We start from the raw sequence: 43,534 nt of genomic DNA, 5'->3' as shown, positions 1-43,534 counted from the left end.
CCTAAAAAGATTTAAATTTGACAAAAAATATTCCTTGTAAATATTACAATTACAAGGTCATAGTGTTTTCTGTTTAATTATTTGCTGTAAAACTGGGGTGGATATTTTAGTAGTAATAGTTCTAAAACAATTCTTGACTTATATTAATCATATTGATAATATGGAAGTGTAATAAATAAAATGAATATTAAGCTCATATAATTCTCATAATATGGTTGAGAAGTTTCTACGAAATGACCGTAAATCATTTGGCTATGAGCGAAAGTGTACCTAGGGTTCCGAGGGGAATACCTTGTCTGGACCGAGCGGTACAGATATTGTCATGGACAATGTTACACCGAAGGGATAAAAGCCCAGTCGGGTAGGTTTCGCTTAACCTACCTGACTGGGCTTTATATATTTCAAGGAGGTTTGAATGTGAATATTAATAGAATATTTATTGAAAAAAAAGAAGAATTCAATACTGAAGCAGGTAATTTGTATAGAGATTTTAGAGATTATTTAGGAGTGAAATCTCTAAAGAGGATAAGGGTTATTAATATTTACGATATTTTCAATGCAAATGATGGAGAATATGACCAAATAGTTAAAAATGTACTTTGGGAAAAAAATCTAGATTACTTATATGAAGCAACTCTTCCATTGAATCAGGATGAAAAATTCTTTAGAGTTGAATTCGTTCCAGGTCAATACAATCAAAGGGAAGATTCAGCTAACCAATCTATTTATATATTATTGGGGAATAAAGATATTAAGGTTAAACATTCAAAGATAATTGTAATAGAAGGTATAGGTGATGAAGAATTAAATTTAATTAAGGATTACTATATAAATCCTGTAGAGATGAGAGAAATAGATATGGATTTCATCCATTACGAAAAATATGAAGAAGCTGAAGATGAAATAGAAATAATAGAAAATTTTATCAGGATGACAGATAAAGAAATTGCCTTGATGAAAGAAAAATATGGATTGGGTTTAGACATGGAAGATTTATTATTCACTCAAAAGTATTTTAGAGATGAGGAAAAGAGAAACCCAACTATTACTGAGTTAAAGGTAATAGATACCTATTGGTCTGATCACTGTAGACATACAACCTTTATGACAAAAATAGAAGAGATAAAATTTGAAGAGAGTAAATACAAACCTCTAATAGAGGAAGCCTTCAAAGAATATTTAGATTCTAGAGAATATGTTTATGAAGATAGAGAGAAAGCAATATCTTTAATGGATTTAGCAACTATAAATATGAAGGAGATAAAGAAAAAAGGATTATTAGATGATTTAGAAGAATCAGAAGAAGTGAATGCAGCCAGTATAGAAATAGATGTAGATGTAGATGGAAAGATAGAAAAATGGCTTTTAATGTTTAAAAATGAAACCCATAACCACCCAACAGAGATAGAACCTTTTGGTGGAGCTTCTACATGTTTAGGAGGATGTATAAGAGATCCTCTTTCTGGTAGAGCTTATGTATATCAAGCTATGAGGATTACAGGAGCAAGCGATCCAAGACAAAGTTTCGAAAACACATTAGCTGGTAAGCTACCACAAAGAAAGATTACCCAATCTGCCATGGAAGGTTATAGTTCCTATGGGAATCAGATAGGTGTTCCTGGTGGATATGTAAGGGAAATATATCATGAGGGATATGTAGCCAAGAGAATGGAAGTTGGAGCTTTAGTAGCAGCTGCACCTAGAGAAAATGTAATAAGAAAATCTTCTGAACCTGGGGATATAGTTTTGTTAGTAGGAGGTAGGACAGGAAAAGATGGGCTAGGCGGTGCAGTAGGTTCTTCAAGAAAACATACAGAAGAATCTTTAGAAACTGGTGGAGCAGAAGTTCAAAAAGGAAATCCTCCACTTGAAAGAAAAATACTTAGACTATTTAGAAACGAAAATTTAAGTAAAATGATCATGAAATGTAACGATTTTGGTGCTGGTGGTGTTTCGGTAGCCATAGGAGAATTAGCACCTGGGTTGAATATAGACTTAGACAAAGTTCCACTTAAATATCCAGGACTAGATGGAACAGAAATTGCTCTTTCTGAATCACAAGAAAGGATGGCAGTAGTAATCCATAAAGAAAATCTAGAATCTTTTATTAAATATGCAGAAGAAGAGGATTTGGAGACTACAGTAGTTGCTACAGTCACCGCTGATAATAGGTTATTTATGAATTGGAGAGGGAATCCTATAGTTAATATATCTAGAGAATTTTTAGATACCAATGGAATAAGGAAAAAGATAAAAGTATCTGTGGAAAACCCTAGTGAAACAGCTTATTTACACCATAAACCATCCTATTTAGATGGAAAAGATATTAAAGAAAACTGGATAAAAAATCTAACTTACCTAAACCACGCCAATCAAAAAGGTCTTATAGAAAAATTCGACCATAGTGTAGGTAGTGGGACAGTTCTAATGCCTTTAGGTGGTAAATATAGATTGACTACTACAGAGGGAATGGTTGCTAAGATTCCAGTTTTAGAGGGAGAAACCAATACTTGTTCATTAATGAGTTATGGATTTGATCCAAATCTTTCAAAATGGAGTCCTTTCCATGGAGGTATTTTTGCGGTTGTTGAATCTTTGGCAAAGATTACAGCTATGGGAGGAGATTTTAGGAAAGTAAGATTAACTTTCCAAGAATATTTTGCAAGATTAGATAAAGATCATAAAAAATGGGGTAAACCCTTTGCTGCTTTGCTGGGAGCTTTTCTAGCGGAGAAAAAGCTGGATATTCCAAGTATTGGTGGTAAGGATAGTATGTCAGGTACTTTTGAAGATATTGATGTACCTCCAACAATAATCAGTTTTGCAGTTACTTCAGATAAGGTCCAAAACATTATTTCTCCAGAATTTAAAGAAGCCAGAAATAATGTAGTATTAATCCCATTATATATAGATGAACATGGGATGGTAGATTTTGAACAGTTGAAAAATAACTATATAAGGATAAAGGAATTAATAGATGATGGAAAGATAATATCTGCCTCTACAGTGAAATCTGGAGGTATAGCAAGAAGTATATCAGAAATGACTTTTGGAAATAAAATAGGATTTAAATTCCTTGATGATTATAGGGAAGAAGATTTATTCTTACCTTTATATGGCTCTATTATAGTAGAAATGAAAGATAAACCAGAAGAGCTATTGAGAGGCTTAGATTATAGATTATTAGGAAATACCCTAGAGGAAGAATATATAGAAATATCTAATGAAAAATTGGATTTAAATCTATTAATAGAAGAATGGAATAAACCATTGATGGATGTATTCCCTGCAAAGGATAATCATATATATGAACCTAAAGAAATCTTATATTCTGATGGTAAAATCAAAAAAGCAAGTGTAAAAATAGCAAAGCCAAAGGTGTTTATTCCTATATTTACTGGCACCTATGGAGAATATGATATGACAAAATCCTTTGAAAATGCAGGAGCTGAAGTTGAAACCTTTGTATTTAGAACTTTTGATAAAAATACAATAGAGGATTCTTTAAAAGAGATGGCAAGAAGGATAAAAGAAGCTCAAATACTTGGTTTACCTGATGGAGCAATATTAGGGGATGAACCTGATGGTGGAGGAAAATTATTAGCCAATATATTGAAAAATTCCTATATGAAAGAGGCTTTAATGGAACTGTTAAACTATAGAGATGGTTTAATATTAGGAATAGGCAATGGGTTCCAAGGCTTAATTAAATCTGGTCTCATACCTTATGGTGAGATTAAGGATTTAGATAAAAATTCCATCAATATAACTTACAATAATTTAGGCTACCATATATCCACTATGGCAAAGGTGAAAATTGTATCTAACTTATCACCTTGGTTTAATAATACAACGGTAGGAGATGTTCAAATATTACCCCTATCCACTAAGGAAGGAAGGATAGTTGGAAATAAGGAGATAATAGAAAGCCTAATAGAAAAGGGACAAATAGCAACCCAGTACCTAGATGAAAATCTAACAGGCTCCATTTATAATATAGAAAGTATAACAAGCCCAGATGGAAGAATATTAGGTAGAGTTGCTAATTCAGATAGATTAGGTGAAGGATTATATAAGAATGTGGAAAGAAGTAAAGAAGACGGATTATTTAAAGCAGGAGTAGATTATTTTAGTTAAATTGTAAGACATAAGACAGGGGGACGGTTCTCTTGTCTTGAATGAAAAAGAAAGGATGTATAAAATGAAGGTTGCTATTATAATGGGAAGTATCTCTGATAAAGAAATTGTGGAAAAATCTATTAATATCTTAGAAAAATTTGGTGTGGAAATGGAAACAAGGGTCATTTCTGCCCATAGAACCCCTTTTGAAGCAGCAGAATATGCAAGAACAGCTGAAGAAAGAGGGATAGAAGTAATAATTGCTGCTGCAGGTAAGGCAGCTCATTTAGCTGGCGTTATAGCTGGTATAACTCCCCTTCCAGTTATTGGGCTGCCTATAAAATCATCTACCATGGATGGATTGGACTCCTTATTATCCATAGTTCAAATGCCTAAAGGTGTTCCAGTAGCTACTGTAGCCATTAATGGTGGAGAAAATGCAGGGCTCTTAGCAGTTCAAATTCTATCAGTAAAATATCCAGAGTTAAGGGAAAAATTCAAAGAATATAAATTGGAAATGGCAGAAGAAGTTAAAGAAATGGATAAGAAAATAAGGAATATTTAATGAAGCCGAAAGGGTGAAAAATTTGTGTGGAGTTTTTGGAATATACAGTAAGGATAAAAGAGATATATCTAAGATAATCTATTATGGATTATATGCTCTTCAGCATAGAGGTCAAGTTAGTGCTGGAGTGGCAATAAATAACAATGGATATATAGATTATTATAAGGATTTAGGATTGGCCCATGAGGTATTAAATAAAGATGTATTGAACAGGCTAAGAGGCAATATAGGCATAGGACATGTTAGGTCTGGAAGCCCAATAGTGACTACTACAGCAAATGCAGAGCCTTTAGTTGTAGGATATAAAAAAGGAGCATTGGCTCTAGCTTATGATGGAAGTCTTGTGAATTTTATAGAATTGAGAGAAAAAATGGAGGATGATGGAGTAATATTTCAGTCTTCCATCGATACTGAAGTAATTGCCAATTTAATAGCTAGATACCATATGGAGGATATAGAGCAAGCCATAATAAAAGCTGTTAAGGATATTAAGGGCTCCTATGCATTGGTTACCATGACTAATGATAGGCTAATTGGTGTTAGAGACCCTTATGGATTAAAACCCTTATGTATAGGAAAGTTGGGAAATGATTATATACTATCTTCTGAAACTTGTGCCCTTGACACCATAGGAGCAGAATTTATCAGAGATGTAGAACCAGGGGAAATGGTAGTAATAATCGATGGAGACATAAAATCCGTTAGAACAAAAGAAGCTAAAGAAAAAAATATTTGTCTTTTTGAAATAATATATTTGGCTAGACCAGATAGTAAATTAGATGGGAAGAGCATATATCTTTTGAGACGGAAAGCAGGACGTAACCTAGCTGAGGAATGTCCAGCAAAAGGTGATATAGTAATCTCTGCCCCTGACTCTGGAACGGTAGCAGCCATTGGATATGCAGAAGAATCTAAAATTCCTTATGATGAAGGTTTAATAAAAAATAGATATGTAGGAAGAACCTTTATACAACCTACTCAGGAATTAAGGGAACAGGGAGTTAGAATCAAATTAAATGTATTGAAGGAAAATGTAGAAGGAAAGCGAGTAATACTGGTAGATGATTCTATAGTAAGAGGTACTACTATGAGGAGAATAGTGGGAATGCTAAAAAAAGCAGGGGCTAAAGAAGTTCATGTAAGGGTAGCAGCGCCACCTGTAAAATATCCTTGTAATCTAGGAATGCATACCCCAAAAAGGGAAAATCTAATAGCAGGTGAAAAAACCATTGATGAAATAAAGGATATCATAGGGGCTGATTCCCTATGTTTTCTATCCTTAGAAGGCCTAATGGAGGCAGTAGAAGGAGAAAACGGCTATTGTACTGGATGTTTTAGTGGTGAGTATCCAGTAAGTAAAGATTTATTATAGAGAGGAGAAATGCTATGAAACTTACCTATAAGGAGGCAGGCGTAGATAAAGAAGCAGGTTACAAAGAAGTCCAATTGATAAAGGATATGTTAAAGAAGACTTACAAAGAAGGTGTGTTATCAGATATTGGTGGTTTTTCAGGTCTATTTCAGTTAGATGCTAAATCCTATAAGGAACCAGTTTTGGTTTCCGGTACCGATGGAGTGGGAACTAAGTTGAAAATAGCCTTTATGATGGATAAACACAATACCATTGGAGAAGACTGTGTAGCCATGTGCGTTAACGATATACTCTGCCAAGGAGCAAAGCCTTTATTCTTTTTAGACTATATTGCTACAGGAAAGCTAATTCCTGAAAAGATGGCAGCAATTGTAGAGGGTATAGCCAATGGTTGTATAAAGGGAGAAGCAGCTTTAATCGGTGGTGAAACAGCTGAAATGCCAGGTTTTTATAAAGAAGATGAATACGATTTAGCAGGTTTTTGTGTAGGAGTAGTGGAGAGGGAAAAGATTATTGATGGTTCAAAGGTAGAAGAAGGAGATGTTATTATAGGTCTACCATCTAGTGGTGTCCATAGCAATGGTTATTCCCTTGTTCGAAAGATAGTATTTGATAAGATGAAATTTGAAGTAGATGAATTCATTCCTGAACTAGATAATACCATAGGAGAAGAATTATTGAAGCCTACTAGAATATATACAAAGGCAGCACTACCTTTAATAGAGAAATTCAATATTAAAGGAATAGTCCATATAACTGGCGGTGGATTTTATGAAAATATACCTAGAATTGTTCCTGATAAGTTAACAGCTAATATTGATATTTCTAAAATAAACACTCCAGAAATATTCCATCTACTAGCAAAATGGGGAAATATAAGTGAAAAAGAGATGTATTCTACCTTTAATATGGGAATAGGAATGGTGTTAATAGTTGATAAAGATGAAGCAGAGGAAATAATTGATCAATTAAAAGAAAAAAATGAAGAATTTACCCTATTAGGAAGAATTGAAAAGGGAGAGGAGAAGGTTTCGATATGGTAAATATAGGGGTATTAATATCTGGAAGTGGAACCAATCTTCAAGCAATTATAGATAATATTAAAAATGGGAAAATAGATGGTAAACTCCAGATAGTAATATCCAATAGAAAAGACGCCTATGGTCTTATCAGGGCAAAAAAGGCAGGAATTGAAACTATATATATAAATAGAAAAGAATTCAATTCAAGAGAAGAATATAATAAAAAGATAATAGAAGAATTATCTAAAAGAAAGGTAGAATTAGTGGTCCTTGCAGGTTATTTGAATATTTTATCTGAGGAATTTATCTATAGATATAGAGGACGAATAATAAATATTCATCCATCTTTAATACCTAGCTTTTGTGGGAAAGGCTGTTATGGAGAAAGAGTACATGAAATGGCTCTAGAAAGAGGAGTAAAACTTACTGGAGTTACAGTCCATTTTGTTGATGAAGGAACGGATACAGGACCTATTATCCTTCAAAAGGCAGTGGAGATAAAGGATAATGATACTGTAGAAAGTTTGAAGGAAAGAGTGTTAAAAGTTGAACATGAGCTACTACCTGAGGCTATAAGACTTTTCTGTGAAGGCAGACTAGCTATTGAAGGGAAAAAGGTAAGAATTATATAGGAGTGATTAGATGAAAAGAGCATTAATAAGCGTTTATGATAAAAAAGGAATTATTGATTTTGCAAAAGAATTAGTTGGTTTAGGTTGGGAAATAATCTCCACAGGTGGAACAAGCAAAATATTAAAGGAAGCAGGTATTGACATTATTGATATAGAGGATGTTACACATTTTCCTGAAATATTAGATGGAAGAGTAAAAACCCTTCATCCCAATATCCATGGAGGTTTATTGTATAAAAGGGATAGTGAGGAACATAAAAAAACCTTAGAGGATTTAAATATTAAATCTGTAGACATGGTAATCAACAATTTATATCCTTTTGAAGAAACAGTAAAAAAAGAAGGGGTAAGCCATGAAGAAATTATAGAAAATATAGATATTGGCGGTCCTTCTATGATTAGAGCTGCAGCTAAAAATTATAAATACGTTACTGTGGTTATAGACCCTTCCGATTATGAAAAGGTCATAGAAGAATTAAAATCAAAAGGTGAAACCTCTATTGATTTGAGAAGAGCATTGGCAAGGAAGGTATATCAATATACTGCATACTATGATTCATTGATTGGAAACTATTTTAATAGTCTAGAATCAGTAGATTTTCCAGAGATTATTTCACTATCTTTTAAGGAAAAACAAGAATTAAGATATGGAGAGAATCCACATCAAAAGGCAGCCTTTTATAAAGAAGCAGGTAATTTAGAGGGTACTATTGCAGGAGCTATTAAGCTTCATGGAAAGGAATTATCCTTTAATAATATCAACGATGGAAATGGTGCTTTAGAGATATTAAAGGAATTCGACGAACCTACAGTAGTAGCAGTAAAACATGCGAATCCTTGTGGTATAGGCAGTGGAAAGGATTTATTGGAAGCTTATAATAAAGCCTATGAATCGGATAAAATCTCTATTTTTGGAGGCATAATAAGTGCAAATAGAGAAATCGATGAAGACGTGGCCAAAAGAATTAATGACATATTCGTTGAAATAGTAATGGCACCAGCCTTTACTAAGAAAGCCTTAGAAATTCTAACTTCTAAAAAGAATATAAGGGTACTTAGAATACCTAATATAATGAAAAAAGATTATCCTTCCCTAGATGTAAAAAAAGTTCTTGGAGGAATACTAATTCAAGAAAGGGATACAGTATTGTTAGGAGAAGAGTTGAAAGTAGTCACCAAAAGAAAACCTACAGACGAGGAAATGGAAGATTTACTCTTTAGTTGGAAGGCAGTAAAAAATGTTAAATCCAATAGTGTATTATTAGCAAAGAATAAAGGAACTATTGGAATTGGTATGGGAGAGGTAAATAGGGTATGGGCAGTGAAAGCTGCCATTGAAAGAGCAGGAGAAAAGGTAAAGGGTTCTGTACTGGCTTCAGATGGATTTTTCCCATTTAAGGATTCCGTAGAAGCTTTGGCAAAAGCAGGGGTAACTGCTATAATTCAGCCTGGTGGGTCTTTGAGAGATGAAGAATCTATAGTTGAAGCAGATAAAAATGGAATAGCTATGATGTTTACAGGAATGAGACATTTCAAACATTAAGGAGTGATACTATGAAGGTTTTAGTCATAGGTAGTGGTGGAAGAGAACATGCTCTATGCTGGAAAATTGCTGAAAGTAAAAAAGTCTCTAAGGTATACTGTGCTCCAGGTAATGGAGGTACAAAGGAGATAGCTGAGAATATTGATATTCAGCCAGAGGAGATTGATAAATTATTGGATTTTGCAATAAAAGAAAATATTGATTTAACAGTAGTAGGTCCAGAGGGGCCTTTAGTAATGGGAATAGTGGATAGATTTAATGAAAAGGGATTAAAGATCTTTGGAGTTAATAAAAAAGGTGCTCAACTGGAAGGGTCCAAGGCCTATGCTAAAGGCTTTATGGAAAAATATAATATACCTACTGGAAAGTATGAAAGATATACGGATTTGGAAGAGGCCATCCATGGATTGGATAAATTTAATTACCCATTAGTAATAAAAGCAGATGGATTATGTCTAGGTAAAGGTGTAATAATTTGTAATACTAGAGAAGAAGGTATAGACAGCTTAAATTACATAATGAAGGACAAAGCCTTTGGTTCTGCAGGAGAGACTGTTATAATTGAAGAGTTTTTAGAAGGGATAGAAGCTTCTTTACTATGTTTTGTTTCAGATGGGAAAATAGTTCCTATGGAAAGCGCAAAAGATTATAAACAGATATTTGAAAATGATGAAGGGCCAAATACTGGAGGAGTAGGTTGTTATTCTCCTAATATATTATTTAATAAAGATTTAGAAACAACCATTGAAAAAGAAATTTTGACTCAAATCCAATTGGGTTTAAAAGAAGAAAAAATAGACTATTATGGCATAATATTTATAGGTTTAATGATAACTAAGGACATGCCAAAGGTATTAGAGTTTAACGTTAGATTTGGTGACCCAGAAACTGAGGTTTTAATTCCAAGGCTTAAATCCGATATAATAGATATTTTTGAAAAAACATTAAAAGGCAACTTAATTAAAGAGGATTTAATTTGGAACGATAAAAGATGTGTAACGGTAGTAGCTACATCAAAGGGCTACCCTGGGAAATATGAAAAAGGGAAGGAGATAACAAGCCTTAAAGATGTAGATGAAGATATAATAATATTCCATAATGGAACCATAGAAAAGGAGGGAAGATTATATACTAATGGTGGCAGAGTAATATCAATAACCGCCTTAGGGGATTCTTTAGAAGAAGCCAGAGAAAAAATATATAAAAACATTTCTAAATTAGATTTTGATGGAATTTATTTTAGAAAGGATATAGCAAAAATTGACTAAATTCAAGGAGGACTTATAGATGGAAAATTATTTTAAATTAAAAGAACATCATACTGATTCAAGAACTGAAATACTTGCAGGAATCACTACTTTCATGACTATGGCATATATTTTAATTGTAAATCCAGATATTTTATCAAAAACAGGTATGGATGTTGGTGGTGTATTTACAGCAACAGCTTTATCAGCTTTTATTGCTACCATAATAATGGCTTTATATGCTAAATATCCCTTTGCCCTAGCACCAGGCATGGGACTTAATGCTTTTTTTGCTTTTACTGTAGTATTAGGGCCTATGGGGAAATCATGGCAATTTGCTCTAACAGCAGTATTGATTGAAGGTATTATTTTTATACTGTTGTCTTTTATAAAAGCTAGGGAAGCAATATTCGATGCAATTCCTATGAATTTGAAGAATGCAGTATCTGTTGGTATAGGACTTTTTATAGCTTTTATCGGTCTTTCTGGAGCAGAAATAATAGTGGCAGGAGATGGAGTTTTAATTGGTTTAGGTAACCTTAAAGCCTCAGCCCCTATTCTTGCATTAATAGGATTAATCATTACTGGAATATTATTGGCAAAGAACGTTAGAGGTGCATTATTAATAGGTATTATTCTAACTACTATAATAGGCATACCTTTGGGAGTGACTGTATTACCAGAAGGATTTGGTTTAAAAAGTATTATTAGTTTACCTCCATCCTTAAAATCTGTGGCCTTCCAATTTGTTGGATTTGAAGAGATATTTTCTCTAGATATGCTGGTAGTAGTGTTTACATTTTTATTCGTGGATATATTTGATACTGTAGGTACTTTAGTAGGTGTTGCTTCAAAGGCTGAAATGTTAGATGAAGAAGGAAAACTACCAAGGGTTAGTAATGCACTGATGGCAGATGCTATCGGTACAGTAGTAGGAGCTTGTTTAGGAACTAGTACAGTAACTACTTATGTAGAATCTGCTTCAGGAGTAGCAGAAGGGGGAAGGACTGGTCTTACTTCATTAACTACGGCTATTATGTTTGCACTGGCTTTATTCTTTGCTCCTATATTTACCATGGTACCATCAGCAGCCACTGCACCTGTATTGGTTATTGTAGGTTTATTTATGATGAGCCCAATAAAGAAAATAAATTTAGATGATTTTACTGAAGCAATTCCTGCTTTTTTAACTATTATAATGATGCCTTTGGCATACAGCATAGCAGAAGGTATTGTATTTGGTATGGTATCCTATGTAATATTAAAGCTTCTTACTGGAAGAGGAAAAGAAGTATCCCCAGTTATGTACTTTTTGGCATTATTATTTATTTTAAGAATCGTTATATCTTAGGTTTTTTGAGTAGCATATTTTATATGCTACCTTTATTGTATCAACAAAATATTCAACAAATAGAAAAGCATTTCAAAAAGTCCCAAAAATTTGATATAATACTATATAGTTGTATAAAATAATACTAAAATTTGACAAATACTTTATTATACAACAACCCAAGCATAAGATTATATCTATCTTTGAATACAATAGAAGCAAGGTACATACTATTATATTTGGGGAAGTTAATTTATATTTATTGATATTTGGTCAAGGATTAAATAATAAAATATGAGGAGGTATATACGTGAAAACGGATGTTCAAATTGCTCAAGAAGCAAAAATGCTCCCAATTACAGAGGTGGCAGAACAATTAGGATTAAAAGAGGATGACCTAGTGCATTATGGTAAATATAAAGCAAAAGTCAACTTAGATGTACTAGAAAGATTAAAAGATAAAGAGGATGGGAAACTAATACTTGTAACTGCCATTACACCAACTCCAGCAGGGGAAGGAAAAACTACAGTAAATATTGGTCTAAGCATGGCATTAAATAAAATTGGTAAAAAAGCCGTCACTGCATTAAGAGAACCTTCCCTAGGGCCAAGTTTTGGTATCAAAGGGGGAGCAGCTGGTGGTGGATATTCTCAGGTACTACCTATGGAAGATATTAACTTACATTTCACCGGAGATTTCCACGCAATAACTACAGCACATAATCTAATAGCAGCCCTATTAGATAATCATATTCATCAGGGCAATGAATTAAACATCGACCCAAGGAGAGTTCTTTGGAAAAGAGTTCTAGATATGAATGACAGAGCATTAAGAAATATAGTTGTTGGCCTTGGAGGAAGACCTAATGGTGTACCTAGAGAAGATGGATTTGATATTACAGTAGCTTCTGAGATTATGGCAATTTTCTGTTTGTCAGATGATTTAGAGGATTTTAAAACTAGAATTGGAAAAATATTAGTAGCTTATAAATATGATGGAAGCCCCGTATTTGCTAAGGATTTAAAGGCTCAAGGATCAGTAGCTTTACTTATGAAGGATGCTATTAATCCTAATCTAGTTCAAACATTGGAAAATACTCCAGCCCTTATCCATGGAGGACCTTTTGCAAATATAGCCCACGGATGTAATTCTATGTTGGCCACTAGACTTGGACTAAAACTAGCTGACTATACTGTAACTGAGGCAGGCTTTGGTGCAGATTTAGGCGCAGAGAAATTCTTTAATATAAAAGCAAGATTTGGCGATTTAAAACCAAATGCAGCAGTAATTGTTGCTACAGTAAGAGCGTTGAAACATCATGGCGGAGTTAAAAAAGACCAACTAGGGGATGAAAACTTAGAGGCTTTAGCAAAAGGGTATGAAAACCTAGAGAAACATATTGAAAATGTTAACAAATTTGGAGTACCTGCTGTTGTTGCTATAAATAGATTCCCAACAGATACAGAGGCTGAATTAGACTATATTATTAAAAGAACAGAAGAATTAGGCGCTGTAGCAGTACTTACTGAAGTATGGGGGAAAGGTGGAGAAGGTGGGATAGAATTAGCTAAGAAAGTGGTAGAAGTAGTAGAAACTAAACCTTCAAGCTTTAAACCTCTGTACGATTCCAATGACTCCATAAAGGATAAAATTCACAAGATAGCCACTGAAGTCTATGGAGCAGATGGAGTGGAATATACAAAATCATGTGAAAAGAGAATAAAACAAATAGAAGAAATTGGTTTAGATAATATGCCAATTTGTATGGCAAAAACTCAATATTCATTATCCGACGATCCAACACTATTAGCAAGACCAAAAGGATTTAAAATAACTGTAAGAGATATAAGGATATCCGCTGGTGCAGGATTCTTAGTTGCATTAACTGGTGAAATTATGACTATGCCAGGATTGCCAAGAGTTCCAGCTGCCAATAATATAGATATATTAGAAAGCGGAGAAATAGTAGGACTGTTCTAGTTTAAAAGTCTGGAGAATGATTTCTCCAGACTTTTTTGGGCTGAGTGGAAAAAATTGATATATGGGGGTGAAGTAGTGGTTGGGTATAATTCCAAAATAAGAAGTGAACAGGTGGATAATTTATTCCAAGCTGTATTGAAACTGGAAACCATTGAAGAATGTTATCGATTTTTTGAAGATATTTGCACAATAAAAGAAATCCAATCTATTGCTCAAAGACTAGAGGTAGCAAAACTATTGACCCTGAACAATACCTACAATGAAATTGAACAAAAAACTGGAGCTAGCACTGCTACCATCAGTAGGATTAACAGGTCATTAAATTATGGGGTAGACGGATACAAAATTGTTTTTAAAAAATTAGGCTATTTAAAAGACGAATAAACTAAATATAAAAATCCAGCACTAATATTTGAATATTGGTGCTGGGATTATTATATTTAATGCTATTAGTAATGTTAAGGGGGTAGCATTATTAAAAAACTGTTGATAGTTAGTGAAGGTAGGAATACTGGTCTTAAAATAACAAACCAATTAAATGATTTATTTGGGAATCATTTAATTATTAAATCTATGCTTATTTCAGAAATAAGGTCTAATCCTGTGGATGTTGATTTGATTCTATTTACGAGTGCATACCTGCAAAGAAGAGCTATTAAATATATTGATGCTAATATTCCTAATATGATTGCAAAAAGATTAATTGACCATAAGAATATAGCAGAATTAATCAGTATTGAAGAAGGAAAAGATGTGCTGTTTATTAATGATAGTTATGAATCTACTCAAGAGGCTATTGAACAACTTATTGAATTAGGGCTTGATCATATAAGGTATCACCAATATTATCCAGGTTGTAATTCATATCCAAAATTAGAGATAGCAATTACTCCTGGAGAAAGTCAGTTGTTACCGTATAAGCCTAATAAACTAATCGACATAGGTACTAGAATTCTTGATATTCAATCTATACATGATTTAGCATCAAATTTAGGTTTAGATAAATATTTAAAAAATAGTTTAGTTACTGATTATATAAGGGATATTATAGAAATTTCCAAATCTATAGAAGAAAGCAGGAGGGCTAGCTATGAATCTCAGAAAATATTACAAACGATAGTAAATAACTTAGAATATGGGGTAGCTTTTGTAAATCTTGAAGGTAAGATAATGAATATTAATTCAAAGTTTGAATATATCCTTGGACTTAAAAAAAAGGATTTACTTGGAAAGAAATTAAATGATTTAATATTTGATAATACGATAGAATTAAAAGACAATAACGTTATTACTATTCAAATTGAAAATAAAGAATTGTTAGTTCAAGTTAGACAAGTTAATTTTTCAAGAAAAATTGGATACATTATTTTAGTGACATACAATAACTATAGCTCCAAAACAGACTTAAAATCTGACAAAGCTCCGGCTAGATACAATAAAAAGAAATTATTAAACTTTGATGACTACCTTACTATTAATAAAAATGTAGTAAAAATGTTAAAGAGGGCTAAGAAGTTTGCAAAAAGTGATGGGGCTATTATTATTTCTGGAGAAAGTGGCACAGGAAAAGAAATATTGGCTCAAGCAATACATATGAACTCTTTTAGAAATAAAAATGCCTTTGTTCCAATAAACATTGCTACACTTCCTAAAAATTTAGTAGAATCAGAACTTTTTGGTTATGAAGAAGGAACATTTACAGGTGCAATTAAAGGTGGAAAGTTGGGAATATTTGAAATTGCTAATGGGGGAACGATTTTCATTGATGAGATTGGGGATGTTCCCTTAAATGTTCAAGCAAAATTGTTGAGAGTTCTTGAAGAAAAAAAGATTAGGAAAGTAGGAAGTGCTGATGAATTTCCAATAGATGTTAGAATAATTGCAGCAACTAACAAAAATTTATTAAATTTAATTGAAGAAAATAGATTTAGACTTGATTTATTTTTTAGATTAAACATACTACCATTGGAAACAATACCTTTGCGAGAAAGAATAGAGGATATAGTGTATATGTTAAAACATTTTATTAATGTTAATTTATCTGATTTATCCAATGAACCAATAAAGTCGTTAGATGAATTTTTCGAGGAAGAAACGATTGCCTTTCTCAAAAATTACAAATGGCCAGGAAATGTAAGAGAGTTAATTAATTTAACTGAATATCTTTCATTAATTTACGAAGGTAAGAAAATTGCAATATGGTCATTACATAGTTATATGTATGATAGAATGAAGTATAACGAGGTTATTTTAGATGCTAATGAGTTATGGGTTTTATCACAGTTTGAAAAATATAAGAATATTCCATTAGGAAGAACAAAACTTACAGATTTTGCTAAAATAGAAGGAAAAGAAATAGGAGAGGGCAAAATTAGAAGAATAATAAGTAATTTAATCAATATGGAACTAATAGAATCTTATGGCAATTTGGGTTCAAGTATTACTGATTTAGGTATAAAAACTTTAAGAAAATATAATTAAATGCCAACACCTGGTTAAATTTAACCAGGTGTTGGCATTTAATATCCATGTCTCTTATAGATATTTCATAATATTATGATAATTGAAATGTAATAAAGCCCATAATTCATATAATTTCGTTTCTATTGTCTTAAATCCATTATATAGTAATTGCAGTAAAGTTGAGTGATCAAGACAAAGGTTAATATATAGGCATAAAAAACTACTTTACATCCTAAAAATTTTTAGGCATTGGCATATGTATTGCATTTAACAATATAGTAAATAGTCAATTTGTTGTTTTATTCACTTTGTTTTGAGCCTAAAATATAATTAGATCATTTTCAATATTGTTAAAGGTGCAATAAATTCCAGATGCATTCTGAAATTTTTATACAGTTACATTAATTCTAAATTAATTGGTCTCAGGGGGTGTTTGCTTTCTGACAAAAACATTGTACCACAGAGGATTGAAGTCCTCAATTTTCATTTAAGTTTACAGAGCGTTTTCTAGGGAAAGGAGGGAGATTATGAAAGCCAATATGGGCGATTGGGTAGAAATAGAAAATATTTTGTTAGAACCTGGTTCTAGGGCACCTCAGGTTCCATCAGATACCCAGAAAGTTCCCCTAGTTGAACGGAGAAAGGGGTACTTACTAAATGATAGTGCAGAACTAGGCAATGAAGTTGAAATTAAAACAATAATTGGCAGAAAAGTAAAAGGAAAGTTATCAGATATTAATCCAAGGCATAAATATGATTACGGTAATCCTATTAAAGAGTTGATTGATGTAGGCATTGAATTAAGAAATGAAATTGAATTATTAGAAAGAAGGTGAAAGAGATGAAAGGTTTGTCATATGAAGAGCTAATGGCTAGAAAAAATCAGATAGTAAAGGAAGCTGTAGGTATTGATTATGACGATTTTGAATATGGTAAAATTGCATTTGATTATAATAGGATGATGTCTGAATCAACATATTCGTTAGAGGAAATGATAAAAATACAAAAAGAGACAAAGGTTGGGAATACACCTTTGTTAGAACTCAAAAATATTAATAAGCTAATAAAAAAATATGCAGAAGCTGGAAAGGGTGCAAGAATATTTGTAAAAGATGAAGCAGCTAATCCTTCAGGTTCTTTTAAAGATAGGCGAGCTTCAATATCTGTATATCATGCGAAGAAATTAGGATATGAAGGTGTTGTATCTGCTACAAGTGGCAATTTTGGTGCTGCAGTTGCATCTCAAGCTGCCCAGAGAGGGCTGAAGTGCATAATTATACAGGAAGTTTATGATTCTAAAAAGGTTGGTCAGCCTGAGATATTAGAAAAAACTAGAAAGTGCGAAGCATATGGAGCAGAGGTAATACAGTTAACGGTAGGTCCTGAATTGTTTTATACGTTTTTGAAAACATTGGAAGAGACAGGATACTTTGACGCTTCTTTAAATGTTCCATTTGGTGTAGCTGGAGTTGAAACCCTTGGCTATGAAATAGCAAATCAAATGATGGAACTAGAAGGTAAATATCCAGATATTGTAGTTGCTACTACTGCAGGAGGAGGAAATCTCACAGGTACTGCTAGAGGTCTTATTAAGGCAGGAGCTATTAATACTGAAATAGTTGCAGCTTCAGTAAATTTATATGGTTTAAGTATGGCTTCAGATAATGATTTTAATAAAAAATCATTTACTACAGGACATACTGGTTTCGGAATACCTAGAGCAATTAACCCTGATGGTACTGATGTACCAAGAAATGTCTCAAGGATATTTAGATATATGGACAGATTTGTTACTATAACTCAGGGAGAGGTTTTTTATGCTACAGAAGCTTTGAGTCAACTAGAAGGGTTAGAAAGAGGACCAGCAGGAAATACATCACTTGCAGCTGCAATTGGAATAGCTATGAAAACAGATAAAGATAAGATAATTGTAGTTCAAGAAACAGAATATACAGGTGCTGGTAAACACCCAATGTCACAACTTACATTTGCCAAAAGAAATGGAATAGAAGTAAGACGAGGAAATCCGAAAGAAGATAAACCAGGGGTAAATATAATCATCCCAGAAAAGTTTTATCAAATAAATGAGCAAAATATTGACATAGAAGATTTAAAAATAAGATATATTAAAAATCTTGTCAATAAGTATGATATAAAAACTATTGAAAAAGAAGATTTTGAATTTATAATCGAAGATACTAATAGCGATGCAAATTTTGTTAGAGCATCACTTGAAAATTTGGGGGTTAAAGTATTGGTATGAAAAAACATTGGCCAACCTGGACAGAAATTCATTTATCTAATATTAAACATAATGTTAAAGAAATAAAAAAACGCATTGGTGATGATATATGTTTAATGGCAGTTGTTAAGGCAGATGCATATGGTCATGGTGGATATGAAACGTCTATAGCTGCTTTACAAGGCGGAGCTGAAAAACTAGGCGTTGCATCGGTAGATGAAGGTATTTACCTCAGAAAAAAAGGAATAACAGCACCTATACTAATACTAGGTTTATCCTTTGAAGATGTCATCGAAGATATTGTTAAATATAATCTTATGCAGACCGTATGTAGTGAAGATTTTGTTAGTAAGTTGTCAAAGGAAGCAGTAAAAAGAGATAAAACCGTAAAAATTAATATAAAGGTAAATACTGGCATGAATAGAATAGGAGTTGAACCTCAAAACACTCTTGAGCTGGTAAGAAAGATACAAAAATACCAAAATATTTTTATAGAGGGTATATACACACACTTGGCAACATCATATGCTGAGAGCGAATATACAAATTTTCAATTTAATAAGTTCAAGGATGTTCTAAATGAATTAAATAATAACAATATAGATATACCATATAAACATTGCTGCAATTCAGGGGGAGTACTTAATTTTCCCCATATGTATTTAAATCAAGTTAGGGTAGGGACATTGATTACAACTCCATTTCCAGCATTGAAAAGAGAAATGAATTTGGATTTAAAGGAGTCTTTTGAATTTAAGTCTAAGATAATTTTTATAAGAAAACTAGCTAAAGGACAGAGTGTGGGTTATAACAGAATGTATTATACAGATAAAAACACAAAAATAGCAATAGTATCGGCAGGATGGGGGGATGGTATTCCTAGAGAACTTTCAAACAAAGGTTTTGTACTGGTACATGGCATTAAATGTCCTATACGAGGAAGGGTATGTTGTGATCAAATAATTGTTGATGTTACTGAAGTAAATGATGTAAAGGTGGGTGATGAGGTAGTAATTATAGGAAATCAGAATGGTGCACAAATTTCAGCATGGGAATGGGGGGAAATACTAGGTGGAGTATCAAGTCCCATAACACTAAGAAATTTTGTAACTGATAGGGTAACTAGAAAATATATAGAATAATTTTTTTAAAAATAAATAATTAATTTAAAGGAGTGAATAATATGTCAAAAAAGGAAAGAGTAAAACAGAAACCAACCTTAAAGCAAGCAATGACACCTATAGTTTTTATGATGGTTGCTTTGGTAGTTGGAGTAGGAGTTTTGAAGCTTAGGGCGGAACCTATTTTAATTTTAGTGGCTTTCCTAGCTGGATTTATAGCTTGGAGGCTAGGTTATAATTGGGATGAGATGCAGAAAGGGATAGTAGAAAAAATTTCAATGGCAATGCCAGCAATATTAATTTTATGGACTGTTGGCATACTTATTGGATCATGGATGTTTTCAGGCACAATTCCTATGTTCATCTATTATGGGGTGCAAATAATCAATCCAAAATTTTTACTTGCTACAGCATTTATCATTACAGTTATTTTTTCAACTATAACAGGCACATCCTGGGGTTCTGCTGGCACTATTGGTGTAGCGATTATGGGCATAGCTCAAGGGCTGGGTGTGTCACTTCCAGCGACTGCGGGAGCAGTAGTAGCCGGTTCATATTTTGGTGATAAATTATCACCTCTTTCTGACACAACAATCTTGGCACCAATTGCTGCTGGTTCGGAACTATATGAACATATTAAACATATGCTTTATACCACAATACCAGCAACAATAGTATCGTTAATTGTATATATAGTGGCGGGAATGGGTGCAGCCGGATCTGCAAGTACTCCTGAATCAGTTACAGTGTTACAAGCTCAACTTAGCAATATGTTTAATTGGAATATATTATTATTAATACCTGTTATAATCGTTATTGCAGGATCTCTATTAAAGCTTCCTACTATGCCAACTATGCTGGGAAGCTCGTTAATATCAACATTTATGGGCATAGTTATACAGGGTTTTACATTGAAGAATGGATTTATATCTCTAATTAAAGGTTTTAATGTAAGTATGACAGGGTATGAAGGAGAGGTAGCATCGGATATATTAACATTAGTAAATAGAGGTGGAGCCGAGGCTATGGCTGGCACAACCATATTAGTTTTCTGTGCAATGGGATTTGCTGGAATTATGAGCACCTCAGGAATGTTAGACACAGTACTTGAGGCAATATTGAAGAGAGTTAAATCTACCGCTGGAATGGTGCTATCCACAATAGCTTCCTGCTTTACTGTTGCATTTGTAACGGGTAACTCTTATTTATCCATTTTACTTCCAGGACAATTATTTAAGGATGCCTATGTAATGCGGAATTTACATCCTAAAAACTTATCAAGAACTTTAGAAGATTCTGGTACAGTATTAGTACCTCTTATCCCATGGTCTGCTGCAGGGGCCTACATGACAGCAACCTTAGGAGTGCCCACAATCGAATACTTACCATGGGCTGTATTTAACTATACAGGAATAGTATTTGCAATAATACTTGCATTTACTGGATTTGGTATAGAATATACTGACGCATCTAAAAATAAAAAGAATAATAAGGAAACTTCACAATAGGGAGTGACATTATGATATTAATTAAGAATATAGAGGTATATTCTCCCAAATTGATAGGAATAAAGGATGTATTAATTACGAGTGGAAATATATCTCTAATTGAAGATAATATTTTACAATTTAATAAAAAGATTAAGATAATCGATGGAACTGGGAAAATGCTTATACCTGGTTTAATTGATAATCATGTTCACATAACTGGAGGTGGGGGAGAAGGTAGCTTTAATACTCGTGTTCCGGAAATAACTTTATCTAAACTTATAGAAGGTGGGATTACTACTGTAGTAGGGCTTTTAGGTACAGATTCAACAACTAGAAGTATTGAAAACTTAGTAGCTAAAGCAAAAGCCTTAAAGGAAGAGGGGCTATCAGTATATGTTCATACTGGCTCCTATGGTTATCCATCTATTACTTTAACAGACTCTGTAAAAAAGGATATAGTATTTATTACAGAAATAGTTGGAGTAAAAATCGCACTATCAGATCATAGATCTCCAAGTTTATCTTTCGATGAATTATCTAGACTAGCTTCAGATGCACGAGTAGCTGGAATGCTATCAGGAAAAGCAGGAATTGTAGTAGCTCATATGGGAGATGGAAACGAAGGACTTGGTTTAATAAATAGGGTATTACAAAAAACGGACATACCAATTAAAACTATTAGGCCCACCCACGTTAATAGAAAGGAAGAGCTATTAGCACAAGCCTATGACTATGCAAAAAGAGGTGGAATAATAGACTTAACATGTGGGATTTCTAAGAATATGTCACCAGCAGAAGTGGTTATTAGAGCAGAAAAAGAAGGAGTACCTTTAGAAAATATAACTATTAGCTCAGATGGATATGGAAGTTGGTCTAATTATGATGAATATGGAAATATGATAGAAATAGGAGTTTCATCTGTTAGTAGTTTATACAATGAATTTAAATACATGGTAATGGAATTAAATTTTGATATTGATAAAGCTATACAATTTTATTCAACCAATGTAGCTAAAGCTCTTAGGTTATATCCTAAAAAAGGAATTATTCAAGAAAATTCTGATGCAGATTTAATAATAATAGATAAAGACATGACAATTAATACAGTTATATCAAATGGAAAGATCATGTTAGATAATGGCGAAATGATTGTAAAAGGAACTTACGAATAACTAATAATTCACCTTCTTAAGAAGGTGAATTATTAGTTATATTAAAAAATATATATGTTTAATGATAAAAGTTTATTTAAATTTTTACTAAAAGGAGAGTGGATTTATATGCTTAAAGTTATAAGACAAGGAGAAGTTTATTCTCCAAATTATATAGGGAAAACAGATATTTTGATTTGTGGTGAAAAGATATTGTTAGTTGATAAGCATATAAACTTAAATGGGTTTAGCAATTATTTAGATATGGAAGAAATTGATGCGAATAACAAAATAGTTGTACCAGGATTTATTGATCAACATGTCCATATAATTGGTGGAGGTGGCGAAGCTGGGTTTTATAGTAGAACGCCAGAAGTATTACTTTCTAGTATAGTGAAGAGTGGAATAACTACAGTTTTAGGTGTGTTAGGTACTGATGCAACAACAAGACATCTTGAATCACTTTATGCTAAGGCAAAAGGCCTTGAAACAGAGGGAATAACTGCATATATTTTAACAGGTTCTTATGAAGTTCCTATAGTTACTATTACAGGAGATGTCAAGAGAGATGTTATTCTAATTGACAAAATAATGGGTGTAGGAGAAATAGCCATATCTGATCATCGATCTTCTGAACCTACTAAAAATGAATTAAAGAAAATAGCAACTAAAGTAAGGCAAGGTGGATTGATAAGTGGGAAAAAAAGCATAGTTCAATTTCATTTAGGAGATGGAGAAGAAGGTTTGAAAATGATTTTTGAACTGGTAGAAGAAACAGAAATACCAATTAGACATTTTGTTCCAACACATGTTAATAGAAATAGAAAATTATTAGAAGAAGCAAAGCAATATGGTGAAATAGGAGGTTATATAGATATTACATCTGGGATAACACCAGAGTTAGGATTTGATGATGCAATTAAACCTAGCAAAGCTATTAAAGAATGTCTAGAATTTGGAGTACCATTGACTAATCTCACTATGAGTTCTGATGGTAATGGAAGTATGGCTGTATATAGTAATACTGGGAAACTTAAAGGGCTATTAGTAACTACCTTAGATTCTATACATAAAGAATTTAAGGATTTAATTCAACAAGAAAAACTTCCTATATCAGAAGCTGCACAAATAGTAAGTTCCAATGTAGCAAAGATATTGGGGATTTATCCAAATAAAGGATGTATTAATACAAATTGTGATGCTGATATTGTTGTATTAGATAATGAATTAAATATTGATATTGTATTTGCTAAGGGCCAGAAGATGGTTGAGAATGGAGAAGTTTTAGTAAAAGGTACATTTGAAGATAAGGAGTTATAAAATACTATATGGCAATTCCGAAAGAGTTATCCATTGAAGAGCAATTAAATACTGTTGCAAATAAATTATCCCAATATTGTTTTAATGGATTATCAATAGAAGTATTAGAAATAAAGAAGATTGAAGGTAAGGAAATAGCGATAATTAACTTAAAGGAATTGCCAATTAATCAAAAAATAGATGATTATACAAAATTCATAGGGAATACTTGGAAGACCTATTATTTCCAAGGGACAACTGGCGGAACTATTACAAGCAAACAGTTAATTGATACTATTCTACAAAAGGATTATCAGGGGGAATGGATAGAGGGAGTCCAATTACAAGTTCGTGCCAGGTTCCTATATTTTGCTGTGCAGGTTTCTATATTTAATTAAATAAAGGAGTGAAGTGATTTGTTCAAAAAAACTTTATCAACAATAGGAATTACACTTATAGCTTTATTAGTGGTATTTAATGCTGTATATGCAGATGGGTATTCAGACATTAAAGGTCATTGGGCTAAAGACTATATTAATCAGCTTTCAGAAAAGGGTATTGTAAGTGGTTATTCAGATGGAACTTTTAGACCAGATGACAATATTACAGTTGCTGAATTCACTAAATTAATACTTACATCTTCAGGTACTAAATATAAGCAATCGAAAGTATGGTATGATGCAATTATTGATGAGGCAAAAAGGACTCACATAATACAAGATGGAGAGTTCGACAATTATGGCAAAAGGCTAATCACTCGTGGAGAAATGGCAAGAATGATAGCAAGACAAATCGGAGAAGCTTCACCTAAAGCCGAAAAAACTTCTTTTAAAGATGATAATCAAATACCTGATAGTCTAAAGAGATTTATTAAAGTAGTTTCAGATAAACAAATAGTAACAGGCTTACCAAATGGAAATTTTGATGCTAAAGGGAATGCAACGAGGGCAGAAGCAGCTACTATGATTTATAGAATGATAAATATTTCTACAAATGAAAATGCACGAAAAGAAGATATACAAGAATCCTTAGATATAGATAGTTATTCAAATCAAATAGATGTAGGTACTGTTCATACGGTGATATTAAAGAAGGACGGAACAGTTTGGAGCTGCGGATGGAATATCTTTGGAACACTAGGAAATGGGACGAATGAAGATGCACATACTCCTGTTCAAGCAAAGGGATTAAATAATGTTGATACTATATCAGCAGGTTTTTTTCATACAGTAGCCTTAAAGACAGATGGAACGGTTTGGGCTTGGGGATTAAACGATTATGGACAATTAGGAGATGAAACAGTAGAAGATAGAAATATTCCTGTGCAGGTTAAAGGATTAAATAATGTAATGGCTGTAGCTGGAGGTTGGAGGCATACAGCTGCTTTAAAATCAGACGGAACAGTTTGGGTATGGGGAGAGAATCAACATGGTGAATTGGGAGATGGTACAAATGTTATTAGTTCGAATACCCCTGTTCAAGTGAAGGGTTTAAATAATGTGGTAAGTATATCAGCAGGGGATTCCTATACATTAGCCTTAAAAAGCGATGGGACAGTATGGGCTTGGGGATGGAATGGTGGGGGACAATTAGGAGATGGAACATTAGAAGATAGAAATGTTCCTATACAAGTTAAAAACCTAAACAATGTGGTAAAATTGTCAGCTGGTTTATGTCACTCATTAGCCATAAAGAAAGATGGATCAATTTGGGCTTGGGGAGTAAATAGTCAAGGACAATTAGGAGATGGAACACTAGAGAAAAGAAACATTCCCATTGAAGTTAAAAATCTAAATAATGTAGTAAATATGTCAGCAGGGCATATTCACTCATTAGCCCTAAAAGAAGATGGAACAGTTTGGGCTTGGGGGAATAATGAAGAGGGGAAATTGGGAACCGAGAGTAATGGGTCTAGTAGCGTTCCTATTAAGGCAGAGAACCTAACTAACGTAGTAGCCATAGCAACAGGTGAGCATTATACAGTAGTTCTTAAAGATGATGGTTCAATTTGGTCTTGGGGTGGCAATTGGTATGGACAATTGGGTGATGGTACCGATAAGGATAGTAATGTACCAGTTAGGGTTTTAATAGAATAGACAGGGAGCCAAGAAAATATCTTAACCCTGCACTAACTTACTAACTTTCGTTAATTCTAAGAACAACCAAAATATTTTGGTTGTTCTTTTCATTGGAAAAAACCCACTATTATTATATAATAAAAAGGAAACTAATGTTTAACTAGGATGGTGACAAGATGGATTTTATAGAAGGATTAAACGAAAGACAAAAAGAAGCCGTTCTTCATACAGAAGGGCCTTTACTTATTTTAGCAGGGGCAGGTTCAGGTAAAACAAAAGTGTTAACCCATAGGATAGCCTATTTAATCGAAGAAAAAGGGATTTTCCCAGGAAATATTTTGGCAATAACCTTTACTAATAAAGCTGCCAATGAAATGAAGGAAAGGGTAGATTATTTATTGGATGGAAATATGGATGATATATGGATGGGTACCTTTCACTCTGTATGTGTTAGGATGCTTAGATGGAATATAGATAAAATTGGATATGACAGAAGTTTTTCCATCTATGACAGAGACGATCAAATTACTGTTATGAAAGAATGTATTAAAGAATTGGATTTAAGCAAGGATATGTATAAGGAAAGGTCAATAATAAACGTTATTAGTTCATTGAAGGATAAGATGATAAAGCCAGATACTTACATTAATCAAAACTACAATGACTATTATTGTAGAAATGTAGGGGAGTTATATGCGCTCTATGAGAAAAAGCTTAAAAGTAACAATGCCTTAGATTTTGATGATTTAATAATAAAGACTGTAGAATTACTAAAATCCAATCCAGATGTACTAGATTATTATCAGAGGAAATTTAAATATATATTTGTGGACGAGTTTCAGGATACAAACAAGATACAATATGAATTGGTGAGACTATTATCTCAACGTTATAAGAATTTATGTGTGGTAGGGGATGACGATCAGTGTGTAATTGAAGGTTCAAAAATTACCACACCAAATGGGTTAATAGCAATAGAGGAATTAAGAGAAAAAGATAAAGTTTATTCTGCATCTGGTAAAGGCGAAATTTTAGAAGGTGCTATTAGCAAAATAATTAAGAAAGAATATGAAGGACTAATAGTAAAAATAAAGACTAAATCAGGAAAGATAGTTAAAGCAACGCCAAATCATATTATGTTTGGTAAACTTAATTCAGAACCAGGAGTTTTATATGTATATTTGATGTATAGGAAGGATAAAGGTTACAGAATAGGTATAACTCAAGGTGTAAGATCAAGAGAGGGGCAGATAGTAAACGGTCTTATGGTTAGATTAAATCAAGAACATGGGGATAAGATATGGATTTTAAGAACATGTGAAAGCAAAGAAGAAGCAATATTCTATGAACAATTGTTTTCTGTAAAATACCAAATACCAACTGTTTGTTTCCATGTAATGGGTAGAAATATAAGTTTGGGGCAGGAATATATTGATAGACTATTTGACGAAATAGATACTGAAAACAATGTTGTGAAACTAATGGAGGATTTGTTATTATTTGAGGAATATCCTCATCATAGACCAAATGGTGTTATTAGCGGACAGACTATAAGACGAATTGGAAATTTGAATTTCTTTAGCGGGAGGAAATCTGGTTTAGAGTTAGGTTGGTATAGCCATAGAATCAGTTTTAACACAAGTGGTGATGAATTAAAAAAGAATGTTATAACTTCCAATTTTCCAGTAAGAAATGGGAAAAGAAGTACTTGGAGGATTGAAACGGAAAGGGTGGATTATGATGAAGCTTTTCAATATGGTAAAGATCTTCAAGCATTAGATGAAGAGATAGAAATAGTTGAAAGAGCAAGATTAACTGAGGATACTTATTTTAATTTTATGCCTGCTGCCCATATAAGACCAAGTATGAGTATTCCGGTATATGAAGATGGAAAAATAATAGAAGACTTAGTAGATGAAACTACTGTAGAAGAATATAAAGGGTTTGTATATGATATTTCAGTTCCTAATTTTAGGCAATATATTTGTGAAGGTATAGTGGTTCATAATTCCATATACGGCTGGAGAGGAGCAGATATAACCAATATCTTAGATTTCGAAAAAGATTTTCCAAATACTAAAATCATTAAATTAGAACAAAACTATCGTTCAACTCAAAATATACTTAACGTAGCCAACCATGTGATAAAGAACAATTTGGAAAGAAAAGATAAAAAATTATGGACAGATAATGAAGAAGGGAATCAGGTTGTGGTGGAAAGCCTTCTAGATTCGGATGAAGAAGCCTATTTTGTTGCTAATAAAATAGAAGAGCTTATAGATGAAGGATACAAGCCTTCAGATTTTGCCATTCTCTATAGGACTAATGCTCAATCAAGAACCTTTGAGGAAATCTTCATGAGAAAAAACATACCCTATAAGATTGTTGGAGGATTAAGGTTCTATGATAGAAAAGAGATTAAAGATATAATAGCTTATTTAAAGTTAATCCAAAACCCAGTAGATAATGTATCCTTAAAACGAATAATAAATGTTCCTAAAAGAGGAATTGGGAATGCTACTTTAGAGAAAATAGAGGAATATGCTAATGGGACTGGGGAGAGTATATATAGTGCATTGTTAAATGTGGAAGAGATACCAAATCTATCAACAAGGGCTAAAAACAGTCTAAAATCCTTTATAGATATGATAAATAAACTTATGGCCATGAAGGAAGTAATGGGTCTAAAAGAATTCTTGGAAGAAGTAATCTATGGGGTAGGATATATTAAGGAATTGGAAGAGGAAGCTAGCATAGAATCCCAAACTAGATTGGACAATATAAGAGAATTTATATCTGTGGCCATAGACTTTGAAATAACAAATCCAGAAGGTACTTTAGAGGATTTTTTAGCAGGGGTTTCCCTTCTTTCTGATGTGGATAAAACAGAAGATATAAAGAATTCCGTTACTTTACTTACAGTGCATTCAGCTAAAGGGCTGGAATTTCCAGTAGTGTTTATGGTAGGTATGGAAGAAGGACTTTTTCCCATATCTAGGGCTTTGGATAGTGAATCAGAATTAGAAGAGGAAAGAAGGCTTTGCTATGTAGCCATAACAAGAGCTGAAAAACTATTATTTATTACCCAAGTAAAACTTAGAACCATTTATGGAAATACTAATTATTCTTTGCCTTCTAGATTTATAGATGAAATACCAGAAGGTTATACTATATCATCAACAGACAGGATTAGAAGAAGGATATCCAATAATAAAAAAGGACTTGTAACAGTACATGATTATACTAAAGGAAATAGAAAACCAATAGCAAAACCATCTATAGATAATACAGATGTTGATTTAGGTGCTAAGGTTAAGCATAATAAATGGGGTGTAGGTACCATAGTTCAAATAAAGGAAAGGGATAATGATAAAGAGATAGTAATCGCCTTTGATAAAGTAGGTCTTAAAAGATTATTGCTTTCCATTGCTCCGATAGAAATATTGAAAGGAGAATAGTATATGGATAGGATTAAGAAGATGAAAGAGCTTATTGAGGAAATCAACGACTTAAATTACTATTATTATACATTAGACCAACCAAAAGTAAGTGATAAAGAGTACGATCTTCTCTACGATGAATTGGTAAAATTAGAGAAGGAAACGGGAACTATTTTTCCCTATTCACCAACCCAAAGAGTTGGTGGGGAGATATTGGATAAGTTTGAAAAACATTTCCATTTGGAGAGGCTCTGGAGTCTAGATAAAAGTCAAAATTATGGAGAATTAATAAATTGGGATAATAGAATTAGAAGATTAATAGAGGAGTATAATAATAACCATGAAGATAAACTGCCTTCTCCTACCTATGTGGTGGAATATAAATTCGATGGATTGACAATAAATTTAACCTATAGGGATGGAGAATTAGTCCAAGGAGCTACTAGGGGAAATGGTACAGTAGGAGAAGCCATTTTACCTCAATTAAAGACTATCAGGACTATTCCCTTAAGGATTGACTTTAAGGGGACTATGGAAGTACAAGGTGAAGGATTAATGCCTTTATCTACTCTTCATAAATACAATGAAACAGCTGTGGAGCCATTAAAGAATGCAAGAAATGCAGCTGCTGGAGCTTTAAGAAATCTTGACCCAAAGGTGACAGGAGAAAGAAATTTAACAGCCTACTTTTATAATATAGGTTATATTGAGGAAGAAAAATTCAACAGTCATTTGGAGATGCTTGAATTTATTAGGAATAATAGATTACCAGTATATGATTATGCTAAGGAGTGTAGTTCTATAGAAGAAGTTATTGAAGAAATAGAAAAAATAGAGGAAGAAAGACATAATATTGATATATTAACAGATGGGGCAGTAATAAAGATAAATGATATGAGGACTAGGGAAGTACTAGGCTATACCATGAGATTCCCACGATGGGCAATAGCATACAAATTTGAAGCAGAGGAGACTACTACTAAACTATTATCCGTCCAGTGGAATGTAGGAAGGACTGGGAAAGTAACTCCTACTGCTCTATTAGATCCAGTTGAAATTGCAGGAGCTACTGTAAGACGAGCTACTTTGAACAATTATGATGATATACTTAGAAAAAAAGTAGCCATTGGTTCTAGAGTATTAATCAGAAGGTCTAATGAGGTAATTCCAGAAATAATGGGAGTAGTAGATTCGGATGAGGAGACTATAGAAATAGAAAAGCCTACCCATTGTCCTGCTTGCCATAGTGAGCTAATTCAGGATGGGGTTCATATATTCTGTCCCAATTCATTAAATTGTAAACCTCAATTAGTATCTAGAATAGTACATTTTGCCAGTAGGGATGCCATGAATATAGAAGGGCTTAGTGAAAAAACTGCAGAGAAACTATTTGAAGAATTAGACCTAATGGATATAGGAGATATATATGAGATAAAATATGAGGATTTAGTGGAGCTTGAAGGATTTAAGGATAAAAGAGCAAAGAATCTACTTGAAGCCATTGAAAGGAGTAAAAACACAACTTTAGATGCTTTTATCTATGCACTAGGGATTCCAAATGTAGGTTTAAAAACAGCTCAGGATTTAGCAGAACATTATAAATCTTTAGAAGCCATTAAAAATTCCAGCTATGAAGAATTGATTATTATTCCCGATATAGGACCTAAGATTGCAGATAGCATAATTGAATTTTTCCATGATAATAGAATACTAGCAGGAATAGATAAACTACTGTGGGAAGGAGTTAACCCCCATTATGAAGAGATAAAAGTGGAAGAATCCATATTTACAAATAAAACAATAGTAATTACTGGAACCATAGAAGCCTATACTAGGAAGGAAATTAAGACTAAAATAGAAGAAATGGGAGGAAAGGTAGCAGGTTCTGTTAGCAAGAATACGGATTATGTAATTGTTGGTGAAAACCCAGGTTCTAAATATGACAGAGCTGTAGAGTTAGGAATTGAAATAGTTGATGAAAGAAGGCTATTAGAGATATTAGGATAGATAATTGATTATTTTAATGGCAGATTATATGCTAAAGTGATAAGATTAAAGAAGGCAAAGGAGGTAATATAATGGTTTCAAATGAAGATGTTAAATATTTATCAGGACTCTGTAAGATAAAGTTTTCAGAAGAAGAAATAGAGGATTTTACAGAAGAATTTTCTAAAATATTGGACTATGTGAATATATTAAAAGAAGTTGATACAGAAGGAATTGAGCCAACTTACCATATTGGTAATAATATTCAACCGTTGAGAGAAGATGAAATAGACAAAAGTCTAGATAAAGAAGATGTACTTAAAAATGCACCAGAAGAAGAATATGGGTATTTTAAATTACTAAGGGTAATGGATTAGGAAGAGGTGAAAAGATGGATATTACAAAATTAACCGCTATAGAGATGAAAGAAAAGCTTAAGGATAAAGAAGTATCAAGTAGGGAAATTGTTAAGGCTCATTTAAAAAAGATTGAAGAATTGGAAGATGAACTAAATGCATTTATTACTATAACAAAGGAAGAAGCTTTAAAATCTGCTGATAGAGTAGACAAAAAGATAAAAAATGGAGAAGAGCTAGGCCTATTAGCAGGAATTCCCATTGGCATTAAAGATAATATTATTACCTATGGTACTAAAACTACCTGTGGTTCAAAAATGCTTGAGAATTTCATACCAACCTATGAGGGGACAGTAATAGAAAAGATTAAAGAGGAAGATGGAATAATATTAGGGAAAACCAATATGGATGAATTTGCCATGGGTTCTTCCACTGAAACTTCATATTTTGGTGTAACTAGGAATCCAATAGATTTAGAACGGGTGCCAGGAGGTTCCAGTGGAGGCTCAGCTGCAGCTGTAAAAGCTTGCCAAGTTGCTCTGTCTCTAGGTTCGGATACTGGTGGTTCCATAAGGCAACCAGCTAGTTTTTCTGGAGTAGTAGGGATTAAACCTACATATGGTTTAGTTTCTAGATATGGATTGATATCTGTAGCCAACTCTTTAGACACAATTGGGGTAATTGGTCGAAATGTTCTAGATGCAGCTTTAATGTTAGGGGTAATAATAGGTCATGATTCAAAGGATTCCACCTCTGTTGATATAGAAGGTATCGATTATTTAGATAAATTAAGTGAAGATATAAAGGGAATGAAAATAGCTATACCTAAAGAATATTTTGAAATAGATATGGACAATAGGATAAAAGACCAAATAAACAAATCCGTAGCACTATTGGAAGATTTGGGAGCAAATATAGAAGAAATATCTTTACCTAATATAAAACATGGCCTTGCAACTTATTATACAATATCTACTGCAGAAATAAGCTCTAATATGGCTAGATTTGATGGGATAAGATATGGATATAGGGCAAAGGAGTATGAAACCCTAGATGAATTATATATGAATACCAGAAGAGAAGCCTTTGGTAGAGAAGTGAAAAGAAGGATAATGATGGGAACCTATTTTTTAAGCAGTAGTCATGGTGATAATTATTACAAAAAGGCATTAAAGGTAAGAACTATTATTAAGAAGGATTTTGACAAGACATTTGAAAAATATGATATTATTCTATCCCCTACATCACCAAAATTGCCCTTTAAAATAGGGGAAAATATAGATGACCCATTGAATATGTATAAATCCGATTTATTCACCGTACCAGTTAATTTAGCAGGTATATGTGCTCTATCCATTCCTTGTGGAGATATTGAAAGGTTACCAGTTGGGTTACAGATAATAGGTGATAGATTTAAAGAGATAAACATATTGAAAGCTGCCTATGCTTTAGAGAAGAACTTATCTTTAGGGGGTGTTAAATAATGGCATATAAAACTATAATAGGATTGGAAATACATGTAGAGTTAATGACCAAAACTAAAATATTTTGCAGTTGTACCAATGCTTTTGGCGGAGACGCTAACACCCATTGTTGTCCTGTATGTTTAGGGCTACCAGGGGCTTTACCAGTACTTAATAAATCTGTTTTGGAATATGGAATAAAGGCAGGTATTGCATTTAATTCAAAAATTGCTACTAAAACTAAAATGGATAGGAAGAACTATTTTTATCCTGATTTAGTTAAAGGATTTCAAATAAGCCAGGATGATATACCTCTATGTGAAGGTGGATATGTGGAAATAGAGATGGAAACTGGTACTAAAAAGATTAAATTGATAAGAATCCATATAGAAGAAGACACAGGAAAGTCCATTCATACGGAGGAAGGGGATTCATTACTAGACTATAATAGGGCAGGAGTACCATTAATTGAAATAGTTACAGCTCCAGATATGAATACGCCAGAAGAGGCAAGACTATTTTTAGAAAAATTGAAGTCTACTTTAAAATATATCGAAGTTTCCGACTGTAAAATGGAGGAAGGTTCTTTAAGATGTGATATAAATATTAATGTTGTAGATCTAGAAACAGGAAAAAGGACCAATATTACAGAGCTGAAAAATCTAAACTCCTTTAGATCAGCAGTAAAGGCAATGGAATACGAAGAAAAAAGGCATATATCCCTTTTGAAAGAAGAAAAGGATACAGAAAGAGAGACTAGAAGATGGGATGAAGTAAGAAATGAAACCATAGTTATGAGGGAAAAGGGAGAAGTAGCAGATTATAGATATGCAGTAGACGGAGACATAGCTCCTATTGAAATAGAACAAGATTGGATTGAAGAAATTAGAGACAATTTACCAGAACTGCCCCATCATAAAAAGGAAAGATTTATTAAAGAGTATGATTTGCCAGAATACGATGCAGGAGTCCTTACTCAGTCAAGAGAAATAGCACAATTCTATGAAGAGACTAATAAATATGCCAAGGATCCTAAACAGGTTAGCAATTGGATAATGGGAGATGTATTAAGAAGATTAAATGATGAAGAAATGGAAATAGAGGATTTAAAATTTCATCCAAAGGATTTAGCAGATTTAATTGGGTTTATCGATGATGGAAAGATTAGTAACAATATAGGCAAGAAGGTATTAAGGGATATGTTTGAAACTGGAGAGAGGCCAGAGGAGATTATTAAAAAGAAAGGATTAATCCAAATTAGCGATGAAGGTGAATTAATAGGCATTATTGAAAAGGTATTAGATGAAAACCAACAATCCATTATAGACTATAAAAATGGAAAGGATAGAGCTTTAGGGTTTTTGATTGGGCAAGTGATGAAGGCTACAAGAGGTAAAGCCAATCCACAAATGGTAAATAAAATGGTTACAGAGATGATAGAAAACCGATAGATGGAAAGACTTCCATCTATCGGCAAGAATTGTCAGAAAATTCACACTTGATTAATAGATTAAGTCAATATATAATAATCATAACTATTTTAAAATAGTTATGATTATTATTTTTAAGGGGGGATTTTATGAGCAATAAGAGAAGGGGTTTGACGACTAAAATTTTTATAGGCCTATTGATAGGTCTAGTAGTTGGGATTATTGTTTATCGATTACCAGCTGGGACTTTTAAAGATGATATTTTAATCGATGGAATCTTTCAATTATTAGGGCAAGTATTTTTAAGAGGGATTATGATGATGGTAGTTCCTCTCGTATTTATTTCACTAGTTAATGGTACAGCTAGTATGGGGGACGTGAAAAAGCTTGGTAGGGTAGGTGCTAGAACTATATTGTTTTATTTAGTGACTACAGCTTTTGCAGTCTCATTAGCCTTGGTCCTAGGTTATCTAATAAAGCCAGGTATAGGATTGGATTTAGGCGCAATTGAACAAGTGGAAACTACTGTCAATGCAAAAACTCCATTAGTACAAATTTTGTATGAAATGGTGCCTAGAAACCCAATATCAGCTATGGCAGAAGGAAATATGCTGCAAATTATAGTATTTGCAATAATTACGGGAATAGGCTTATCTGTATTAGGAGATAAAGTTAAAATTATTATCCAGATATTTGAACAGCTAAACGAACTAGTAATGAAAATGGTAGGCTTTGTAATGCTATTTGCCCCTATTGGAGTATTTGGTTTAATTGCTAGAACCTTTGCTACTGTTGGGTATGCTGCTTTAATTCCATTGTTAAAGTATATAATAGCTGTCTATATTGGTCTAATTATCCATGCAGGATTAGTCTATTCTGGAATGTTGAAAGGTCTTACTGGATTAAGTCCTAGAAAGTTTTATAAGAAGTTTTTCCCTGCCATGTCTGTAGCTTTTTCAACAGCTAGTAGTAATGCAACTGTTCCAATCAATTTAGACATAAACGAAAAGCAATTAGGAGTATCTAGAAATATAGCTTCCTTTACAATTCCCCTAGGAGCCACTATCAATATGGATGGTACTGCTATTATGCAAGGAGTAGCTACCTTCTTTATAGCTCAGGTATATAATGTTCCCTTAAGTATTGGGGCTATATTAACAGTAGTTTTAACAGCTACATTAGCTTCTATAGGAACAGCAGGAGTACCTGGTGCAGGAGCTATTATGTTATCCATGGTATTACAATCTATCGGTTTGCCAATAGAAGGAATTGGATTAATAATGGGTATAGATAGATTGGTAGACATGGGTAGGACCACTGTAAATATTACTGGAGATGCAGTATGTACTGTAATAATAGCTAAAAAAGAAGGAGAACTGGATGAAGAAGTATTTAATTCTGACTCTAAAGCATTGTCAAAATAGATTTTAAAAGGGACTGTTATTTAGTCCCTTTTTTTCATACTTTTTTCACCATATAAGTAGATTTTAAAATAGGGAATTATCAATATTTATCTCCTATTAATCCAGAATTATTTCTATTATTTTAACTAGATACTAAGTAAATATTTTCAAAACCTATTAAAGTGTACTTAAAGTGTACCAAAAGTGTTTGTATTCTGGTACAATATACTTATACAACAATATGGAAATAATACTGAAAGGATTAGCAAGGAGGATTTATTATGGAAATAGGGAAGTTGTCAAATCATGTATTGAAAAAAATTGTATTCAACAATATTAAATATAAAAGAAAGGAAATTATTCAGGGGGCAGCTATTGGAGAAGATAATGCCATTGTAGATTTTGGTGATGAAGTTTGTATAATTTCTACAGACCCAATAACTGGAGCGACTAAGGATATAGGAAGACTTGCTATTTATATATCCTCTAATGATGTAGCCAGTAGTGGAGCAGAGCCAATAGGGGCTCTTATGACTATTTTAGCACCACCTTCAATAACAGAAGAAGATATTGAGTTAATAATGAAAGAAGCTGGAGAAGCTGCCAAGGAATTGAAAATAGAAATAATGGGTGGACATACAGAAATAACCCATGCAGTAAATAGAGTAATTATTTCTACGACGATAATTGGAAAACAGAAAAAGAAAAACATGATTGATTCAAAAAATGTGAAGATAGGAAATAAAGTATTAATAACTAAATATGCTGGAATTGAAGGGACTTCCATATTAGTTAAGGAATTGGAAAAATATTTAGAAGATAAAATGGATAAAGAGAAAATAGAAGAAGCTAAAAATATGGGCAAGATGATATCCGTTATAAAAGAAGGAGTAATATGTGGAGAAATTGGAGTAAATTATATGCATGATATTACTGAAGGAGGAATATTAGGTGCAGTATGGGAAGGTGCTATAGCAGTTGATAAGGGAATAAAGATATATGAGGAATTAATCCCTATGAAGGAGGTTACAAAGGAGATATCATCCATATTAGACATTGATCCTTATAGACTGATTTCTAGTGGAAGTATGATGATAATTGCTGACGAGGATAAAGTAAATGCTATAGAAGACAAATTAAAAGAGGAAGGTATAAAGGTAACCGTTATTGGTGAAATAATCCAAAAGGGAATTTTCATAGAAAGGAAAGGCAAACTAGAAGATATTAAGCCTCCAGCTAGTGATGAATTATATAAAGCTCTCTCTGTATTAGATTAAATATTACATTATGATTACAAAATGCCCATTTCGTTGACATAATAACCAACCAAATGATATAAATAACATAAGCCATAAAATAAATAGCAAAGGATGTGGAAAGGGGCAATAAATATGAAGAAATGGAAAATTGTTTTATCCTTTTTATTGATTTTAATATTCTTAAGTTCACCAACATTAGCAGCTAACAATAATACTAATATTACTGTTAGCATGGATGGCAGAAAATACACAGTAAAAGAAGTACCAGTGGTACTAGATGGACAAGCAGTATTTTCAGATATTCCTACCTTCATTCATCCTATCAATGATTATACTTTGGTTCCTATTAGGTTCCTAGCAGAGAGATATGGTGCTGAAGTAACTTGGGAGCAAAAGACCAAAACAGCAACGGTAAAACAAGAGAATAAAGAGATAAAGATTACAATTGATAGTGAATACATCTATTTGAATGGTGAAAAGAAACCTATAGAAGGAGGTACAACTCCAAAGCTTGTCACATTCTCTAACAAGGATTCAAGAACTATGGTTCCATTAAGATTGATATCTGAAGCCCTAGGTTTTGAAGTGGGATGGGATAGCTTAAACAGAGTGCCTTTTATCAATACTAAAGGCAATGAAGATGCTAATGGGGATGAAAATATCAATAAAGTAGAGATTACCAATGTGTCAGTAGTAAGGGGAAGTACTAGTTCACCAAAAGTATCCATAAAGGGAACAGATAAATTAGAATATTCCACATTATTACTTAAAAATCCTGATAGGTTGGTTATTGATATTGAAAATTCTGTTTTAAATCTTAAAGATAATATACCCTTTCAAGGTGGGGTAGGAAGAATAGAAGTAGATAGTAAACCAATAAATAGGATAAGCGTGTCTCAATTTTCTTCTAGTCCAGATGTGGCAAGAATAGTCATCAACTTAACTGATAAGGTAGATTTTGATATAGTTTCAGGAGATGATGGCAAATCTTTAACTTTATCTTTTGTAAACAGAGTAGAGAAAATTGAAAGAGAAATAGTAGATGGTAAAGAAGCCCTTGTTATTCACAACACTGAGAAACCCGAAATAAAAACTTTAAAACTATCAAATCCAGAAAGGATAGTTGTAGATTTAATAGACTCTTCATTACAGGGTGGGAGCTATTTTAGCTATGATTATGAAATAGGATTTATTAAAGGAGTAAGAGTATCTCAATTTAATCCAGACAATCTATATAAACTAAATGATAGAATAGTTAGATTAGTATTAGATGTTAAGGAAGGGATACTAGATTCTAATGTTAAAATCCATATAGATGGTAACAAGATTGTTATCACACCAGAGACCAATATAGGAGAGGTTCTAGACTATTCTATTGAAGGTAGTAAAAGAGTAGTCTCAATCAATACTATGGAAGAAACAGATTATGATATAGAATATAGTAGAGATGAAAACACTATGATAATAAGTGTACCTTCAGATGTACTAGATATAGAAGATGGTTATGCAAATATTAAGGATGGGTTAATAAACGATATTACTATAAGAAAAGCAGGAAGACTCTCTAAGGTTATTATTACCTTTAGAAGAGGTGTTGATTATACTATTCTGTCAAAAGAAAAAGATTCTAAAATTGCTTTAGAATTTATGAAGGATGAGAACATAAAACCTTCTGATAGAATAATAGTAATAGATGCGGGTCATGGTGGAACGGATCCAGGAACAGTACAGAATGGAACTAATGAAAAGGATATAAACTTGTCAGTGTCTCTAAAGCTTAATGATAGCTTAATGAATAAAGGCTATAATACTGTAATGACAAGAGATAATGATATTTATGTAGATTTATATGAGAGAGCAAAGATAGCAAATAGAAATCAAGCAGATTTGTTTATAAGTATTCATTCTAATTCAATTGGGAATGCTAATATTTCAGGGATACAAGTATTGTACCATTCCAAGGATAAAGCGAAAGTATCAAAGGAAGATACCTTGGCTTTAGCTAAGATTATGATGGAGGAGCTTACAAAAGGTACTGGTGCACAGGATAAAGGATTACTACCTAGGGAAAGAACAGTAGTAATAAGAGATACATCAATGCCTTCTGTATTGATTGAGTTAGGATTCCTTACTAATCCAGAAGAAGCTAGGCTATTAAACGATGAAGGATATCAAGATATTTTAGTAGAATCAATAATAAAAGGTATAGAAAAATATTTTGAATTGTATTAATATATATAGCGGGGATTAATCTCCGCTTATTTTTATTAAATTAGAGGTGATTTTATGAGTTTTATATTTGGTTATTTATTAATATTCTTTGCTAGGGTATGTGATGTGACATTAGGAACCATTAGAATGTTGATGGTGGTTCAAGGAAGAAAGGTTCAGGCTGCAATTATTGGCTTTTTTGAAGTGAGTGTATATGTTACAGCCTTAGGTAAAGTAGTTACCAGTTTGGATAACATAGGAAATTTATTTGCATATGCTTTAGGCTTTGCTTGTGGTAACTATATTGGCATAATTATTGAAAACAAAATAGCCTTAGGGAGTTTGGCAGCTCAGATTATTCTAAAGGGCTCTAATGAAAGCAATATGGAATTGATAGAGAAATTAAGAGATAATGGTTTTGGGGTAACGGTATTAGAGGGATATGGTAGAGAAGGCTCTAGGGAGATACTTCATATAGCCATAAATAGAAAGGATTTAAGCAAGCTTAAAGATTTGGTTTATAGTCATGATGAAGATGCCTTTATAATAGCTAATACAATAAGTCCTATTAGTGGTGGTTACTTTTCGTCCATTAAAAAGAAATAAATAATCATAGTATTCCTTATCTTCTAATATAATGTAATAAAACATGGAGGGGGGTAAGGGATGGATAATAAAAGAATTATATTAATTCTATTAATATTAGTAATAGGAATATCCATAGTTAGTTGTAAAGGGAAAGGAGGTTTTAAAAAGCTTTTTTCCAAGGAAGATGAAATTGAAATAATAAGGTCTGATGAGGATTATGATTTTGAACTAACAGAAGACGAGGGGATGAGAAAAACTGTATTCTATTTTAAGGATAAACAAGGGTTGTTAGTGCCACTTATGAGAAAAATTCCATGGGAAGAAGGTATTGCAAAGCTTACATTGAGGAATATGGTAGATAGCCCCGAATTAAGAGAAAGCATTAGCGCTACAGGGTTATCTCCAATAATTCCAGCAGGAACAGAAATTATTGGGATGGCAATCAATGAAGAAACTGGACTTTGCAAAGTAGATTTTTCTAAAGAGGTCCTAAACTATGAAACAGAAAAAGATGAAGAAAACTTAATTAAAGGTGTAGTATATACTTTAACGGAATTTCAAGCCATTGATGAGGTACAATTTTTAGTTGAAGGTGAGGTTCTTCCAACTTTCAAACATGGTTATAATATATCTAATCCTATAAAGAGAGACAATATAAATTTAACGGGTAGTTTGGAGGACCAAAGGTCAAAAGTTGTGATTTACTATAAAGGGAATAATTTTGAAGAAGATTTTGAATACTTTGTTCCTGTGACTATACCTACATTGGCGCCTGTACCAAATATATTTACTGCTTTAGAAACTCTATTCGATGGAGCACCATTGGAACTTGGACTTAGTTCAGATATTCCTCAGGGAACTAGTTTTCATGGAGTGGATATTAAGGATGGGGTAGCCTATGTGGATATATCCTTTGATAATGATGATTTACCTAGTGATAGACAAATATATAATAATATAGCAAAAAATATAGGATTGACTTTAAGTGAATTTGAAGAAATAGAAAAGGTAGAATTACTTATTGATGGGAAGAGTCTGGAAGAGGTTGGTATGGATTTTGACATAAATATTACAATACCTACTTTTGCCAATGAATATTAAGCTGTCTAAAAATAGGCAGCTTATTTTATTTCTATTCTTTATAATATTTCTAGTAGATTAGAATATGGAAAAAAGAATTTAAATCTGCTAAAATAATATTAGTTAATAGGGGTAAATAATAAAACGATAGCAAAAAATATGTATAGAAGGAGAAAATAATGACTAAAAAGAGACTTGTTTTATCTACTGGAAATAAACATAAGGTTGAAGAAATAAAAGAAATTCTAAAGGATTTACCAATAGAAGTATTCTCTAAAAATGATTTGGGTTTTAATGGTTTTGAAATAGAAGAAAATGGGGAAACTTTAGAGGAGAATGCAATCAAAAAGGCCACTTCATTGGCAGGAAGGGTCCAGGGTATGGTAATGGCCGATGATACCGGATTATTTGTTGAGTATTTAAATGGAGGACCAGGGGTTCATTCTGCTAGATATTCAGGAATAGATGCAACTTATGAAAAAAACAATATTAAATTGTTAAATAGATTAGATGGAGTTCCTTTACAAAAAAGAAAAGCTTTATTTAAAACCGTAATTGCTTTGGTGACAGAACATGGTAATGTCATTACAGTAATTGGTGAATGTAAAGGATATATAGGGTTTGAACCTAAGGGTGAAGAAGGTTTTGGCTATGACCCTTTGTTTATTGTAGAAGGTTATAATAAAACCTTTGCTGAATTAGGAGAGGAGATAAAAAATAAAATTAGCCACAGAGCTAGGGCTTTAGACAAACTAAAGATAGAAATCATTAAAATTCTAGAGGATGATTAAGATGAAAATAATTGTTGTAAGCGATACTCACGGGATGATGAAAGAATTCATTGATGAAGTCAAAACTATGGAGAAGGTAGATTTAATAATTCATTTAGGAGACTATGTGGAAGATGGTTTAGCAATAGAAAAGTTTACTGGCATTAAGACTATGATTGTGAAAGGCAATGGAGATTTTTTCCACACTGAATATAACGAAGATGAAATCTTAGATATTAAGGATAAAAGAATATTAATAACTCATGGTCATAAATATGATGTAAGATATGGAATAGAAAAGTTACTTTATAGAGGAGAAGAGGTAAAGGCAGATTTAATATTATATGGACACACTCATGTATCGACTTTTTTCGAAGAATCTGGTATAATAGTTATGAACCCAGGAAGCCCTTCTATGCCTAGGGGTTTTAATAGAAGGAAGACTTTTGGGATAATAGAAATTGGGCAAAAGATAGACATAAGAATAATAGAGTTAAATTAATAAGAATAAACTATTGACAATAGTAAAATAACCTGTTATAATTCTATATTGTCAGTTGAAGTTCGGCAAGGTAGTGCGGGTGTAGCTTAATGGTAAAGCACTGGCTTCCCAAGCCAGCCACGAGGGTTCGATTCCCTTCATCCGCTCCATTATGACCTAACTTAGCGAACGTAAGTGAGCAAAAGTTAAGTCAAACGCAATGAGAACCAAATCTATGCCAGCATTAGCTAGCGAATAGATTTGGGTTTCGAAACTGCGAGGCGTGAATATGCACCTATAGCTCAGTAGGATAGAGCAACGGACTTCTAATCCGTGTGCCGGGGGTTCGAATCCTCCTAGGTGCACCAAAAATATTGTGGTGGATATGGCCTAGTTGGTTAAGGCGCCAGATTGTGGCTCTGGAGATCGTGGGTTCGAATCCCATTATCCACCCCATTTTTATTTTACATTCAGAACATTATTAACTATATTAAACTATCATGACCCATTAGCTCAGGCGGTAGAGCACCTGACTTTTAATCAGGGTGTCCGGCGTTCGAGTCGCCGATGGGTCACCATTAAGTATGCGGGAGTGGCGGAACTGGCAGACGCGCTAGACTTAGGATCTAGTGTCTTTGACGTGGGGGTTCAAGTCCTCTCTCCCGCACCATATATAATTGGCGAGAGCCAATTTTTTTGTTTAGGGGGGTTTAATATGTATTGGAAGATAATAACTATATTAGGGATATTTCTAATATTTGTTTCCATATATAATCATATTCAAATAAGCGATATCTTTGTAAATAAACTAAATTTTGATAACAAAAAATTATCTAGTGTATTAAGGATAACTCAGATATCTGATTATCATGCCAATAATCGTATTGATTCAAAAAAATTACTTGATGAAATAATTCATTTTAATCCTCATATTATTGTTTTAACTGGAGATATTATAGATAGTAAAACCAAGGATATTTATCCCACTTTGAGTTTAATAAGGAAGTTAGTGGGTATAAATTCTAATATATTTTTTGTAATTGGAAATCATGAACTGGGAAATAAAAATGGTGGTAGATTTATATCTAGCCTTAAAGAAATGGGAGTTATTGTACTGGATAATAATAGGCAGACTGTTGAAATAGAAGGAGAAAGGATAAATATATGTGGATTAAGTTTCTTCGCTACTAGAAAAGATTACGAAGAAACTATGAAAGGTATAGATAAGGGTGATTATACTTTACTATTATCCCATTCACCTAATAGGCCCATAGATTATTCCTTAGGGATAGAGGATTTAGTCCTTACAGGCCATACCCATGGGGGGCAAGTAAGACTACCTATAATAGGGGCAATCATATCACCAGGTCAAGGGCTTTTTCCTAAATTTGATAAAGGAGTTTTTAAAATAA

The 43,534-nt window shown here is 32.9% G+C and carries 32 protein-coding genes, 5 tRNA genes and 1 riboswitch; all 37 genes read left to right on the top strand.

The window, feature by feature from the left end; translation table 11 throughout:
- The first annotated feature begins 173 nt into the window (after window positions 1–173).
- Window positions 174–275: riboswitch (purine riboswitch) on the top strand.
- 142 nt (window positions 276–417) lie between these two features.
- Window positions 418–4,137: a phosphoribosylformylglycinamidine synthase gene (locus C3E90_RS06000; protein ID WP_442870567.1), complete on the top strand. Its 3,720-nt coding sequence runs from the start codon at window positions 418–420 to the stop codon at window positions 4,135–4,137.
- Window positions 4,138–4,192: 55 nt separating this feature from the next.
- Window positions 4,193–4,684, top strand: coding sequence for a 5-(carboxyamino)imidazole ribonucleotide mutase (purE, locus tag C3E90_RS05995; RefSeq protein WP_336513012.1), 492 nt, complete (start codon window positions 4,193–4,195; stop codon window positions 4,682–4,684).
- Between the two features lie 13 nt (window positions 4,685–4,697).
- A complete protein-coding gene (gene purF, locus C3E90_RS05990; protein ID WP_236914752.1) occupies window positions 4,698–6,056 on the top strand; it encodes an amidophosphoribosyltransferase in 1,359 nt (452 codons plus the stop codon).
- Between the two features lie 14 nt (window positions 6,057–6,070).
- Window positions 6,071–7,099 carry a phosphoribosylformylglycinamidine cyclo-ligase gene (gene purM / locus C3E90_RS05985; protein WP_236914751.1) on the top strand — a complete coding sequence of 343 codons (1,029 nt, stop codon included), beginning with the start codon at window positions 6,071–6,073 and terminating at the stop codon, window positions 7,097–7,099.
- Window positions 7,093–7,710, top strand: coding sequence for a phosphoribosylglycinamide formyltransferase (gene purN, locus C3E90_RS05980; protein WP_236914750.1), 618 nt, complete (start codon window positions 7,093–7,095; stop codon window positions 7,708–7,710). Before purM ends, purN begins: the two co-directional genes overlap by 7 nt.
- A 10-nt stretch (window positions 7,711–7,720) precedes the next feature.
- Window positions 7,721–9,253 (top strand): bifunctional phosphoribosylaminoimidazolecarboxamide formyltransferase/IMP cyclohydrolase, encoded by a 1,533-nt coding sequence (gene purH / locus C3E90_RS05975; protein WP_236914749.1) that lies wholly within the window; start codon window positions 7,721–7,723, stop codon window positions 9,251–9,253.
- 11 nt (window positions 9,254–9,264) lie between these two features.
- Window positions 9,265–10,521: a phosphoribosylamine--glycine ligase gene (gene purD / locus C3E90_RS05970; protein ID WP_236914748.1), complete on the top strand. Its 1,257-nt coding sequence runs from the start codon at window positions 9,265–9,267 to the stop codon at window positions 10,519–10,521.
- A 19-nt stretch (window positions 10,522–10,540) separates the two neighbouring features.
- Window positions 10,541–11,851 carry an NCS2 family permease gene (locus C3E90_RS05965; RefSeq protein WP_236914747.1) on the top strand — a complete coding sequence of 437 codons (1,311 nt, stop codon included), beginning with the start codon at window positions 10,541–10,543 and terminating at the stop codon, window positions 11,849–11,851.
- Window positions 11,852–12,140: 289 nt separating this feature from the next.
- Complete coding sequence (locus C3E90_RS05960) at window positions 12,141–13,811, top strand: formate--tetrahydrofolate ligase (RefSeq protein ID WP_236914746.1); 1,671 nt, start codon at window positions 12,141–12,143, stop codon at window positions 13,809–13,811.
- Window positions 13,812–13,886: 75 nt separating this feature from the next.
- Window positions 13,887–14,195, top strand: coding sequence for a YerC/YecD family TrpR-related protein (locus tag C3E90_RS05955; RefSeq protein WP_236914745.1), 309 nt, complete (start codon window positions 13,887–13,889; stop codon window positions 14,193–14,195).
- A gap of 102 nt (window positions 14,196–14,297) precedes the next feature.
- A complete protein-coding gene (locus tag C3E90_RS05950; protein WP_236914744.1) occupies window positions 14,298–16,292 on the top strand; it encodes a sigma-54 interaction domain-containing protein in 1,995 nt (664 codons plus the stop codon).
- A 509-nt stretch (window positions 16,293–16,801) separates the two neighbouring features.
- Complete coding sequence (ortA, locus tag C3E90_RS05945) at window positions 16,802–17,110, top strand: 2-amino-4-oxopentanoate thiolase subunit OrtA (RefSeq protein ID WP_236914743.1); 309 nt, start codon at window positions 16,802–16,804, stop codon at window positions 17,108–17,110.
- A 5-nt stretch (window positions 17,111–17,115) separates the two neighbouring features.
- Entirely contained in the window at window positions 17,116–18,537 is a 1,422-nt protein-coding gene (ortB, locus tag C3E90_RS05940) for a 2-amino-4-oxopentanoate thiolase subunit OrtB (protein WP_236914742.1), read from the top strand.
- The gene (alr, locus tag C3E90_RS05935) at window positions 18,534–19,658 is read left to right on the top strand and encodes an alanine racemase (RefSeq protein WP_236914741.1); all 1,125 of its coding nucleotides are present in this window, start codon (window positions 18,534–18,536) and stop codon (window positions 19,656–19,658) included. The genes ortB and alr overlap by 4 nt, the downstream gene beginning before the upstream one ends.
- A gap of 41 nt (window positions 19,659–19,699) precedes the next feature.
- On the top strand, window positions 19,700–21,145 hold the full coding sequence (gene nhaC, locus C3E90_RS05930; RefSeq protein WP_236914740.1) for a Na+/H+ antiporter NhaC: 1,446 nt from the start codon (window positions 19,700–19,702) through the stop codon (window positions 21,143–21,145).
- Between the two features lie 11 nt (window positions 21,146–21,156).
- Window positions 21,157–22,299 carry a beta-aspartyl-peptidase gene (gene iadA / locus C3E90_RS05925; RefSeq protein ID WP_236914739.1) on the top strand — a complete coding sequence of 381 codons (1,143 nt, stop codon included), beginning with the start codon at window positions 21,157–21,159 and terminating at the stop codon, window positions 22,297–22,299.
- A gap of 108 nt (window positions 22,300–22,407) precedes the next feature.
- Complete coding sequence (gene iadA / locus C3E90_RS05920) at window positions 22,408–23,598, top strand: beta-aspartyl-peptidase (RefSeq protein WP_236914738.1); 1,191 nt, start codon at window positions 22,408–22,410, stop codon at window positions 23,596–23,598.
- An 8-nt stretch (window positions 23,599–23,606) separates the two neighbouring features.
- The gene (locus tag C3E90_RS05915; RefSeq protein WP_236914737.1) at window positions 23,607–23,975 is read left to right on the top strand and encodes a hypothetical protein; all 369 of its coding nucleotides are present in this window, start codon (window positions 23,607–23,609) and stop codon (window positions 23,973–23,975) included.
- 18 nt (window positions 23,976–23,993) lie between these two features.
- Window positions 23,994–25,673, top strand: coding sequence for an RCC1 domain-containing protein (locus C3E90_RS05910; protein ID WP_236914736.1), 1,680 nt, complete (start codon window positions 23,994–23,996; stop codon window positions 25,671–25,673).
- Between the two features lie 158 nt (window positions 25,674–25,831).
- Window positions 25,832–29,113, top strand: coding sequence for a UvrD-helicase domain-containing protein (locus C3E90_RS05905; protein ID WP_236914735.1), 3,282 nt, complete (start codon window positions 25,832–25,834; stop codon window positions 29,111–29,113).
- A gap of 3 nt (window positions 29,114–29,116) precedes the next feature.
- Window positions 29,117–31,102: an NAD-dependent DNA ligase LigA gene (gene ligA / locus C3E90_RS05900; RefSeq protein ID WP_236914734.1), complete on the top strand. Its 1,986-nt coding sequence runs from the start codon at window positions 29,117–29,119 to the stop codon at window positions 31,100–31,102.
- A 71-nt stretch (window positions 31,103–31,173) separates the two neighbouring features.
- Window positions 31,174–31,458, top strand: coding sequence for an Asp-tRNA(Asn)/Glu-tRNA(Gln) amidotransferase subunit GatC (gene gatC / locus C3E90_RS05895; RefSeq protein WP_236914733.1), 285 nt, complete (start codon window positions 31,174–31,176; stop codon window positions 31,456–31,458).
- A gap of 14 nt (window positions 31,459–31,472) precedes the next feature.
- Complete coding sequence (gene gatA / locus C3E90_RS05890) at window positions 31,473–32,921, top strand: Asp-tRNA(Asn)/Glu-tRNA(Gln) amidotransferase subunit GatA (RefSeq protein ID WP_236914732.1); 1,449 nt, start codon at window positions 31,473–31,475, stop codon at window positions 32,919–32,921.
- Window positions 32,921–34,351: an Asp-tRNA(Asn)/Glu-tRNA(Gln) amidotransferase subunit GatB gene (gene gatB / locus C3E90_RS05885; protein WP_236914731.1), complete on the top strand. Its 1,431-nt coding sequence runs from the start codon at window positions 32,921–32,923 to the stop codon at window positions 34,349–34,351. The genes gatA and gatB overlap by 1 nt, the downstream gene beginning before the upstream one ends.
- Before the next feature lie 128 nt (window positions 34,352–34,479).
- Window positions 34,480–35,754 (top strand): dicarboxylate/amino acid:cation symporter, encoded by a 1,275-nt coding sequence (locus tag C3E90_RS05880; protein WP_236914730.1) that lies wholly within the window; start codon window positions 34,480–34,482, stop codon window positions 35,752–35,754.
- A 260-nt stretch (window positions 35,755–36,014) separates the two neighbouring features.
- On the top strand, window positions 36,015–37,010 hold the full coding sequence (locus tag C3E90_RS05875) for an AIR synthase family protein (protein WP_236914729.1): 996 nt from the start codon (window positions 36,015–36,017) through the stop codon (window positions 37,008–37,010).
- Between the two features lie 114 nt (window positions 37,011–37,124).
- Window positions 37,125–39,224 carry an N-acetylmuramoyl-L-alanine amidase family protein gene (locus C3E90_RS05870; RefSeq protein ID WP_236914728.1) on the top strand — a complete coding sequence of 700 codons (2,100 nt, stop codon included), beginning with the start codon at window positions 37,125–37,127 and terminating at the stop codon, window positions 39,222–39,224.
- A gap of 54 nt (window positions 39,225–39,278) precedes the next feature.
- Entirely contained in the window at window positions 39,279–39,809 is a 531-nt protein-coding gene (locus C3E90_RS05865; RefSeq protein WP_236914727.1) for a DUF2179 domain-containing protein, read from the top strand.
- A 60-nt stretch (window positions 39,810–39,869) separates the two neighbouring features.
- Window positions 39,870–40,892: a GerMN domain-containing protein gene (locus C3E90_RS05860; RefSeq protein WP_236914726.1), complete on the top strand. Its 1,023-nt coding sequence runs from the start codon at window positions 39,870–39,872 to the stop codon at window positions 40,890–40,892.
- Between the two features lie 158 nt (window positions 40,893–41,050).
- Window positions 41,051–41,662, top strand: coding sequence for an RdgB/HAM1 family non-canonical purine NTP pyrophosphatase (gene rdgB / locus C3E90_RS05855; RefSeq protein WP_236914725.1), 612 nt, complete (start codon window positions 41,051–41,053; stop codon window positions 41,660–41,662).
- Between the two features lies 1 nt (window position 41,663).
- Window positions 41,664–42,143: a YfcE family phosphodiesterase gene (locus tag C3E90_RS05850; protein WP_236914724.1), complete on the top strand. Its 480-nt coding sequence runs from the start codon at window positions 41,664–41,666 to the stop codon at window positions 42,141–42,143.
- 75 nt (window positions 42,144–42,218) lie between these two features.
- A tRNA-Gly gene (locus C3E90_RS05845) sits at window positions 42,219–42,292 on the top strand.
- 121 nt (window positions 42,293–42,413) lie between these two features.
- Window positions 42,414–42,490, top strand: a tRNA-Arg gene (locus C3E90_RS05840).
- Between the two features lie 11 nt (window positions 42,491–42,501).
- Window positions 42,502–42,578, top strand: a tRNA-His gene (locus tag C3E90_RS05835).
- Between the two features lie 46 nt (window positions 42,579–42,624).
- A tRNA-Lys gene (locus C3E90_RS05830) sits at window positions 42,625–42,700 on the top strand.
- A gap of 8 nt (window positions 42,701–42,708) precedes the next feature.
- Window positions 42,709–42,792, top strand: a tRNA-Leu gene (locus tag C3E90_RS05825).
- Window positions 42,793–42,837: 45 nt separating this feature from the next.
- Window positions 42,838–43,534, top strand: a 697-nt coding sequence (locus C3E90_RS05820) for a metallophosphoesterase (protein WP_236914723.1), incomplete at its 3' end; no start/stop codon positions are given.

Source organism: Clostridium sp. Cult2, from assembly GCF_021655075.1.
Lineage (GTDB): Bacteria > Bacillota > Clostridia > Tissierellales > Tepidimicrobiaceae > Schnuerera.
The sequence above is the reverse complement of the archived record's forward strand: the minus strand, read 5'-3'. Positions and strand labels throughout refer to the sequence as shown.

What these genes read in the sequence shown, in the direction of transcription:
- C3E90_RS05860 (WP_236914726.1), top strand. Translation starts at nt 39,870, where the DNA reads ATGGATAATAAAAGAATTATATTAATTCTATTAATATTAGTAATAGGA.
- C3E90_RS05905 (WP_236914735.1), top strand. Translation starts at nt 25,832, where the DNA reads ATGGATTTTATAGAAGGATTAAACGAAAGACAAAAAGAAGCCGTTCTT.
- C3E90_RS05875 (WP_236914729.1), top strand. Translation starts at nt 36,015, where the DNA reads ATGGAAATAGGGAAGTTGTCAAATCATGTATTGAAAAAAATTGTATTC.
- C3E90_RS05880 (WP_236914730.1), top strand. Translation starts at nt 34,480, where the DNA reads ATGAGCAATAAGAGAAGGGGTTTGACGACTAAAATTTTTATAGGCCTA.
- rdgB (WP_236914725.1), top strand. Translation starts at nt 41,051, where the DNA reads ATGACTAAAAAGAGACTTGTTTTATCTACTGGAAATAAACATAAGGTT.
- purN (WP_236914750.1), top strand. Translation starts at nt 7,093, where the DNA reads ATGGTAAATATAGGGGTATTAATATCTGGAAGTGGAACCAATCTTCAA.
- gatA (WP_236914732.1), top strand. Translation starts at nt 31,473, where the DNA reads ATGGATATTACAAAATTAACCGCTATAGAGATGAAAGAAAAGCTTAAG.
- ortA (WP_236914743.1), top strand. Translation starts at nt 16,802, where the DNA reads ATGAAAGCCAATATGGGCGATTGGGTAGAAATAGAAAATATTTTGTTA.
- C3E90_RS05865 (WP_236914727.1), top strand. Translation starts at nt 39,279, where the DNA reads ATGAGTTTTATATTTGGTTATTTATTAATATTCTTTGCTAGGGTATGT.
- purE (WP_336513012.1), top strand. Translation starts at nt 4,193, where the DNA reads ATGTATAAAATGAAGGTTGCTATTATAATGGGAAGTATCTCTGATAAA.
- ligA (WP_236914734.1), top strand. Translation starts at nt 29,117, where the DNA reads ATGGATAGGATTAAGAAGATGAAAGAGCTTATTGAGGAAATCAACGAC.
- purD (WP_236914748.1), top strand. Translation starts at nt 9,265, where the DNA reads ATGAAGGTTTTAGTCATAGGTAGTGGTGGAAGAGAACATGCTCTATGC.
- alr (WP_236914741.1), top strand. Translation starts at nt 18,534, where the DNA reads ATGAAAAAACATTGGCCAACCTGGACAGAAATTCATTTATCTAATATT.
- gatC (WP_236914733.1), top strand. Translation starts at nt 31,174, where the DNA reads ATGGTTTCAAATGAAGATGTTAAATATTTATCAGGACTCTGTAAGATA.
- C3E90_RS05915 (WP_236914737.1), top strand. Translation starts at nt 23,607, where the DNA reads ATGGCAATTCCGAAAGAGTTATCCATTGAAGAGCAATTAAATACTGTT.
- C3E90_RS05870 (WP_236914728.1), top strand. Translation starts at nt 37,125, where the DNA reads ATGAAGAAATGGAAAATTGTTTTATCCTTTTTATTGATTTTAATATTC.
- iadA (WP_236914739.1), top strand. Translation starts at nt 21,157, where the DNA reads ATGATATTAATTAAGAATATAGAGGTATATTCTCCCAAATTGATAGGA.
- gatB (WP_236914731.1), top strand. Translation starts at nt 32,921, where the DNA reads ATGGCATATAAAACTATAATAGGATTGGAAATACATGTAGAGTTAATG.
- C3E90_RS05965 (WP_236914747.1), top strand. Translation starts at nt 10,541, where the DNA reads ATGGAAAATTATTTTAAATTAAAAGAACATCATACTGATTCAAGAACT.
- iadA (WP_236914738.1), top strand. Translation starts at nt 22,408, where the DNA reads ATGCTTAAAGTTATAAGACAAGGAGAAGTTTATTCTCCAAATTATATA.
- C3E90_RS05850 (WP_236914724.1), top strand. Translation starts at nt 41,664, where the DNA reads ATGAAAATAATTGTTGTAAGCGATACTCACGGGATGATGAAAGAATTC.
- ortB (WP_236914742.1), top strand. Translation starts at nt 17,116, where the DNA reads ATGAAAGGTTTGTCATATGAAGAGCTAATGGCTAGAAAAAATCAGATA.
- purH (WP_236914749.1), top strand. Translation starts at nt 7,721, where the DNA reads ATGAAAAGAGCATTAATAAGCGTTTATGATAAAAAAGGAATTATTGAT.
- purM (WP_236914751.1), top strand. Translation starts at nt 6,071, where the DNA reads ATGAAACTTACCTATAAGGAGGCAGGCGTAGATAAAGAAGCAGGTTAC.
- nhaC (WP_236914740.1), top strand. Translation starts at nt 19,700, where the DNA reads ATGTCAAAAAAGGAAAGAGTAAAACAGAAACCAACCTTAAAGCAAGCA.